The organism is Vibrio coralliilyticus ATCC BAA-450 (assembly GCF_000176135.1).
Taxonomy (GTDB): Bacteria; Pseudomonadota; Gammaproteobacteria; order Enterobacterales; family Vibrionaceae; genus Vibrio; species Vibrio coralliilyticus.
The window spans coordinates 634,386-692,056 of the sequence record NZ_ACZN01000017.1; the positions used below are offsets into that span (position 1 = coordinate 634,386).

Consider the following 57,671-nt stretch of genomic DNA (forward strand, 5'->3'; position numbering starts at 1 on the left):
CTTGCCACGCATTATCACCGAGCCTGAACAGTTGCTCTTCAATATAGGGCGCCATATCTGCCATGGTATTCAGCTCAATGTCTGAAGGCAGGATTTTGCGTTGCTCCGCCAAGGTATCCTTAATTGCATCACTCACTTTGAGCAGGTTGTCGGTCTGGCTGGTGCTGATCAGCAGAGCGATAGCATTGATGCCATTATTGCGCACAATGGAGCCACTACGCTCATAGCCACGACTCAGCTTAGCGATGTCACCTAAATAGACGGTACCAGATGGGCGAGAGACGATCGCCAAACGACGCAGCTTCTGTACGTCATCGGCGTAGCCATCACCACGGATAACCATGCGGCCCTTGTCACTGATCAGCTCACCTGTGCGAGATTCAAGTGACATCTGTCCGATGGTGCTGGCTAAATCTTCCAGACTCAAACCCAGTTTCTTGAGCTGCGCTGGATCTGGTTCAATGATAAGTTGTGGCTTGCGACTTCCCCAGTTGGATACTTTAGAAATCTTTGGATTACTTTTTAGCGCTTGCTCGACCTGTCTTGCGATGGGTTGAAGTTGCTCATCGCTGCGTGGCCCCGAAACGACAACAAAAGCGGCCAAGTTAGTAAATTCATTTCTAACCACCTGAGGCTTTTCAGCTTGAGCAGGAAAACCATTGATGGCGTTCACTCGGTTACGTACATCATCCAGCAGCTTATTGAGGTCGGCGCTGCTGGTTTTGCGTACAACAACACTCGACATTCCTGCGCTAGACTGGCTGGTCACCTGTTTAATACCGGAAATGCCACTGATGGACTCTTCAATTCGCTGTGTAACACTCTCATCAATCTGTTTAGCTGTACCTCCCGGGTAGGCAACATTGATCACAACCGATGACGGCGCAATCTGCGGAAAAGACTCCACACGGAGTTGACCAAACGCCATAACACCACTGGCGATGATCGCAAGCATCAACAGATTCGCCCCTACTGGGTTGTTGATAAACCACTTAGTCAGCCAGCTCATTGATTACCCTCCTGCTTCGCAACCAATATCTGCGCAGCTTGAGGAGCGACTTGCTTCCCCGGTAGCATCGACAGCAGTGGGTACACCACCACCTGACGTGCCTTAGCGCTGTCCTGATCAAAGCGGGCATATACCTGTTTACGTGCTTGTCCTATTTGCGTAACCCACTCTTTCTGCAATCGGTTCTGCTCATCAAGTGTCCAGACGTATCCATCTCGTGTGATCGCACTGAGTGGCAAGGTCACAATTTCAGGCCGTAAGCCGAGACTAACGATGACTTTCACCTGTTGATTAGGCAGTAAACGAGTCATTCCTTGATAAGGTTCGCGAACAGACAAAACCACTTGTCGCTGACGTGTGGTTGGATCAGCCTGAGGCGAGAGATATCGAACCTGTGCCTGCCACTCGCTGCCATCTCGATTCACAATTTTAATCTCAGGCTGACGCAACGCGGATTGCACCTGCTGCCAGTGAATTTCCGAAACAGGCAGCTCGACATCCAGTGAGTCGCTGGCGGCGAGTTCAAAAGTCACCTGCCCGGCTTCCAACCATTCACCGGGGCTGATGTTACGACGCATGATCACAGCATCAAACGGCGCTGCAATACTTGCTTCCTCAAGCAACTTTGCTGCACTGGTGTAAGCCTGTTTTGCCTGCGCCAACTCTGCCTTGGCTGCCAACACCTGTGGCTCACGGCGAGCAAACGGTGAGCTTTTGGTCGGTGATAACATTTTTAACGCGACCGTTTGTTCGTGCTGTGCCTGTTTCAGGTTTAGCTCTGCCTGCTTAACACTGCTGTTTGCCTGAGCCAGATTAGACTCTAAAGCGCTCGTATTGAGCTTCGCCAACAAGGTCCCTTTTTTCACCAGTACGCCCGGTTCGATATCGGGATTCAACCACTCTAATTGAGCGCTGCTTGAAGCCTTAAGTTGAATCGGCCAACGCGCGGTGGTTGTTGCCAGCAAAGTCAAATTGGAATCGTGATCTTCCGGCGTCACTTGCAGTACCGAAACGGGGGTTTTGCTCGGCGCTTTTTGCTCAATCACAACTGGCTGAGGCTCTAAAACATCTACAACCACTAATGCCGCGAAAATTGCCCCACAGCCAGCTAATATTGCAAGAGTCTTTTTAAATTTCATAAGGCTTCTCCTCTACAGCCAATTGAGCGGGGTTTTGATTTAGTCGTTGGCTGATCTCCATCAGACGCGACAAGGTTTGCAGTGTGATAGGCAACATCACTGCCGTTTCCACGAATTCGAGTGAGTAAGTTACGATGGAAAAAACCTGACCCACAGTAGGATCAGTAAGAATATTGACCATCCAAAGGTTGGTTAGGACTGCGGCAAATAAAACAATAAAGATCAGCCCATACACCAGCGCTTCGGTATCGGACAGTTTGATTTCACAGCGTTTCAAGCGTTCGAAGTGCGTTCTAATCGCCGCAAAAGGCTGACCGCTGAGCACGCGAACCTGTTGCTCTAACTGATCGTTTAACGCGCCGTTAAGTCGCGTAAAGGTTTGATGGAACAGAGCATAAATCAGCAGCATACTCAGCCCTGCGATCAATACGCATAATGCAAGTTTGATATGAAAAGTGGCGAGAATGACAACGGTAGCGACCAACTGCACAACGGCAGTAATCAGCGATGGTAAATCTTCTTCTAGAAAATCTACCAGCTCGCGGGACATGGACAGTCGGGCGTCTTTGACTGATACCGATTGACCGCGCAAATTACGCTCAACCAAATTGGACAACCGCACTCGGATCCCGCCATAAACGCGAGTATCGTAAAAACGACGTGCAACGCTGATGACCACCAGTACAAACAAGATCGCTGCAAACATAAGCAACGGCTGCAAGTTTTGCTTAAGCACACCATCAATAGCAAAACCGATAAACAGCGGCAGCAAAATCATAAATACGTTCTCAGCCAGAACCATCAGCCAAGTAAACATGACTTTAATGGGACTCAGCCGGATAACGGACCGAAGTGTGATGGGTTGATTGAACAGCATTATTGACCCCACAAATGAATGTGGCGCCAGTATTACCAATTATTAACCAGAAAAAGTGTCCCAGATTGCTGTTTTGGGCAGTAACCTTTTGTTAACCCCTTCGCGCTTATTCTTCTCGCCATATTTAACACAACAGTAAATATGGGACGGAGATGAAATGAAACTGTTCGCTTCAATACTGGCCACTGCCGTGATTACTGGCTTTGTTTGGGGGCTGGTTGTACTTCAGCCAGCGATGGCTGACAGCAAGCAGCAAGCGCAGATCAAAAATGAATCAAGCGATGTTTCTCGTGACATGAAACGAGGCGATACGCCGCAGCAATACTTACGTGGAGTGACCAAAACAATCTCCCTTGAGTCCTTACCTTCGCTGTGGCGAGAATTCGATCGCAAGCTAGTTGAGCCCGATAAACTCCCAGACAACTTAGACAGAATCGTTGTCTTGTATCAAGACCTCAATAGCGACTTTACTGAAGCTCAAGTCACCATAGGCTACCCAACCGAAAAGAGCCCATTGGCGAGCGACTTAGTCACACTCCCTGCCATTGAAGAGGCAGAGCTACTGATGCATAGAGGTCAGCATTCAGAATCGGAACTCATGGATGCTTGGAGACGCATTAATTTCCAAAAGTCCGTCGATGCTTTAGTGGAGATCCACTACCTCAATTCACAAGGACAACCGGAATCCAGCCAGTTGTCTGTCTACTATAAATAAAGAGGCACAGGAGATACGTTATGGAGTTTATGTCTCAAATTTTCTCTGAGGCGACCATTATCTTCACCGAAACTTGGGTGGACGATAACTTTGTTCTCATTGCCGTTGCGATCTTTTTGATCGAGCTGATTCGATACGCGTTCAAAAAGAAACTAAGCTGGAATATGTTGGGTGACAGTGCGACCAACTTTGTGACACTGTTTTTCCTCTTAGTGACGATATTCTTTGTCGGCTTAGCCTATGTTGCAGCGTTTGTCTTTGCTTATGAGAATCTTAGCATGACCCATCTTCCTATCACCGGCTGGACCATTCTGGGTTGCTTGATACTGGCAGATTTAGCCTACTACTGGGAACACCGATTTTTGCACAGCAACGGCTTAGCGTGGGGGACACATTCCGTGCACCATAGCTCTCCGTATTTTAATATTTCCGTGGCTTACCGCTTCGGGCCGCTAGACTGGTTTTTCCCATTCTTTTTCCATTTGCCGTTAATACTGCTTGGTTTTAATCCTTTTGTGGTCCTGATGTGCGAAACCTTTGTTCAGCTATTCCAGACGCTGCTGCATACCGAAACCGTGAAGAAGTTTCCGAGACCGATAGAAGCCATCTTCAATACACCGTCACACCATAGGGTTCACCATGCGACGAATAAGCAATATCTGGATAAGAATTACGCGGGTATTCTGATCATTTGGGATCGTATGTTTGGTACCTTTGCTCGCGAAGACGAAGAGGTGAAATACGGAGTTTACCCACGGATTAATTCCGTCAATCCATTTAAAGTATACTTCCACGGCTATGCCAAACTGATTCAGCAATTGTGGCATGCACCAAGCTGGAGTTATCGCCTACAGCTTCTGGTCAAGCCGCCCATCTGGGCATGGAAACAAGAACAACAAAGGAAATAGAGCATCATGAGTATTAACGCCCTGCTAATCGAAGACGATAGAGATCTGGCCGAAGCCATCAGTGACTATATGGAGCTAGACGGCTTTGAGTTTGATTTTGCCTACAATGGCGCAGCAGGGCTTAATCTAGCGTTAACTAATCAATACGACATCATACTCACCGACATCAACATGCCCAAAATGGATGGTATTGACGTCTGTCAGTCACTCAGAGAGCAAGGCGTCAGTACTCCTGTTCTGATGCTCACCGCAAGAGATACACTCGATGACAAAGTCACGGGGTTTGCTGCTGGATCTGATGACTATTTGGTTAAACCTTTTGCCATGGAAGAGCTCAAAATTCGTCTGCAAGCGCTGATTCGGCGCTCACAAGGTACCGTCACCTATCTTAAAGTCGGTGATCTGAGTATCGACTTGGATAAGCATCAAGCCACTCGTGCGGGTCAAACCTTAAAGCTTCCACCTGTGTGTTGGAAAATGTTGGTTTGTCTGATGCGCAATAGCCCCAACGTCGTCAGTAAAACCAAACTCGAAGAAGAAGTCTGGGGAGATGAGCTTCCTAGTCCAGATAGCTTCAAAGTCCACCTATTTAAACTTCGTCAGGCTATCGATGCCCCTTTTGAGAGTAAGCTGGTTCATACCGTGCACGGCGTAGGGGTAACAATCAGAGAGGAGGAGGCATGACTCGGGTCAGTATAAAGCGCGATATCTACCTCTACCTTTTTGGTATCGTCATCAGCCTCACTGCCATTTATGGACTGATGATCAATCAGAGTTATCAAACGGGGCTGTATGAAGCCGCCAAGTATGGCTTTCTTTACGAGCTTAAAGCGGCGGAAAGCGAGTACCTCAAATCTGGGCAACTTCCTCAATCTCAAAGCAGTACGCTTCAGGTCTACCTCGATTTCAATCAAGTCCCGCAGAAGTTTCTGACCGCCTTCGACTGGAACAGCTTTGAGAACGACGCCATCTACGAACGCTATATCCCCGCCACCGATGCAGCGTCGGGCGAATATCTGTATGCCGCCTACCATCATATCCCCAGTATCGATGCCACCTTGTATGTGGTGTCTCAGTATGACGAGTCCATTTATCTGGAATTGTTTGAGCTCAATCCTCCCGAGTCGGTCAGCCAATTTAACTCTGCCTTTATCATGATTGGCGGCTTACTGTTGCTGGTCTTTCTGATCATTCGCTTATTGATCTATCGCCTGACGAAACCCATTCTCGTGCTTTCCCAGTGGTCGGAAACGCTGGATCTAAATCAGACAGAGAAACTAGAACGCTTTCGCTATCGCGAGGTGGACCTTCTCGCCAACCAGTTGGTCGAAAGTGTCCGCAATGAAAGAGATGCCATCGACCGCGAGGAATTCTTTCTCAGAGCCGCCAGTCACGAATTAAGAACACCCGTCTCGATTATGTCTGCCAGTGGCGAAATGCTTGGGCGCTTGTCTGATTCGATGCCGCGAGGCGGGCAAAGAGCGGTTGCTCGTATCCAACGTTCGGTGGCGACGATGCAAACCCTCATCACCACGTTGTTATGGATGAGCCGAAATACCCAGACGGAACTCGAAGCCAGCCGCGTCAACTTCAATCACCTTGCCAGTGAGATCATCGAAAGTCATCGCTATCTGATTGAAAGCAAAGACATCAGTGTAGAGTTGGACGCCAGCTCAGACTCTTTACAAACGCAGGTTCCACTCGCGCTAATCCAAATTGTCCTGAACAATTTAGTACGCAATGCTTTTCAACACAGCGCTGACGGCATTGTCCATATTGAATTGTCTGAGGAGCACATTACCATCTCCAATCCCGTAGAGCTGTCGGATAGTCAACAGTCCACCGAAACGTCCTTTGGAATTGGCTTGGCTCTGATTGAAAAAGTGTGTCGAAATCAGGGCTGGCACTTCATTCATCAGCAGAAAGATGACACCTATTTAGCCAAAGTCGATTTACAGAAAGAGTATGAATCGTAGACGGTAACCAAAAATTAACCTGCCATCGACTATCCTTGTTCCCAAGTTAAACAGCAGGAGTCAAACATGGGAACCTGGATTTTAGAAACATTACTTTGGGCAATCGTGACCGTTGCGGTTTGTGTCGCTATCTGGGGATTCACCCTACCTAATATCCTGATTGCATTGGGAGTCTCTGTCGGTGTCTCATTGCTACTCGGTAATAGCTGGCGCAGTTAACGGGATGTGTAAGACATCGAACCAAACGATGTTTACTTAATCATCCGAACAATGAGAGACCCCGGAGAACGCAGTGCTTCTAGGTTACAACTAAGGACAGTGCCAGATTCCGGGGCATAGTAACTTGCGACATCAAACCCTAGACTGTTGTATTGAATCGCAAGCAACTCACCCTTCTCAACCTTCTGCAACAAAGACACCTGTGGCTCTACAAAACCACCTTGCTTCGCCCGAATGCTGATGACTTGCTTCCCTTCTAGACACGAGTCATTTTCAACAACCTCACCTGGTAACACCTTATGATAACGCAGCACATTCAGAACGCCTTCTGCGGCGCGCTCAACCATTTCAGCATCATGGTATCGGCCAGAACCGACCTCCACAGTAATACTTGGTACACCATGCTGGTTCCAAGTGGACTCCAAAACGCCTGACTCACCCGGATCGTTCAAAATAACATCTGGATTCATTAGCTTAGCTAATGTCCTGGCCTGTTCAAGGCGGTAGTCAGCAAACACGTATAACGGGTAGCTGGTGCCGGTGGTTTGAGTATGCAAGTCAATCGCGATTTCGGCATTAGGCTTAAGTACATGCTGCCAAAGGTTACCTAAATAACGCGCTGCTTCATTGCCCGCTTTATCTCCGGGGAAAAAGCGATTGAGGTTGGCGGAAGAGACATCCGGATCAACGGTGTGAAAGTCACGACTATGGTGAAGAATGCCGCTTAGGTTGATGGTCGGGACGATAGTAACGCAACCTGCCAGCGATTGCCCTACCAGCGCTTTTGCTACTTTCAGAGCGGTAACAATACCGTTTTGCTCATCCCCATGAACACCTGCTGTGATCATGACTTTTGGACCAGGCTTCGCACCTTTAAATACTCGGACAGGCATTTGTTGCCACAAGCCAAGTGCGTCCGTAGCAACGGCAAATAAAAACGCATGCTCACCCGCTTGCAGTGAATCAACATCAAGCGAATGAATAATTGGAAAATGTTCCACCACAGGGGCAACGTCAGACATACCCAAACTTCCTTATAGAACAAAGGCGAGCATACACTCGCCTTGAAAAAACAGCTTACTTTAATCTCTGTTGCTAGTTGTGAATAGCACCAGATTAGAATTTTGTTAGGCAAATCCCGCCATGTGCGCGGCAACCACGACGATGCTGGAAAGCCCGAACAAAATCAACATAAAGCGACCACAGAACTTGACCCAAACGCCCCAGTCAATGCGACACACACCCAGCGTAGCCATTAGAGAGGCTGAGGTCGGAACGATGATGTTGGTAAAGCCGTCACCCAGCTGGAAAGCCAATACCGCAACTTGACGTGTCACACCTGTGATGTCAGCCAGAGGAGCCAACAACGGCATAGTAAGTGCTGCCTGACCAGAACCAGAGGTCACAAAGAAGTTAAAGATGGATTGGAACACATACATCAGCCAAGCCGCCATCACATCTGGCAAACCGCTGATCAAGCTTCCTGCGCTATTTAAAATCGAGTTTAGGACACTGGCTTCATCAGTTGAACCTCCGCCAAGGATCAGCAATACACCTTTGGCACAGCCAACCAGTAACGCAGGTGCCAGCATGATACTTGCACCATCTTTAAACGCCGCCGACGCTTCGTTTAACGTCATCCCATTAAGGCGGAAGATCGTGCCAAGAATCGCCACAATGAAGCCCATAGTGAAAAACTGAGAGGCAATTTCTGGGATATACCATGCGTGAGCGACAACCCCCCAAACAACCCAAGCTGTTGTGCCAACCACGGTTAGCAGCACTAATGTATCACCAAATGTCCATTTTACCGCTGGTTGGTCTGATGAATCCTGCTTTCTAAAGTAAGCATCTGTGTTGTAGGTGATCGATTTGCTTGGGTTCGCTTTAATTCGCGATGCATAAGCCATGGTAAAACCAATAGCTAGTAGGGTGAAGCCTGCCCACATGACCATTCGCATCGTCATCCCAGACAGCACCGGAACTCCGGCAATACCTTGTGCAATTGCAACGGAAAATGGATTCATCCAAGACGTCGCAAAACCAATTTGGGTCGCGACATAGGTGACCATTACGGTAGTGATGCTGTCATAACCCAATCTCACCATTAATGGCGCGATAATAATGGCAAAAGCGACCGCTTCTTCGCCCATACCAAAAACGGCTCCGCCCAAAGAAAACAGCAGAAACAGCACTGGAATGAATAAGATCTCGCTGCCCTTTGTTTTGTCGATCAGATAGAGGATACCGTTGTCTATCGTGCCAGTGCGGATGACCACACCAAACGAGCCACCGATAAGCAACATGAACATGATAACGCCAATAGCACTGCCCCATTTAGAACCTGAAACCAGCCCTTCAAAGGGGAAGTTCATCAGGCCAATACCGCCACCCGATGCAAAAAAACCAACGCTGTTGTACACCAGTTCCCCTTGCTCATCCCTCTCATAAGAGAAAGATTCAGGGTCGATGACTGAACGTGTTTTTTCTACTCCGTCCGCGATGTAGGCCACTTCCTGGCTCTCAAATGAGCCAGCGGGTACAAAGTAGGTGAGAATGGCAGCGAAGATACCGATAATAAAGATGAGAACTAAAGTGTCCGGCATCTGCCAGGTTTGGGCTTTTTCTACCCCAGATTGTTGTGTTTGAGCGTGTGACATTTTATGAATATTTATAGTTTAAAAACGCATAAAACATCACACAATTAGTTAGTATGTTCAACTATAAAAGAACTAAAAATCGCCCTTTGAAACAATTTAATACGAAAAAACAGCAATTCTTAATAATATAATTTCATCACTGTTAAATATTGTCGTTCAGGCAAAAACCACATAAATGGTAAGACCCTCATTGATAACTAATCAATCAACCGAACAACCAATGACCCCGGAGCACGAACCGACTCAACATTGTGGCTAATCACAGTCGCTTTGATTGGTGAGTAATACGTCTGGATCTCATCACCAAAGCTGTTGTATTGAGTGGCCAGCTTCTGCCCTGCTTCAACCAAATCCATCAGCTCAACATGGCAAATAACGAAACCGCCTTGCTCAGCCCGAACACTGGTGATTCGCTCGCCTTCCACACAAGGGTGATCCAGATCGACAACATCGCCTTCTATAAGCTGATAATCCTTGAGAACATTCTGTACTCCCGTGGTCGCGCGCTGAATCATCTCCAAGTCAGTGTATCGACCTATCCCAACTTCAATGGTGATGGATGGAATATCAGCTCGGTTGTAAACCGTTTCCAAAATCCCCGGGTCTCCGGGATCATTGAGAATCACATCGGGATTGATGAGTCTTGCCATTCGAATCGAATCATCCAATCGATAGTCAGCAAAAGCGTATAAAGGATAAGCCGAACCACTGGTCTGAGAATGGAGATCGATGGCCAAATCCGCATTGGGTTTCAGCAAGTTCTCCCAAAGGCTATTGGCATAGCGGCTAGCGTCATCGCCATTTGGATTACCTGGGAAGACGCGGTTAAGGTTAGCGGATGAGCTATCGGGGGCAGCAGAATGAAAGTCTCGACTATGCCTTGCTATTCCAGAAAGGTTAACAGTAGGCACTATGGTAATGCAGCCTGAGATAGACTGACCTTCCAACTCACGCGCCAGTTTTTGTGCCGTTAGAATTCCGTTTTGCTCATCACCATGAACACCTGCGGTAATCATGATACGTTTACCCGGTTTATCACCTTTAAACACACGTACAGGCAATGTCTGTGGATGACCAATGGCATCTGTGGCAACCGCAAACCAGAACTTATGCTCTCCCGGCTCCAATGCATTAACGTCCAACGCTTGTATCGTTGGATACATAGGCACAATGCACTCATTTAGTGGCTTCGTCATCAGTTCTCTTCCCTTAAACAGCGGCGACCATTTTTTGCAGCAGGCGGATGATTTCATCACGCTCTTCAGGATCAAGCGAGCTAAGCAGCTTTTGATTGATCGCCATAGGGATAGGAACCAAGGTTTCCTTTAACGCTCTTCCTTCATCAGTCAGATAAATACGAAAAGCGCGACGGCTATTAGGATCAGGCTGACGCTTAACCAGACCTAAATTTTCCAACTTATCAAGAGTGCGTGTCGTAGTTGAATTTTCCACTTTGGATTCTGAGCGATATCGCGCTGGGTCACGCCTTCCTCTTCCCACAAACACATAAGCGTTGGCCAAAGGGCAAGTGTTAATCCATGCTTTTTTAGTTCCGTATCAAAGGTTTTTGCAGCATCATTCGCCACCACATTGATCAACCAGCCAAAGCTGCTTTGTCTATCAAACGTCTCACTCATCGACGAGTTCTCTCAACCAGTAAATTTACAAAGAAAAGGCAATAATTGTCATGGTAACTGATGTAGCTATAACTAGCACTAGCAAAGCTCGAAGTTGAGAAACAAACAGAAGAGCCGGATACTCAAACACGCCTTTCTGAACACCAGTGACCATCGCCCAAGTTAACGGCTTAGCACGCAGTTTATAAACAATAATTGCCCCTACATGCAGCGCGATCAAAACCGGAAGAACATTAGCCAAGGTTAAATGCACCACTTCCAGCATATTGAATAAGCCATCCGTTAGCCAAATCTCCGCCAGAGGCAAATTGTCTAACATCCCAGCTAACGCCAAACCAGAAACGCACTGTAGAAGCAATGCCGTGATCATAGCCACAACCATCCACCCACCCGCTGGATTGTGGCCAGGTTGTGCACTTGCCCTACCCATCATATAGCGGACAACTACTTTAGGTGAACGTAGAAACTGCCTGAAACGGCTGGTTTCGCTACCCACATAACCCCAAATTAATCGCCAAAGAATAAGGGTGAACAAGGCTAACCCGAGTTGTACATGCGGGCCGTTACCTGAAAACCCAGACGCCATTAATGCAATAAACAAAACAGCTTGTAACCAGTGATAAAGGCGTGTCGCCAGATCCCAAACTTTCATTTTCCACCTCGACGGTATTGTTGATGAACTAATCTTTGCATAAACTTACACAGCAATAGTTGCAATTGCAACTATTGCTGTGTAAATTTAATTTCATCAACGAAGAAGATCCCTTTCGGATCGATTAATCAGGAGAGAGTCACATGAAAAAGATACTCATCGGTTTAGCAGTGGTGCTGCCTTTAACTGCAATTGCACAAGACTTTAGTCAGCAGATAACAGAACGCCAGAATGCCTTTGAAGGCATTGAATCGACCAGCAAACTGGTCAACAAAACCTTGAATGGCCGTGATACCGATTGGAGAAAGCTTGAAAATCAAAGCCAAAAGTTAGCAAACCACAGTCAAACGCTGCTGACTCTTTTTCCGCAAGGTAGCCATGTAGATAGCAAAGCAAAGCCTGAAATCTGGAGTAAACCAGACAAATTCAATCAATTGCTCACACAAATGGATCAAGGCTTTCAAGACCTCTATCAAGCGAGCCAGAACAAAGACATTAAGATGGCCGAATCAGGTTTTGAAAGCGCTCAAGATACCTGCCGCAGTTGCCATCGCAGCTACCGTTCTCGCTGGTAACTTCATTTAATAACAACAGACAGCAATAACAAATACAGCCATTTTCAAACTATTAAGGAAATAACATGAAATTTATTCGCTCATCCGTACTCTTAATCTCTCTTTTTATTTCAGGTACCGTCTTCGCTGCGGACTATGGCGTCGAGCTATCATGGAACACAGACAATGCTGAGCAAGTATTAAAAACGCTACCAGAACAAAAAGCCGCATTTGGCGAGTTAATTGAGCAAGGAGCTGTCAAAGATATGTTTGTTATTCGAAGCAAAGTGGATGGCAAACCGATTCAGTTATTGAGGTTCGTACTTGAGGCAGACAGCGAAGCCGATGTACAGCGTAAGCTAAAAGACTTGCCTATGTACCAAAAGGAGCTGGTCAAGATCAGTAACATCCGCATGTTGGGATCTAAATGGCTAGATAACACGCCTGTCTACAACAACTACGGTGTTGTCATCACTTGGAAAGAAGGCATAGAAGCGCTTGAAATGGACAGAGTATTAGGCATCGACTTGCAGCGTGTCATCAGCCTCAATCAAGCTGGGTTTATTACCTCCTCTTATCTTGATACGCAGAAACTATCTAATGGTGTCGTACGCCCCATTTACTCAGTCTCTTTCCTTGCAAAAGATGCACAGCATGCTCGTGAACTCAGTAACCAGTTTGAAGCGGTAACTCTAGGTTATGCCACTATCGAAATTCAGCACTTAGGCCACAAGATTAGCTTAAGTCGATAATAAAAAAGCGGACTGTAAAGTCCGCTTTTATTTAAGATTCTTTGGTCGACGTGACCACAACACTAAACAAAATTAACACCCCACCAATAACCTGCATTGTAGTGAACGACTCCTGCACCAAGCCATAGCAAATAGGGCGCCGAATAACGGCTCACTCCCCATCAGCAAGGATACGCGCGTTGGAGACGTACGGCGCACTGCATAGTTCTGAACATAAAAGGCAAACAAGGTACAGAACAAGACGAGATAGATGACCGTTAGCCAAAACTCCCATGAAGCAGGAACAACAAACTCAGATGTAGGTAAGTAAGTGACGGCGCATACAATCGCCACCAATGCCACAACTAATGATTGGAGCGATGTTAAGGTTGATGTGGTGATCACCTTACCTTCCGTAAACCGCTTGGTCATAGTAACCATTAATGCACGGAGCAGAGCTGCCGTTAAAATGAAGTAATCACCACTGTTTAGGGAAAACTCAACACTCTCTTCGCTCGTCAGTAATAAAACGCCAGCCACACTGCAAGCCGTTAGCCCCCATAAGGTATTACTGACCTTCTTTTTATTGATCAACAGCTCTGCGAAAGCGGTCAGAATGACAGACATGCTGATCAAAAACGCCGCGTTTGATGCTGAGGTTTGGGAAACGCCAAACACTTCACAGAAAAAAATCGCCGATAGAATAAAACCAGTGGGAATCGCTATCTTCCAGTCTTTATTCAATCCCCGGCGAAAGTCTCGAATCACCACAGGTAACAGACATAAAAAGGTGATCGAAAATCGTATCGAGATAAACACCAGAACACTTGTGTATGCCAAGGCACTTTTCGTCAGGCCGTAACTCGTCCCCCAAAATATCGCAACCAGCAACAACAATGATTCCGTTACGGGGAACCTCACATTCCCTTTTTTTAGCGAATTTGCAGCTGTTGTCATTTCATTCCTCCATCCTTGTGAATGCTATTGCGAGTACGTCCCTGTACGCGCACTTGTCCAAATAAATAAGTCCTTTGTAGTTGGTGATAAAAACACTGAATCACGGGATTTGTTTTAATGGTTCAGGCCCAAATCTCGAAAAAGATTAACGTTGAATAGTTTGATGCAGTACTACGGTGTTGTTTAATGACTGAATGCCGTTAAACGACTCTATTTCGTTACACAGGGTATATATCGACTGAAGATCTGGCGCTTCAATGAGAGCAATAATGTCATAAGATCCTCCCACGATACTCGTCAGCCTTACCTCTGGAATCTCTCTAAGAGCTTCCGTCACATTATTCTTTTTGCCTTTCTCACATGAAATCAGCAAGTAACTTGCTGCTGTTCTGCCTTCTTGCTCAACTCTGATCTGTGCGGTGTAGCCTTTAATGATACCGGTTTTTTCCAACCGGTTGATGCGCTCGGTAACTGCGGTGCGCGACAAGCCAATGTTACGCGATAAGTTAGCGATTGACTCGCGGCCATTAGATAAAAGGTTAGAGAGAATTTTCCGATCCAGTTTATCTAGGCCCTGAAGGTTAGTCGTTGACATCATATATCCTGCCTTACGTTGTTATTATTCATTTGCTTTTTATAGGTTGATGGTTTTTGGTAAAGAGAGTCGATACAACTCTACTGGGGTAAAGTCGGTTGTTTTTCGAGAGTGGAGCTATCCGTCATAACCATCAAAACCAGACAGCTCACCCTTGTTCACAATGATTCGACGCTCTAGTCACGAGCTAACTGGATAATCATTGAGATGCATCACCAGCACTTCTTATTTGTTCATACATCACGTATTGAAAGCACTGGGGATACTGTCAATTGACTTGCTCAGTATCCATAAGTAACTTGAGCGAAACAATACAGCCAAAATGCAAAGGATAATTGCACTGTGGACACAAATAAATTAATCCCTCTCTTATCAGAGATGGCAATTTTCGTCAGTGTTGTCGAGTCAGGAAGTTTTTCAAAAACCGCCCAGAAGTTAGGTGTCTCACCGTCTTCCGTTAGTCGTTCTATTACTAGGCTGGAAAGTGCATTGCAGGAAAGGCTACTGGAAAGAACTACCCGAAAAATGCGCCTGAGCACCACAGGGCAAGAAGTTTATAGCCTTTGCAATGACATGATGAACTCAGCCAAAATGGCGATATCCGCCGCTCAAGCTGACAAAACGAATGTATCCGGCGCGTTACGAGTCGCAGCACCAAAAGCCCTGTCACGACAAGTTTTGATGCCGATGATTTTGGATTTCATCGACTACTACCCCAATATCTCATTGCAGCTAAAAGCCGCCGATCACTATATCGATCCAATAGGTGATGAAGTAGACATACTCATCCATATCACTGACAACCCCACAGAAGGCCTAATCGCCAAACAATTAAGCCAGTGTCGTCTGATCATGTGTGCCAGTCCTTCCTACATTGAAAAGCATGGTATGCCCACGCACCCAAAAGATATATCTGAGCATAACTGCCTGTGTTTAGGGGAGAATCCAAAAGATCGAATATGGGACTTCACCAATAACAATAAAAAACTATCGATAAATGTGATTGGTTCATTCGCGGTAAACCACAGTGAAATTCGCCGAGAAGCGGTATTACGTGGAGTAGGAATTTCTGTTTTTCCTGAGTTCGTGATTCAGCCTTACATCGATTCAGGAGACGTAGTTGAGGTGCTAAAAGACTGGCATGTCGGTGGAAACTACCAAGGCAAAATTATTGCTCAATATGCTCAATCTAAATACATACCCAGCCAGATTAAGACTTTTATCGAGTACTTGCAAAGTCGCTTCAATGAACAGCAGCAAATAAAAAAGGGCAGCTAAACTACTTAGCTACCCTTTTACTCATCATCAAAAGCCCTATGCGTTGTCGATATCTGCCACCATGGCTTTGGCCAGCGCCTCTGCCACTTTAATACCATCAATGCCCGCAGATAGGATACCACCTGCGTAGCCCGCACCTTCACCAGCAGGGAAGAAGCCTTTCAAATTGATGCTCTGGAAGTCTTTGCCACGTTTAATGCATACTGGCGAAGAGGTACGAGTCTCAACACCTGTTAGTAAACCGTCTTCTGACGCGAACCCTTTAATCTTCTTATCAAAAGCAGGAATAGCTTCACGAATCGCTTCGATTGCAAAATCCGGTAGCGCTTTAGAAATATCTGTCAGATGGATACCTGGCGTAAATGATGGTTGAACGTCACCGATCTCACTTGGATCGCGACCTTTCAGGAAGTCACCAATTTTCTGCGCTGGTGCATCATAGTTTTCGCCACCTAGTACATAAGCACCTGACTCAAGCTCACGCTGGAAACGGATACCAGCCAGAGGATCACCAGGGTAATCTCGCTCAGGATCAATACCTACAACAATTGCACTGTTTGCGTTACGTTCTGAGCGCGAATACTGGCTCATACCATTAGTCACAACGCGGCCTTCTTCTGACGTTGCCGCAACCACTGTGCCACCCGGACACATACAGAAGCTGTAAACGGTGCGGCCATTCTTACAATGGTGAACCAGCTTATAGTCCGCAGCACCCAAAATAGGGTTACCTGCATTAGGACCAAAACGTGCTTCATCAATCATCGATTGCTTGTGCTCAACACGGAAGCCGACAGAAAACGGCTTAGCTTCCATATAAACACCACGCTCATGCAGCATTTCAAAGGTGTCACGTGCACTGTGTCCAACCGCTAACACAACATAACGAGATTGAATCTCTTCACCGTTTGATAGTGTTAGACCTGTAATTTGCTCTCCGTCCATGTGGATATCATCGACGCGAGTGCTAAAGCGGATCTCACCACCCAGCTCGATGATTTTCGCGCGCATTTTCTCAATCATGGTCACCAGTTTAAAGGTACCAATATGTGGCTTACTGACGTATAGAATTTCTTCTGGTGCGCCCGCTTCCACGAACTCAGTGATCACCTTTCTGCCGTAGAAGTTTGGATCTTTAACCTGACTGTAGAGTTTGCCGTCGGAGAACGTACCTGCCCCGCCTTCACCGAACTGTACATTGGACTCTGTGTTCAGAGTACGTTTACGCCAAAAGCCAAAGGTATCTTTGGTACGCTCACGAACTTCTTTACCTCGCTCAACCACAATCGGCTTAAAGCCGCTTTGCGCTAGAATCAATGCAGCAAACAAGCCACAAGGGCCGAAGCCGATAACCACCGGACGTTCAGTGATGTTCTCTGGAGCCTTAGCGACAAACTTGTACTCCATATCTGGAGTCTGTTTAACATGCGGGTCATCCGCAAATTTCACCAACAATGGCTCATCGTTTTCAACGACAACATCAAGTGTGTAAATCAACAGAATATTTGTCTTTTTACGAGCATCGTAACCACGTCGAAATACATTGAAAGAGATCACTTGGTCTTCAGAAATACCGAGTTTTTTGGTGATGGCGGCAATCAGTGCCTCTTCCTCGTGGTCGAGAGGGAGTTTAATTTCAGTTAAACGTATCATGTTGATGTCTCGTAATATCAGGTGTCTTAGCCAGAGTCGCTCAGCGACCAGCTCACAATGGCGCGCATTTTACGAGAATTTGAATTGTCTGTCATACTAAATCAGGCGAGAACAAAACATTCACGGTAGAGGATGTTGAATTTTGCCTTGGGATGAGTATTATCCCCATTCCTCAATTTTTGATTAACTTAAGAGCGGATCATCATGGCGTTCGTCGTAACCGATAACTGCATTCAATGTAAATATACTGACTGTGTAGCAGTATGCCCTGCAGATGCCTTCCACGAAGGGCCAAACTTCATGGTGATCAATCCGATTGAATGCATTGACTGCGGCTTATGTGTCGATGAGTGTGACGCGAATGCTATTTTTCAGGAAGACGAAGTGCCTGCAGACCAAACGCTTTACGTTGAGCTAAATGCCCAACTTGCCGAACTATGGCCTGTGCAAACCGAAGTTAAGCCAGCTATGGATGAAGCCGAGAAGTGGAATGGTGTGCCAGATAAGCTGGGTATGCTAGAGAAATAAAGCACTCTACCTTCAGATACAAAAAAGCGCAGTAAATCACTGCGCTTTTTTTGCATTCAGGACTTTTTATTCACCATGCTGACGACGCAAGTTATCTAAAATAATTCCCGTCGCCATCGCCACGTTGAGTGACTCTGCACCACCAAAAGCGGGAATGGTTATCTTGTCGGTGACAAACTTAGCGGCTTGCTCACGTATACCATGAGATTCACTGCCCATCAGAAGAATACCCTCAGCGTTAAATTCCGTTTTGTGGATACTTTCGCCTTCCAAGAACGCGCCATATACAGGAATGCTTGCCTGCTCTAAGTAACTTGGCAGATCCAGTTGACTGACTGTGACACGGCCAAAACTGCCCATAGTGGCACTGATGGTTTTCGGGTTGTACGGGTCCGCGCAATCTTTACTCGCGACAATATGCTTGATGCCATACCAGTCAGCAACACGAATGATGGTGCCGAGATTACCGGGGTCTGACACGCCATCCAGAGCAATTATCAAGCCCTGAGCTTGAGGTACTTTAACCGAAGGAATTTCTACCACCGCAATTGCTGCGTTATTGCTGACCAGCGTACTGGCTTTGGTCAAATCATCTAATGACGCCTCAATGCATTCAAAATCATTTAATTGACTTTGGTTTGCGGTCAAAAATTCGCCAGTAGCGAAAATCTGTTTTACTTGAAGCTCACTGTTCACCAATTCAAGTACGTTCTTCTCACCTTGGACCAAAAACAGACCGTGCGCTTTGCGCTGTTTCTTTTGGCCTAAAGCACGTAGTAATTTGAGTTGGTTTTTCGAAATCATAATGTATCCAAGGTGAAAACGGGATGTCCCAGATAAAAGCGCGGCAATTATAGAGTAAAGCACCTCAGAGCTAAAGAGTCTCATCCCCTAATCCACAATCATAAAAAAGCGAAGGCTAAACCTTCGCTTTACCTCTAACTCCAGCGGAGAACTCGCACTTCATTACCTTCTTCAGGCTTGGCGGGAATATTAAGCGACAAAATGAACGAAACGACCGCCATTGCCGCGCCAATGTAGAATACGGCTGACGGGGACACTAACCAGATAAGGCCAAAGGATACCGGGATAAATACCGCTGCAATATGATTGATGGTGAATGACACACCCGCTGTCGAAGCCATGTCTGCAGGATCGGCAATTTTTTGTAGATAGGTTTTGATCGCTAACGCTAAAGCGAAGAATAGATGATCAATAACGTACAAGGCTGCCGCCCATTCCGCACTTTGCACCAAGCCGTAACCAATAAAGACAAATATCAAACCTGTGTATTCAAACAACAAAGCTTTACGTTCACCCACTTTACCGATGAACTTGCCAATTCTTTTCGCGAACAGGAAGTTAAACAGGTAGTTGATCAGAAATAGCATGGTGATATCTGCCGCCGAGTAACCAAACTTCTCCACCATCAGGAAGCCTGCGAAAACAGTAAAGATTTGTCGACGTGCACCACTCATAAACGTCAGAGCGTAGTACAACCAATAACGCTTGCGCAGCACCAGTTTTTTATTCTGCTGGACTTGGGTTTGGAACTGAGGAAATGCAAACGCCATCCAAACCACCAGTAGAAAACCAATGCCACCAAAAGTCAGATACACCCACTTGAAGTCCATTTGAAACACTTCCAGACAGACCCATAGCGCACCATAAGTGATTAGCGATGCCAAAGCGCCCACAGAAATAAACTTACCCAGCATCTCTGGCGCTTCGTCTTTTGAAAGCCATTGCAAAGAGAGAGACTGCTTTAGGGTTTCAAAATAGTGAAAACCAGTAGACATTAACAAAGTCGTTAATAGCAATCCAAACAATGAAGGGAAAAAGCCAGTAATTGCGGTACCCAGAGTAAGCGCCCCAAGCGCGAGTAGCATGAACTTCTGTTCGCGAATGAACATCAGAACAAATACGGCGGTGAACGCTAAGAAACCCGGAATTTCACGGACACTTTGAAGAAGACCAATATCAGCACCATCAAAGTTCGCTTTTTCAATAACAAAGTTGTTAAGCAGCGCCATCCAACTAGAGAAAGCGATGGGCACCACAATAGAAATGATGATCAAAAAATTCTGAGGAGTTTTCCAGCCAGCCGACGTGTTCATTTTTTATTCCTTTTATGAGCTCTCAAACACCTTAAGTCTTCGCCAACAAATAAACAAACTTATTTACAATTTATACGTCTTCGCCAACGTTCAAGCTTCAAACGTGTCAGAATTAAATTTAGACCTATTAAAACAAGTGAAAACAATGCTTTATCTTTGGTTACTTGCTCGTTATGGTTGAGTCATGTTTAACCAGTCGAGAAGGTAATAATATGGAAATAATAATTCGCCCTACTCTAGTGAGCGATGCAGCCGCAATGTGTGAAATTTTTTCACAACCTAAGGCGCAGCGTGAAACCCTCCAACTCCCTAAGCCATCTGTGGCAATGTGGACACAACGACTGGAAAACATGCCTACTGGAGTCTATAGCTTTGTCGCGGAACTAGACGGAAAAGTAGTAGGGAACATCGGTTTTGAGCACTCTCAGCGACCGCGTACCGCTCACCGCGGCACTTTTGGGTTAGCAGTTCATGATGATTATCATGGAATGGGCATCGCCAGTAAGCTGATCGAAACTGTCCTTGATTTAGCGGATAACTGGCTGCAAATAAAGCGCGTTCATCTCGAAGTTAATACCGATAATGGCGCGGCCATCGCGTGCTATAAGAAATTTGGCTTTGAAATCGAAGGTGAAGCGAAGAATGCGGTATTCAGAGAGGGCAAATACCAAAGCACTTATTATATGGCAAGGATGAAACCAGAGTAATAAGGGTAATAGCGAGCTATCGAAAAGGCTTACCTCATGGGTAAGCCTTTAACAACTCAAGCGCCTTGTCAGCCAACGCTTCTGTGTAATCATTGATTTTCCAATGGCCGGGACTCCAACCTTTGACAAATCGATGAAAATCCGCCCATGCAATCGCAAATAACGGCCGCCAGCTTTGCTCGACATCGTTGGCATCAATGTCAGGCTTTAATTTGTTGAGTGCCCGTTTAAGGTGGGAAAAATAGGTATCCAGAATCCAGTTTTCCATTTCATCACACTGTTCCGGCTCAACCGCACTGCTCATGAACAGAGCGACATCTTTCATCGCACATCCCTGCCCAACATACTGAAAATCGACCGCTGCGGCTTCACTGCCATCAGAAGTAAAACAGAAATTAGCCAGTTTGGCATCACCATGAACCAGTGTCTGATATGGTGCTTGACGAAGCATTCGGTCAATTCGAACCGCAGCTTGTTTCAAAGGGGTATCATCTAGCGCTTCCAGCTCATCAGGCCTTGTATCTAGGTGCCAATAAGTACCGATGTCCCACAAGCCGTCTCCTCGCTCTCCAATATGTGAAGCATGAAACCAAGCAAGCCACTTTAGCGAGGCTTCCATTTGCACATGAGCCGCGTGTTGATGAGTTTGGGTATAACCCAATTGATGTAAGTCTTCCATCACCAGAAGGAGTTCCGTCCCTTGCTGTTCAACGACTATAGGCTTAGGTTGCGGACAATAACAATGGGCCACCTGAGCAAAGCTCTGATACCAATGCAGCTCAACCTGATAGGATTTCAGTTTACGTTGATGGGAGAGATCGCTATTCCAGCCTCTCGGATGATGGGAAGGTTTAGGCAATTGCACATGCTTGATAACAATACTGGTTTCATCTACATGGAGCCTGACCAATTCGCCATAGCCACTCCACAACGATTGCAAAACTTCAGTGCCTTTAAGTTCTGTATAACCTAAACGTTGACTCAAAGCTTGGTAGTCATAGGAGGTGCTCATGGCTGTTCCGCAAGCAAGTGGGACCATTCTGGATGACGGGACATATAATGCACAACGTAGCTACAGACAGGTTTGATTGTGACTCCAAGACGCTCAAGCTCTGGCAAGATCGTTTCCATCATCACTTTCCCATAGCCTTTGCCTTGCAAAGCTTCAGGTACTTTAGTTGATGTGATGACATAGACATTGTCATGTACCTCAAATTTCATAATGGCGTCATATTCTGCCTCTAGATGGACCCGAATCAGTGAGTTAGCCCTATCAAATGTTAACTTATGTGACATATTGACCTCTAAAATTGATACATAGATCGAAAATATTTGCTATTTTGATATTTGAACGAACAATAAAGCGCACATAGAATTTTAACCCTCTGGGAAAACGTAAGATCTTCCTAGAAAGAGAAACAAACCTACAGCCAAAACAATAACATGGTAGGTCCAACGGAGGCTAGATGAATACTCAGGCGGTTGCCAAGACAGACAAATCTTCACCTATGTCTTCAAGAGATAAGAGCGTTTCCACGCTGAACAGTACTGATGCCTTGGCGATGCTTGAGCATGGCGGAGAGCTAACAATGGGCATTACGACACCAGTCGGAACGACTTTCCGCTGCAAATCCACTTTTATTGGCACTCACTCGAAAAATTTTGTTTTGGCGGAACTGCCAAAAATATCCGACGACGACTTAGACTTTTTCTTCCAATCAGGCTTTTGGACTGCGGTGCGCGCAATTTCTCACCGAGGGGAAGGGGCGATAGTCCATTTCAGAAGCCAGCTTGAACACGTAATGACAGAGCCAATACCTATGGTTGCTCTAACTATTCCTAACGCTATGCAAGTCACCCAGCTACGCAAAGAACCAAGGTATGACGTAAATCTTGCAGCACGTGTGGTTGCATCAACGCATAAGCTTGATTGTCAGATTCGAGACCTGTCAAAAAGTGGTTGCCGCTTTGTCACAGCGCCATTAAGTCGCCCGTTTCAGGTTGGTGATGATATTGCCTTGGAAGTGCATTCTGGTATGGGGAAATCAAGTAAGTTTGAGCCTTTATTTGGCAAGATATGTAATCTGCAAAGCTCGCTGCATTACGCACGTTACGGTGTCCAATTCGATGAAAACGGAACCACCAATGCCAAGCACTTGCTGGCGAACCTGAAATTTGATGGTTCTAAACTGACACTGCGTTAGGTTTTTCTAAAAACATGGCAATAAAAAAGGCTTGGTGATTAACCAAGCCTTTTTAACGTCTGATAAACGTTAAGTGCGATATTGCTTAAGGATATCAGCCAGTGAAATGGACGCCTGAGTCAGGTTAGCGACACCTTTTGAAGACTGCTCAGCCACACTGCGGATAGTATTAGACTGAGTACGGATATCACTCAGCTCAGAAGCAATGTCATTTGCCACCGCACTCTGCTCTTCCGCGGAGGTAGAAATCTGAATACTCATATCCATGATACCGCGCGCCGATTCGGAAATAGATTGCACATCACTGCCAATGTCTTCAATTAAATCGCTACTGGTGCGAGCTTGCTCTACAGTCTGTTCAGTAATCGAAGCAATGTTTTGGCTTTCTGCCTGCAATTTTTCAATCATTGACTGAATCTCAACGGTTGCTGCCTGAGTACGGCTAGCTAGAGTACGAACCTCATCCGCTACCACTGCAAACCCTCGGCCTTGCTCACCTGCGCGCGCCGCTTCAATCGCAGCATTGAGTGCCAGCAGATTCGTTTGCTCTGAAATCGCATTGATCGTCGTGATCACCTCATTAATTTGAGTCGTGTTGTCATTCAGCGTTGCAACAGAGCTGGAAGCTTGCTCGATATAGCTCGACAGTTTATCAATCTCGTTGATCGCAGACTGGACACGCTTGTGGCTGCCATCAATGTGTTGCGAATCTTGCTCCGTTTGCCCCATGGCTTGCTGTGAAATGTTGGACACTTCTTTCGCAGAAGCAGTCATCTCTTCCATCGCTGTCGCAACAGAATCTAAAGATGCATACTGGTTGCTAATCTGAGACTCACTCAACTTCATCTCTTCTTCAAACGAAGCAGAGGTTTCACTTAGTGTATTGGCGTTCTCTTTAACATTGTTCACTAAGTCCGTGAGCGTATCCATTGCTTTATCAAGAGCGCAACCAATAGTACCGAACTCGTCTCGCCCTGGGTGGAAGCCCAAACGCGAAGTCAGATCGCCTTCGCCAATTTTTTGAGTTGTGGTGTAAAGCACCCATAACGCTCCACCAATAAACGTCGCAACCCAGTAACAAAATACCGCAAAAGGAATCACCCAAACAAAACTAAAGAAGAAACTGGATAGGGCTTGAGACCTAGCTTGCTGATCTTGTACCTGATTGTTTAAAGTCAGTTGATAAACATTGCCATCCTTACTGGTTTGAGACACAGTCACAATGCCGTTATTGTAAGCAGGCTTACTGACGCTAGAGACCTTGCCAATATTGGCTTGGCCAGCTATTGACGCTTCAGAACCCGTACTCAACATCCCATCGAGTTGATGACTCGCGGCTAAAATCGCCGTTTTCTCAATTTGTTCAATTTTAGAGTAATAATTTCCACCAGCGATGCTGCCAATAGCAACAAGAAAAATGGCAAAAATCACCCACATTTTGTCATTGATAGACATCTTAATAAAAAGCTTATCTATCGTTCTGAAATCTACTTCTTTCATGTTAATCCTGCCTCTTCTAACCAAGAACTCCCTATACGGAATGTTGGTTATATAAAACTATCGGCCTATAAGAGTAATTTATGAGACATGAATCAAGTAACAATGAAATGTAATACTATTGAAATGTCATTTATGAGATCTAACCCTTACTTATACGACCTGTCGTTCTGCAACAACTCGTTACATCCGCAACATTTAAGCAACTGATTGATTAGCGGTGATTGAGAAATTTCTACGGAAGATTTAGATTATTTGTACGCTATCAACAAGGAAAAGTGATGAAGATAATAGTAGACGAATTAGACCACCCTGATGTCATCCATTTACTGCAAGAACACTTGGCGGATATGAATGCGACATCGCCACCTGAGAGTGTTCACGCTCTGGATACATCTGCCTTAAAAGCCCCTGAAGTCACTTTTTGGACAGGCTGGAAAGAAGAGCAGCTCTTAGGTTGTGCCGCCATTAAAGAGCTGTCTGAGTCACATGCTGAGTTGAAATCAATGAGGACAACACCTAGCGCGCGAAATAAAGGCGTCGCCTCAGCTCTTCTTCAGTATGCCATTGAACAGGCAAAACTGAGAGGCTATCAGCGGATTAGTCTAGAAACAGGCTCGATGTCCTTCTTTAAGCCTGCCAGAGAACTGTATCAAAAGTTTGGCTTTGAATACTGCTCTCCCTTCGCTGACTACCAACCTGACCCAAATAGTAACTTTATGACTCTCGATCTAAACGAGCGTTAACCCGAGACCTGCTCAGCGACACGTGATTTCTTCAACAGCTGGACAGGAGAGAACCCCGTTACAAGCATAGTACCAGACAATACAAGTACGGTTCCGGCAAAGGTATTGAGTCCTATCGGCTCGTCAAGGATCAACGATCCCCACATAATGCCAAACACCGGGATCAAAAATGTTACCGACAGTGCAGATGCCGCCCCTTCATCAGCCACTAGTCGGAAATAGAGCAGATAAGCCACACCTGTACAGACCACACCCAGCGCAACCACAGACAACATTTCATGGGTGCTTGGCTCACCTTGCATCGGGACAAATGGAAGCAAAGGTAATATCCACAGAACGGCCGCCCACATGTTTCCGTGCGCATTTTCAAATGCAGCTACTTTAGGAGCTGTTTTGGTATAGTTGGTCGCAATTCCATAACAGCAAGCTGCCATGACACCTGCGGCAATGGGTAGTGCTGCGCTAATACCAATGTTCACCGCATCCCAGCCGACTAGCACAACAACGCCACTCACACCAAGCAACATGCCAAATATCGCTTTACCGGTCAGAAGGGATTTATGCCAGAAAACGCCAATCAGTGCTCCCCAAATCGCCGCCGTTGAGTTCAGAACGGACAAAGTCGATGCATTGAGCGTTTGAGCGGCGTAAGCGAACAATAAAAAAGGTAACGCCGTATTAAACAAGCCGATGATCATGAAGTGTTTAAAGTGATTTCTGAAAGCTAATTTCTTGCGTAGATAAAGAGAGACTAGAAACAAACTGATCGCAGCAAAACCCACTCTGAACTCAATCAAATAGGCTGGACCAAACGTATTGGCGGCAATCTTCATAAACAGAAAAGAGCCACCCCAAATTGCAGCGAGACAGATTAAGCGCAGGAAACTAGCGGTAGACATGATTTATCCCTCTTATTGTTTGCGCCTAATGTGAATCAATTGTTAAGCAGAATCAATCATAAATTGCATTACATTTCCGAAAATGGCCATATTCTGAGTTAACGCATTTCATACGCTTGCTTCGAGAGTATCACAATGAATTTAAAGACTATTTTTTAGGTCGGTTTGGGTCAGTTAAATAGATTCATCTCGTTCAAAATCGCAACGCGAATACCGATGCCCACTACATGTCCGTGCGACGAGAATATGCAACTGGAGAGTCTGTATAAAAACAAAGCCCCTTAACAAGTAAGGGGCCGCATATCATGCTTTGTCGATATTAGATTGAGAAAAATCGAGCTTCTCTTTAATTGCAGGTTGAGCGTCATTCTCTGGTTGAGGGTCACTGCCATCATCTGGAGAAACCAGAGGCTCTTGAGAAAGATCCAATTCGAGCTCCTCAGTAGCCTGGCTACCAAGTACCTCTTTCTCTTCAAGGGGAATATTGCGCTTATATAACTTGTTGAGCGCTTTAATCACAGCGTGCTTGCTGACTTTCTTATCTTTAATTTTCTTTAGGATAGGCTTAGATAAAGATTGCAAACCCACAACCGTATCCACACCAAGGTTTAATGCTACTTGGTCACGCAATACTCTTGCAGGCTCATGACCTAACTGCCCAGCCAAGAACAACCAAATATAAGCAATCGCATTGCCATTTGGACGATGATTCATCCAAGCTTCACCAGCATTATACATAGCGTCGGTGTAACCTTTTTCGGCCGCGCGTTCGAGCCAGTAACACCCTCTGGCATGATTAGACGCCACGCCAATACCGTGAATGTAGTTCAACCCAAGCTTCATACGCCCTTCATTGTTTCGCAACGCGGCGGCTTTCTGATAATACTCGGTGGATAGACTTGGCTTAGGTTCAGGGTTATGCGGTGACGCATACCAGTCACCCAGAAATATCAGGGCGTCGACATAATTCTGCTCTGCAGCCTGCTTCAATATTTGAATCGCTTTACCAATGTTCTGATCCGTTCCTCGACCATGGAATAAAGCTGTCGCCATTTCAAATTTATGGGGGATGCTGCCTTCCATCGCAGGAATACATGTTTGCCAGAATTTAGCTTCTTCTCTCAGCACTAAGTCCTGATTCATCTTATTACTGATGCGAACAACACCGTACATGCCAGTGACGTTGTCCAGCCGCGCTGCTTTGTTGTACCAGTACAGTGCTTCTTTCAGTCTTGAACGTTCAGCTTCCTTAGCCAAAAACAGTATGGTCGGGATATGGCCACTCTCGGCCTTATGAATCCGATCTTCATGTTCTTGCTTACGGTTTTTTTCCATTGCTTTCCGGTAAGCGATTTCACGCTCTTTACGCTCTTGCTCCAGTCGTTTCTTACGCAGCTGAAGTGCAAGCATCCACATGAACATGCAAAGCAGTAACAAACCGGTCGCCCCGATGGCGATCCCTATAACATTCATCTATATCTTTTCTTCACCTTCGACTGGCGTTTTGTCGTATGAAATTCTTGTCGGCCAGCCACAACAAAAGTTGAGGATTTATACCATCTTTCTCTAATTGTACCTCACTCCAATGATTGGTTGATGAATAAAATACAAAACATGTCACAGGAGCAAACATTTACATGCTTAATTTTCGAAATAAATTTATATTGTCAGTGACAGGTGCTTTTTGAGAAAAGACCGCTAATGATTCCCCTAAATGAAAAGAAAAGTGAAAAATTGACCAAAAACAATAGCCGTTCCAACAAACTTATTTTATAATGAAAATTAATGTTTCAGAGCATCATAATTCCAATACTAGGGGCAACCAATGAGACTAATCCCGTTAAATAAAGCTGCACAGGTAGGTAAATGGGCTGCGGCGCACATTGCTAAACGCATTAACAACTTTGAGCCAAGTGCTGATCGTCCGTTTGTACTAGGTTTACCAACCGGCGGTACACCGCTTGCTACGTATAAAGCGCTTATCGAACTGTACCAAGCTGGTGAAGTAAGCTTTAAACACGTTGTAACGTTTAACATGGATGAGTACATTGGCATTCCAGCTGATCACCCTGAGTCGTATCGCTCGTTCATGTACAGTAACTTCTTCAATCATATTGATATTCAGGAAGAGAACATTAACCTGCTAGACGGTAATGCGGCTAATCACGAAGCCGAGTGTCAGCGCTATGAAGACAAAATTAAGTCTTATGGGCGCATCAACCTGTTTATGGGTGGTGTTGGTAATGATGGTCATATAGCGTTCAACGAGCCTGCGTCTTCATTGTCTTCTCGCACCCGTATTAAGACACTGACAGAAGACACCCGTATTGCAAACTCACGCTTCTTCGATGGTGATATCAATCAAGTTCCTAAATACGCTCTGACTATCGGCGTAGGTACTCTGTTAGACGCAGAAGAAATTATGATTTTGGTTACTGGCCATAATAAAGCACTGGCATTAGAAGCCGCCGTAGAAGGCAGCGTCAATCACCTATGGACAGTCTCTGCGCTTCAGCTACACCCTAAATCTGTCATTGTGTGTGATGAGCCTTCGACACAAGAATTGAAGGTGAAGACAGTGAAATACTTCACAGAGCTTGAAGCAGAAAACATCAAGGGTTTCTGATTCATCAAACAAGCTTAAGTAAGCCAGTAAAAGATAATAAATCCGATGTATAAAGCATCGGATTTTTATTTTCTAACCTATCGAAACCTTAGAGGTGGTTTCTTGAACATACCGGTTAGCCATCTAGACAGTTAGCTTTCCAACTTTATTATCAACAGGTATAATCTTTGCCCTAACATCTACAATCAATTAAAAGTCAATCAGAATAAGAACTTGTGTCAGTTCTTTGAATAATTGAGACAAAATAGGATTATCTATGAATCTATCAGCTAAAACTGTGGTTGTGATTGCAATCGGTGCTGCATTATACGGTATCGGTGGATTACCAATGTTTGGCATTCCGGTATTCGCTAACACCACACTAAAGCCAGCAATGGCAGTGCTGGCACTATTTTCAGTTCTGTTCGGCCCTTTGGTTGGCTTCCTAGTAGGGTTCATTGGACACTGGGTTACAGACCTTTTTGCTGGCTGGGGGGTATGGCTGACTTGGGTATTGGGCTCAGGCATTGTTGGTATGGTGATTGGCTTCTTCCCTCGCCTGACCCAAAATCGAATCTCAAAGGGCGAATTCAGCCTCAGAGATTTCTCTTTGTTCATAATTCTCGCGCTCATCGGTAACATTGTTGGTTACGGATGTTCCGCATTTCTCGATACAGTACTTTATGCCGAACCTTTCACTAAAGTCTTTACCCAGCTGACGATTATTGCTGCGGGTAACACAGTCCTGATTGCGGTGGTAGGCTATTTCATTCTCAAGTCTGTCGCTAAACGAAACAAACAAAGCCGCAATCTGACAGAGGCTTAATCGGCAATGACCATCGAATTTTCTGACTTCTCTTTTAGGTACGAGTCACTGGATAGACCGACGCTAAAACATATCAATCTAAGGATAGAGAAAGGAGAGAAAATCGTCATTATTGGCCCGAGTGGTAGTGGAAAATCTACGCTAGGCCAATGCCTTAACGGGCTTATCCCCCATTCCATTTCCGGCGAGATATCCGGTTCTTTGGCCTTGAATGGTCAGGACGCATCACAATGGGAACTACACCAGTTTACCGAGCAGATAGGCACTGTTCTTCAAGATACCGACAGCCAGTTTGTTGGCCTTAGTGTCGGTGAAGATATCGCCTTCGCTCTCGAGAACCAGTTGGTATCGAATATCGACATGTACCCAGTCGTTAAATCAACGGCTCGAATGGTAGAGCTTGAAGATATGCTTACCCGTTCTCCCCATGATTTATCGGGCGGACAGAAGCAGCGTGTTTCTCTAGCGGGCATTCTCGTCGATGACGTCGATACACTACTGTTCGATGAGCCTCTTGCAGCGTTAGACCCTAAGACAGGCCGCAAGACTATTGAAATCATTGACCAACTTCATAAAGAGAGCGGCAAAACCACCATCATCATTGAACATAGGCTGGAGGATGTTCTCCATCGCTCTGTAGATAGAATTATCCTGATGGAACAAGGGGAAATCGTAGCGGATATGACGCCAGATGCCCTACTCGCATCATCACTTCTGGAAAAACACGGAATCCGCGAGCCCTTGTATTTGTCTGCACTTAAAGCAGCCAACGTTGTACTCAGTGATGAGGACAAACCATCCACATTAGGTGGAATTAATCTTGAGCAACATGCCAAGCAATTCTCTCATTGGCAATGCGACCTGGCAGTAGCATCAGCACAATCAAACACACCCTTACTTTCCATTAATAATTTGACTTATTCCTATGATGGTGAAAAGAACGCTCTTGAAGGTGTGAGTTTCGATATTCATCAGGGCGAGTTTGTGTCGATTCTTGGTAAAAACGGCTCAGGTAAGTCAACCATCACCAAGTTAATCATGGGTGTCATCGAACCTGATGCCGGCAGTATAGAAATGCGCGGCCAAGATTTATCAACACTGTCCATATTTGAACGAAGCCAGAAAATTGGTGTGGTCATGCAGAACCCAAATCACATGATTTCACACCATATGATTTTTGATGAAATCGCATTCGGACTGCTCAACCAAGGTCTGAATGAAAAAGAGATTGAGCAGAAAGTACTTCGTGTGCTCGAACTATGCGGGCTAAACAAATATCGCCATTGGCCGATTTCAGCTCTGAGCTATGGACAGAAAAAGCGAGTCACTATTGCTTCTATTTTGGTTCTTGAACCGGAGCTGCTCATTCTTGATGAGCCGACGGCTGGCCAAGATTATCGCAACTACACATCAATGCTCGACTTTATCCAGACACTCAACAAGGAGCTAGGTATCACCGTTGTGATAATTTCTCACGACATGCACTTAGTCTTAGAGCATACTCAGCGCTCGATTGTAATAGCGGATAGCCGTTTGATTGCCGATGCCCCAATGACCCATGTATTTTCTCAACCTGACTTGCTCAACCAAGCTAACCTGACGACAACCAGTTTGTACGATATGGCGGTGAGGCTCGACGTTGCAGACAAAAACCAGTTTATGCAGCATTTCATAAAGCTGGAGCAGCGAGTCGCATGAATACCTCAAAAATGAAGTTTGGTATCAGTTATGTAGATACTCAATCTCCTTTGCATCAACTGAACGGCATCACAAAATTTCTGTTATTTATCGCTTGGGTCACGGTGGTGCTCACCACTTTCGATTTGCGCCTTATTTCAGCCCTGATAGCAGGCGGGTTATGGTTGCTAGCAAGCACCAAAGTGCCATTTAGAGTCTACAAACCGTTATTGATAGGAACAGGTGGAGTGCTGATGCTAAATGCACTCTTTATGTTCTTACTAGCGCCACAACAAGGTAGTGAGTTGCTGGGGAGTACGAACGTCATCCTTAACCTTCCTGGCCACTATGCATTAACACAGGAAACTCTGTTTTATTTGGTAACGGTGACTCTTAAGTACTTTAGCATGTTCCCAGTTGCGCTGGCGTTTGTCTTCACAACCCACCCAACTGAGTTTGCAGCGAGCCTTAACCGTATTGGCGTGCCTTATAAAATTGCATACGCCGTCAGCCTGACATTACGCTATCTACCTGAAGTAAAAAAAGATTTCATCAATATTATGCATGCCCAACAAGCACGAGGGTTGGATATATCCAAAACTGCGCCGCTATTTAGCCGAATGAAAAACGTCGCCAACATCCTTGGGCCATTGATCTTCTCTAGCTTGGAGCGAGCAGATGAAATCTCTAACGCAATGACACTGCGCGGATTTGGTCGCCACAAACGACGCAATTGGTATAGCCAGAAACCTCTTTCCCGCGCAGACAGATACTGTCTCACTGGTATCTTCGTCATTGTAACTCTAGCCATAGTCAAAAGAGCGCTAGAACCCCAGTTGTTCTGGTATCCATTCTAAATTCCTCTCTAAACCGAGCACTCTGCTCGGTTTTTATTATCTACTCTCTTTACGTTATTTTACTCGCTCACTACTCTCCTTTACACATCTGACGATAAAATTCATCATATAAATCATTGAGCAAGGATACGTCATGAAGATAAATTACATGGTCATCACCCTGATGGCCTATAGCATCTCTTGGACTAGTTCAGCCAGCCTGACCTACCCTATTGTTGATACAGGCCAAACAGAATGTTTTGGCATTAAACAAGCGTCTTCGACCTGCCCCACCTCTTCTGCCGACACTTTCGGTCAGGACGCACAATACGTTGGTAACCATCCCACATACCAAGCTAACATCGACGGCACCGTCACGGATAAGGTGACTGGGCTAGTTTGGTCGTCAACCACTGATATCAACAAAGACGGCAAGATCAACGCCGATGACAAGCTCAGTTATCAAGAAGCGCTTGAGTATGTAGACAAGTTACGTCTTGCTGGTTACGACGACTGGCGGTTACCTAGTATTAAAGAACTTTACTCGTTGATCTTATTTGATGGTCAAGATCCCAGCGGACTTAAGCAGACTGGCAATATCAAATTGGTGCCATTCATCGACGACCAGTACTTTGCAATGAACTCTGGAGACACACTATCAGGAGAGAGGCTCATTGACAGTCAGTTTGTATCGAGCACTAAGTATGTCTCAACAACAATGCGTGGAGATGAAACAGTATTTGGCGTTAACTTCATAGATGGTCGAATCAAAGGCTATGGTATTGAAAATCCACAAGGTGGTAAGAAAACCTTTTATGTTCTAGCTGTACGCGGCAATACTTTGTACGGTCAGAATCAATTCACAGACAACAAAAACGGCACGATCGAAGACACGGCTACTGGCCTGCTATGGCAACAAAGCGATAATAGAAAGAATGTTAAATTCCCAGAAGCCCTAAGCTACTGTCAGAACTTATCATTCGCAGGCCGAAGTGATTGGCGCTTACCAAATGCCAAAGAACTGCAATCCATTGTGGATTATTCTCGCTCTCCTAATACATCAAATTCTGCAGCTATAGATCCGATGTTCGAGACCACTACAATTCGCAATGAAGCAGGACAAACAGACTACGCCAACTATTGGAGCAGTACCACTCACCAGAATTTGCGCAATGGTGCCAATGCGGCTTATATCGCTTTTGGTCGTTCAATGGGATACATGAACAATCAATGGATAGATGTTCATGGTGCGGGTTCACAACGAAGTGATCCTAAGTCTGGCAGCAGCAACATGTACCCAACAGGTCATGGACCTCAGGGAGATGCGGTACGTGTTGAAAACATGGTGCGCTGTGTGGCAGGCGGTGATGTCCAGTTTGTGCAAAACCCACCTCAACATCAACGCATGGCTAAAGTTTTTACTAACAGTGGGACAAATACCCATTCTATGAAAAGTAGCCGCCCACAAAAAGGGGTCTCAGGCTCAGGAGGGTTACCGCCAAGAATGGATCGAAATGGTGACGGGAAACTTTCACGCAATGAGGTAAAAGGGCCGTTGAAAAAAGATTTTAGCCGCCTAGACCGGAATAACGACGGTTACCTCACACCAGATGAAATTCCCCCAAGACGCTAAGGCATAATAAAAGGGAGCGCCTGGTACAAAGGCGCTCCCTTTCTTCGTAATACTTTACTACAGTGTAAATTTTTGGCTCATCTGACAAAAGTTGAGCCCTTCAATTAAGCTTGCTACAGGCTCGAGACTACTTTTCTCAAACTGTACTCCGAATTTACAATAGCGGCTGGTCATTTTCACGTTTCTGACCACAGCTTCAAGCACTTGAGGCTCTGCAACTTTATCGGTTTCCGTAACTTGGATGCTCAATGAGATAAGATCACCAACTTTATGATTAGTCAGGTTGCGATCGACAACAATCAAGCAGCCATTACTCGAGATGTCGCGAATCTGACACTTAAAGTGATGAGATTGTGGAGCCAATACCCCTTCTAACGCTAACTCTAATCGAGCACTTTCTCTCAACCCAGCAGCAACCTGAGTCGCAGCAGGTAAAGTAATAAGAAATAGACTGTTACCTCCCGCTTCAATCACATATTCCAGCTTACTCTTAAAGTAAATTCTTGCGCCTTCACCAGCCTCAGAAATGACGCAGGCTTTGATCGCGTAACCGCGCTGAAAAAATACGGCCACTTCTTTGGGGGAAACCTTTGGCATCTCTAGCAGCATGAGGTTGTTTGAGTGGAGACCAATATATTTGGTTTTGCCTTTAAGGTTTTTGCCCGTTGGGGTGGTGATCAGGAATGCAACTTCACTCAAGGGCTTAACATCACGGAAAGCATCTTCACCATATTTGATGTTATCAGAAGGCGGTTTGGGAGCTTCTTTAGTCTGGGCAGCTTCAGCGGAAGATAGCTCGATCACTTCCGCTGTCTCGCTTTGCGTCGCTTCTGTCATTATTCTACTGTGTCCATATAAACCAACTCACATATACAGTTTATAAGCAATCACACGGTATCAGCAAGAAAAGTTAACATTAGATTTACATTAATTTATAATGCGCTTAAAAAAGAGTCGATTAGAAGAACAATCGAGATTATAATCTGGCTGAGTTTGGCTAAACTCACCACAAAATCAAACCGAAAAATTTAGGAGGATACGATGATTGTAGCAAGAACCCACCCGGCAGAATTAGTGAAGACCTCATAAGTAACAATAGGTTACAGACTTCCCTTCCTTTGCCCGGTGTAATCATACCGGGGTCTAATGACCCTAGCTGACAAATTAATGCAGAAACCCTTCTGCAGGTCTGGGGTATACAATGAATATCATTCCCAAGCAGCCGTTGAATTTGCCTCAACTTGGCTGGAATAACTTATTTCAACAACAACTGACACTTGAAGAACTTGAACACAGCCGCGTTGCGCGCGTAGTAGAGCACCATAGAAGTGGCTACAAGCTGCTCAGCGAAGATGGTGAAACGACGTTAGCCATCCATAAATCACTGCCGATGATGACTGTCGGTGACTGGCTTTTGTTAGACAAACAAGGTGGCTTCGAGCGTTTATTGGACCGCCAATCTTTGTTTGCTCGTAAAGCTGCTGGCAGCAAAGTCGCCGAGCAGCTGATTGCTGCAAACGTGTCCACTTTGTTTATCGTTTGTGCGCTTAACGATGATTTCAATCTAAGCCGTATTGAGCGCTATCTGGCCACTTCAAACGAAGCCGAGGTCGAGCCTGTCATCGTGTTAACAAAAGCTGACCTAGTCACTGATGCAGAAGAGAAGCGCCAACAAGTACAACAACTCGATCCTTTGCTTATGGTAGAAATGCTCAATGCTTTAGATGGAGAGCAATATACATCGCTAAGTAGTTGGTGTAAGTCAGGATCCACTGTCGCTTTCATGGGCTCCTCTGGTGTCGGAAAGTCGACTTTAGTCAATGGCTTACTAGGCGATTCTGTTCAGTTAACTGGAGGCATTCGAGAAAGTGACAGTAAAGGACGACACACCACCACTGGCCGTTCAATGCACTTCCTGCCAAGTGGCGGTGTCTTAATTGACACACCTGGAATGAGAGAATTGCAATTGTTCGACTGCGCGGATGGCGTGGCAGAAACCTTTTCAGATATCGAAGCGTTTGCGGAGAAATGTCGCTTCTCTGACTGCCAACACGACCGTGAACCTGGTTGTGCGGTAATAAATGCAATCGAGACAGGGCAATTAGAACAGCGAAGGCTGAATAATTATCTGAAGTTGATGCGCGAACAGCAAAGAAATAGCGCTACTTTAGCTGAGCGTCGCGCTTCTTATAAGCAGCAGACTAAGATGTACAGGAACATTCAAACGGCCAGCCGAAGTCGCAAACAAAGTTTGTAAATTTAAAAGGGGCTAAACGCCCCTTTTTTTGTACAATACTGACAACATAAATAACACAATATTCACATTTTGACATTTCCAATAATTTATCATGCTAAAAATCAATTAATTCTAGACACATTATATCAACACGCTAGTATTGTCCCACTCAGTTATCAATAACTGAAATTACTAGAAGTTTATAAAATAATTCATTGCAGGGATAACTATGCAACACAACTCTATCTTTGCCCGCTTTGCTCGCGGAAATCTGGTATTACAAATCTTAGCCGGTATCGTCCTCGGTGTAGGCTTGGCAACTGTATCTCCAGAATACGCACAAAGTGTTGGTTTACTCGGAAGCTTATTTGTCGGCGCATTAAAAGCCGTCGCCCCTATTCTTGTTTTTATTCTGGTTGCTGCATCAATCGCTAATCAGAAGAAAAATCAGCACACCTACATGCGTCCAATAGTGGTTCTGTACCTTTTCGGCACGCTGACCGCAGCGTTAACCGCAGTCGCACTTAGCTTCATGTTCCCGACCACATTGACACTGGTTTCTGGTGCTGAAGGTGCCACCCCACCTCAAGGTATCGGCGAAGTTATGAACACTCTGCTGTTCAAAATCGTTGATAACCCAGTGAGTGCACTGATGAATGCTAACTACATTGGCATTCTGGCATGGGCGATTGGTTTGGGCCTTGCACTTCACCATGCATCAGGCACAACTAAAGCAGTATTTGAAGACTTGAGCCACGGTGTCTCTCAAATCGTTCGCTTTATTATCCGTTTAGCACCATTTGGTATTTTTGGTCTGGTGTCTTCAACGCTAGCAACGACGGGTTTCGATGCTTTGGCAGGTTACGCGCAGCTACTAGGTGTACTGCTAAGCTCAATGTTGTTTATTGCACTAGTCGTAAACCCTATCATTGTTTTGGTCAAAACTGGCGAAAACCCTTACCCGCTTGTATTCCAATGTCTACGTGAAAGTGGCGTAACAGCCTTCTTCACACGTTCAAGTGCTGCGAATATTCCAGTAAACATGGCACTGTGTGAGAAACTAAAGCTTGATGAAGATACATATTCTGTCTCCATCCCGCTAGGTGCAACTATCAATATGGCTGGTGCGGCAATCACGATCACCACATTGACACTTGCAGCGGTTCATACAATGGGTATTGAAGTCGATATTCTGACCGCCTTACTTCTGAGTATCGTTGCTGCTGTTTCTGCATGTGGTGCTTCTGGTGTTGCAGGTGGATCACTGCTGCTAATCCCATTGGCCTGTGGCCTATTTGGTATTCCTAATGAAATCGCGATGCAGGTTGTTGCTGTAGGCTTCATCATCGGTGTAGTTCAAGACTCAGCTGAAACTGCACTCAACAGCTCGACAGACGTTGTCTTCACTGCAGCAGTATGTAAAGCGAAGCAAAAGCAGAACGCTTAATCTTCGTTGTTTACACACATATTAGAGCCCGGCTACATGCCGGGCTTTTTTTATTCCCTATCCACCACGTGTTCCATAGAAATCGTCGTAACAATTGCCTTTCAGGAAGTGTCTCCCAACCTTACATATTTCGTCACAAGCTAAAGACTAAACACTGTAGCTCATGTGGTTAAGCCAGATAAATCGACTTAGTTGGTAAATTAATTTCCATGGCTAATATCTGAACATATACTTAGTGACATAATGCTTATTAATTAACTGCCGTATTTAAGGAAGTTCTATGAGAGGTGTTGTTATCGCCTTTGTGCTTCTGTTTAGCACGCCCCTGTTCAGTGCAGAGTTGGTCGTCCGCATGGAAAACCAACAGCCTAAGACTTTGGTTTATGACCAACTGGTTTCCCAATACCCCCCAATCACCTTCACAACCCAGCTTCCATGGTACCCAGATGCCAATCAATTCACGGGCTTTAGAGTCTCTGACCTGCTCAAGCAGCTTGGTGTTGAAGACACGCTCGCGGTTTCATTCATTGCTCTTAATGATTATGCAGCCAGTACCACGATCGAAAACATCCTCAAGTATGACCCGATAGTTGCCTATAAAATGAATGGCGAGAAAATGAAGGTGCGAAATAAAGGCCCTTATTGGCTGGTCTTTAATTTAGATAAGTACCCTGAGATTGATAACACCGCTTTTCACTCTCAGATGGTGTGGCAAATTGACGAGATAAAGATTCACAGATATATCGATGAGAAATCCAACTAGAGTTCGTAGTTTTAACCAGATTCTATCTAGAGCTAAGGTATTACTGATCTTTCTCTCTGCGATACTGATCGTCGCCAATCTTTACTTTCTTTCTGCTACTCGAGACTTAGCCCACTCTTACAGTGAACAGCAAAACCAAGCTACGTGGTTTCTGTTTCAACTAACAAAAGAATTTTCTGAGCTGAGAGCCATCACTCCTTTAGCTGAAAAAGATGACGAGTTTTTAGATCTTACGATACTAAAATACGAACTCACTTGGAGTCGCTTCGATCTACTAATAAACAGCCGCGAAGCCGATACATTTATTGCATTGCCCGGAGCAAAGAGCTACTTCAAAACCTTGTTTGAGCAATTTAAGAGCTTGGAGCACAAAATAGAGCGGTTACCTGAAGATCGAGGACTGGCTCACAGCCTCGCAAAAGACTTCGAATATCAATACATGTCGATGATCAACTACGTAAATACGAACTTTCGTATTAAGAGTCCGCTATACCAATCTCAAATGAAGCAAGCTCAGACAATAACACATGCGCAATTCGTCCTGATGATGCTACTTTTTGCCTGTGTTGGTGTCGTCAGCTATATCATCCACAAGGAAGCGCTATTTCATAAGCAAGCATCCCTGACTGACTCTCTGACAGGGATTGCGAATCGCTTAGCATTCATGAGGCAACTGACTGATTACATCGAACAGAACACTGAATTCTCACTGATTTTGCTCGATCTCAACGGTTTCAAAAAAATCAATGATTCCCACGGCCATCAAGCAGGCGACCTCGCGTTGAGGATCGTCTCTGCGCGTTTGGTCGAACTAATGAGTCGTCACAATCTATCCGTATTCAGGATTGGTGGTGATGAATTCGCGGTTCTCACCAACTCAGCAGATGAAACCACCATCAAACAACTGTCGGAGTCCATCAATCGCTGCTTTGACGACAGTATTACTATTCAGAACCAGAAGGTCTATCTTTCCACTAGTCTAGGAATTGCAACCTATCCACACGACGCTACCAGCCTTAACCAACTGATTTCCATTGCCGATCAGAGTATGTACCAAAAGAAGTTCTCTACCAAAAGCGGTGACGGCAACGTATTTAGCCTCAAAAGACACTAGCAATAGTCCCAACCCCGAGACATAAAAAAGCCCCTCTCGAAGAGGGGCAAAGTACCATCGCTTATTGTTATAGTGATAATGCCAGTAAAACGGTTAGGTGATTAACCGAAATCACCATTTACATATCCCTTAGTGCGGTCATCTTTTGGTTCGCTAAAGATAACCTGAGTGTCATCGTGCTCCACCAACTCTCCCATCAGGAAGAAAGCCGTACGGTCTGAGATACGACGAGCTTGCTGCATGGAGTGAGTCACGATAACAATTGTGTAGTTTTTCTTGAGTTCTTCCATCAACTCTTCAATTTTGTGTGTCGCAATTGGGTCAAGGGCAGACGTTGGTTCATCCATCAAGATGACATCTGGTTCCATCGCAATCGTACGAGCGATACACAAACGCTGCTGCTGACCACCAGAAAGACCAAATGCGTGTGATTTCAAACGATCTTTGACTTCATCCCAAAGTGCAGCACCACGTAAAGAGCGCTCGACTACGTCATCAATGTGCTTTTTATCCTTGATGCCCTGTGCACGTAACCCGTATGCCACGTTTTCGTAAATGCTCATTGGGAATGGGTTTGGCTTTTGGAAAACCATACCAACTTTGATACGCAGGTCTGCTACATCGATGTTGCCATAAATGTTTGTACCGTCCATATCCAACTTACCCGTAATCTTCACGCCTTCAATTAGGTCATTCATACGGTTAAGGCAACGAAGTAGTGTAGACTTACCACAGCCTGAAGGGCCGATAAGCGCTGTAACTTGGCGTACAGGAATAGGTAGGTTAATGGATTTCAGGGCTTGGTTTTCGCCGTAAAACAGATCTAGGTTTTCAATATCAAATTTGTTCATGTTCTCAATCTCTTAAATCTAAAATTCGTGTTAGTGCTTAATCAGTAATGTCGCTTGTTAGTAGCTTGCTGTGTTGATACGACTTGCAATTAACTTAGTGATCATGTTGATAACGAGAACAACGACAATCAGCACGGTTGCTGTACCATAAGCTTGGTTCCACTCTTCAATAGTGAACAGCTCAGTAGTCAGCTTATAAAGGTGAACGGTCAACGTACGACCTGAATCGAGAAGCGAGTCAGGAATACGTGCCACCATGCCCGCTGTCAGGAATACAGGAGCTGATTCACCAATTACACGACCAATACTTAGAATGACCGAGGTTAAGATACCTGGCATTGCACTAGGCAATATCAAACGCCAGATAGTGTAGATTTTTGAAGCGCCTAAGCCATATGAACCTTCACGATATGTCTGAGGTACAGCCATCAGCGCTTCTTCCGTTGTACGGATGATAACAGGCAGAATCAGAATACTCAGTGTTAGCGCACCCGATAAAATCGAGAAACCAAGACCAAGAATTGCCACGAAGAAAGTCATACCGAATAGACCGAAGATGATTGACGGAATACCCGCCAATGACTCGGTACAGAATCGAATCACTTTCACCAAACGGCTACCCACTTTGGCATATTCAGTCAAATAAATTGCCGTCATGATGCCCAGTGGCGCCGCAACCGCAATCGATGCGATTACCATGTAAACCGTCGCTACAATCATTGGAAAGATACCGTGTTCTTCGCCAGTACGAGTGTAGTTGTCCGTAATGAAGTTCCAGTCTACGTGCTGTAAACCGTTCGACAAAATGTACCAGATAATCCAGAACAAAAAGCCAACCGTCAGCGCAGCGGCAGCCCAGATAAAGCCGTTAAAGATGTTGTCTTTAAACTGGCGTGCTTTTTTAAGTTTTGCGCGATCCATAATAGTCACCTTTAACCCGCTTTACTTCGCTTTCTCGCGATTCAAATAAAGCAATGCTGCGTTAAGCATCATGATAAACACCAGTAGAACAACACCTGTTGCGTAGAGTGCATTGGCGTGAACACCGCTTGCGTAAGACATTTCAATGGCGATGTTAGCGGTTAGGGTACGAGCCGAGTCTAGTATGCCTTGTGGCATCGCAGGGGCATTACCCATTACCATGATGATTGCCATCGTCTCACCCAGAGCTCGACCGATACCGAGAATAACACCCGTCATAATGCCGGAACGTGCTGCTGGAACGAGCAACTTAAAGATGGTAAAGATTTTGGATGCGCCAAGAGCTAAAGAGCCCTCTTTGTAAGTACGAGGTACCGCGCGAATTGAGGTTTCTGAAACCGTAATAACGGTCGGAAGAATCATCACACCCAGTACAATGATACCCGCTAGAATCGTGTTACCTGCCGGAACATCAAAGACGTTCTGAATCAAAGGAACAATGATTACCAGTCCAAAGAAACCATAAACCACTGATGGAATACCTGCTAACAACTCAACGGCTGGACGAATAACATCCGCTAAGCGCTTCGGTGCGATTTCAGCAATAAAAATCGCCGTCAGAACACCAACAGGAACGCCAACAATAACCGCACCAAACGTCGACACGATTGAAGCAACAATCATTGTTGCAACGCCGTATAGTGCTGGCGGCAACCAGTCCTGACCAAGCACGATGCCAGTCACACCGGCTTCTTGGAAGGCTGGAATAGATTCTTTAACGATGAAATAGGCGATAACCGCCAGAGACACAATGCCAATTACAGCACTGGTAAGGAATAAGCCATGGAAAATGCGCTCTTTCCAGTCCACACGCTTTTGAGCACGTAAACCAGGCTTAGAAACTTGAGTCGCTTCAGTATTCATAAGCTTGTCACTATTTGTTGCGATGGTCATAAAATTCTTACCGTTCTCACGAATTATGTTCGCTTGAAGTCAAGAAAAGGCTCAGCCCAAAGTGGGCTGAGCAATTAAGAAGTCTTACTAAAAAATTAGTTAACTGAGATGTAGCCTTTGCTGTCTACTAGAGATTGAGCTTCGGTAGAAACCATCCAGTCTAGGAATTTCTGAGTTTCAGCAGAAGGTTGGCCGTCTTTGTAAAGAACAAGGAATGGACGAGCAACTTTGTAAGAACCGTTCTTCACATTGTCTACATTAGCTTCAACACCATCGATAGGTAGTGCGTTTACTGAGTTATCAACAGTACCTAGAGAGATGTAGCCAATTGCGTATGGGTTAGATGCAACCATAGTTTTTAGAGCACCATTACCGTTTGCAACTTGAGCACGCTGAGAGATAGCTGACACTTTTTTACCAGAGATTTTCTTCTTCAGCTTCATGATGTCTTCGAAAGCACCGCGGGTACCTGAAGCTGTGTCACGAGTGATTGCTACGATTGGCTTATCAGCACCACCAACTTCTTTCCAGTTAGTGATGTCGCCTTTGTAGATAGCTGTTACTTGTTCAGCTGTCAGTGCTTTTAGGTCGTTCTTAGGGTTAACAACTACTGCAATACCATCTAATGCAACAGTTAGCTCTTTAAGAGCTGGCTCTTTTTCAGAGTCTTTCAGGTTACGAGAAGACATACCTAGGTCAGCAGAACCGTTTTTCGCTGCTTTAACACCAGCAGATGAACCTGGGCCCTGAACTTCGATAAATACGTTCGAGTTAGTCTTCATGTATGTTTCAGAGAAAACTTCCATCAGTGGAGTTACGCTGCTAGAGCCCACTGCAGAGATAGTTTCTTTAGCAGAAACTGAAGTCACTGCCATTGCGCCTAGAAGTGCGATTGCACCGATAACTGTCTTTTTCATCACAATTTCCTTAGTTGGCATTATTGCCGTTGTATTTCACTTGAACGGTGCTCACTTTAGGACTCAAATGTGACAGTTGTGTTTCACTTCGTTGAAGCCTGTATGACAGATGAGATTTGCTAGGAATTTTTGATGGGGAATTACTGACAGGTCAAACAATGGTGTAACAAGCTGTAAGATTCGACTATCGAAATACGACAATAGAGCAATAACCCTATGACTTAAAAAGAAAATGATTTTCGAATTTATTAAGGATAATTTTATAAAATCATCATTTTCCAGATTGAATTATATCTGAGACAAATTAGAATCATTCCTCCTAATTATAAAAATAACAACATACAACTCACTAACAATATAGAAGAGGACAATTCATGCGCCAATTACTTAGTGGGCTTTCCATTAAGCTCCAGGTAGTGGTTCCTGTCATATTCACATTGCTACTACTAGTGGTCGGGATAAGTTACAGCACAACCAGTCTTAAAAATGCTTTCAATCAAGTTACCGTCTCAACAGAAAACCTCGTTAATCATAAAGATGAACTGACTCAGATCATCGATAACACTTATGGCATGCGAATCAAAGCCATCTACAGCCTTTTTCGCGCTGAAGATGTAAAGCAGCTGGCGACACATTTGCAAAGCAAACAGCAGGCAAACCGTCAGTTACTCCAGTCTCTCAGTACAGTAGAAGGCTTGGAGCAAGAAATTGCTGATATGAACACCGCTATCGACCATTACGTGAACTACTCCATCAATGTGATGATCCCTTTGCTCAAGGTGCGCCACGGCAGCGACAACCCACCAGCAGGGTTTGAGGCAAAATATGATCGCGCGGCAGGCGACTATCGCACTGCAGGCAACCAAATGGTTCAGGCAATCGATAGGCTATCGAAAAAGCTCAACACATTGGCGCTTGATGAAGTGCATGCTAACGAGGCCATCCACTCCAATGTGATGAACAGCGGTATTGTCGGTCTTTTATTGGTTCTGTCTGCAGCGCTAGCCATCAGCTGGATGCTGGCGGGTATCATAGTGACACCGATTAAGAAATTACAGCAAGCAATGAAAGAGCTCGCACAGGGCAACTTGTTGGTTTCCGTAAAAGAAGAAGGCAACAATGAAATCTCAGCCCTATCTCGCGATTTCAATAGCACAGTGGGACAGCTACAGAATACGGTCGACTCACTGGTTCGAATCAGTGTTGATGTTGCATCCGCTTCCACTGAATTAGCAGCAGTCATGACTCAGTCAAGCACCAACTCTGATCAAGAGAAAAATGAAGTCGAGCAAGTCGCCTCCGCGATTAATCAAATGGAAAGCACCGCCACGGAAGTCACTCAGAATGCTAACAGCGCAGATTCCGCTTCCATTAATGCGGATAAACTGGCGCGAGAAAGCTTAGAAACATTTGAACAAAATACCCGCGCCAGTGAAAAGATGGCTCAGCATCTTTCTCAAGCCGCTGGGGTGGTTAACTCGTTAAAAGAGCAGTCGGAGCAAATTGGCAAGGTCATTGAAGTGATAGAAAGCATATCAGAGCAAACCAACTTACTCGCACTGAATGCCGCGATTGAAGCGGCTCGCGCAGGGGAAAGCGGGCGTGGTTTTGCCGTTGTTGCAGATGAAGTAAGAATGCTTGCAGCTCGAACTCAGGAGTCGACAAAAGAGATTCAGGTGATCATTGAAGATCTTCAGCGCCAGTCTGGTGTTGCAAATGACAGCATGAACTCAAGCCTTGAAATGATCGAACAAAACCAAACTCAAGCGGCCAAAGTGAGTGAGGCACTCGGTCACATCAGTGCATCAATTTCAGAATTGACTAGCATCAACGCTCAGGTCGCCGTCGCGTCTGAGGAACAAGGCCAAGTCACATCCGACGTCAATAACAACCTAAGTAACATCTATGAACTGGTGAGCCAAAACGTAACTGGGATTACCCAAGCCGCTGCAGCCAGTCATGAGTTGTCTACTCTGGCTGAAAAACAAAAACAGCAGCTAGGCTTTTTTAAAGTTTAGAATAACAAGCGCCGACCCAAGGGTCGGCGTTTTTACCTCACTAAATACCACTAGCAAAGTAAAAAAGGCCAGCATTCGCTGACCTAATTAAAATCATAAAGTGATTATGGCTGTTGCTTAGTTGGCGCTAGCGCAATCTCACGAATACACACGTTTTGAGGTTGGCTGTAAGCAAACTCGACCGCACGAGCTACATCATCTGCTGCCAATACACCACCCATGTCCACTTTCCAGTCGTCGTAGCCATCTTTGATTTCCTGAGAAGTCGTGTGAGACAACAGTTCAGTCTCTACCGCACCCGGAGCAATCGTTGTTACACGTACGTTTGACGCAGCCACTTCTTCACGTACATTTTCAGAGATGGCGTGAACGGCAAATTTAGTACCGCAGTATGCTGCATGATTAGGGAAGGTTTTCTTACCCGCGATAGAGCTGACATTGATAATCGTGCCGCTGTTTCGCTCCATCATAGGTGCCAATACAGATTGCATACCGTTCAGTAGACCAAGTACGTTGACATCAAACATGCGTTTCCATTCAGTCGCGTCTTGAGTATCAATCTGACCTAACAACATAACGCCAGCGTTGTTTACTAGGCCATCAACCGGGCCAAATTGCGCCTCTGCTTTTGCAATCGCTGCTTCAAATGAGGCTTTGTCTGTCACATCCACTTTTTCACATAAAGTGTTTGGCAGATCTAGTGCTTCAAGACGCTCAACACGACGAGCAAGCAGAAGCAGAGGATGACCTTCGTTGCTTAGACGACGAGCAATTGCTTCACCAATACCAGAACTTGCACCTGTGATTACGATTAGTTTTTTCATCTTTATTTCCTCTGTAGTTGTTCAGTAGCAGCTCTGTTTCGCTGCGATGGAGGTATATTACGTAAATCGTTTTTGTTGATATATATCACTCTAGTTGAAACACTGTTGCTGTAGTGCAACAATAAATAGAATTAGATTTGATTGGATATCTACTGTGCTCAACCAGATTAATCTCGCTGACATCCGCTCTTTTGTCCTCATCGCACAATTGGGGAACTTTACTAAAGCTGCAGAAGCGCTGGATGTGTCGCGCTCTCACGTATCACGCCAGATAAGCAGCCTTGAAAATCAAATGGGCGTGACATTACTGATCCGAACCACCCGCACGCTCAAGCTCACTGAAGCAGGGAAAGCCTTTTACCAGCAATGTGAGAAAGCACTACACAATATTGATCAGGCGTTATTAGCGGCAGTGGATGACGTAGAAAAGGTACAAGGCGAAATAAAGATCAATTGCGTGGGCGGCTATCTCGGGGAGGATCTAATTGCTCAAATTGCGACGGAGTTTATGCATGTGCACCCCGATGTCAGCATCAATCTAGACTTCAGCAGTCATCGAGTGGATTTGATTGAAGATGACTTCGATATTGCCTTTCGCATGGGCAAACTTGAAGACTCAGGATTCGTCGCCCGAAAGCTGCTTGATATCAAAATGGGCACTCTAGCCAGCCCTAGCTACCTAAAACGATATGGTCAACCTAATCACCCTAAAGAGCTCACTCAGCATCATTGCTTAACTGGCTCAGTCAAAAGGTGGAGCTTTGAGAGTAAAGCGGATCCGCAACACTACGATGTGTTAGTCAATGGCCACATGCAGTGCAAAAATGGCCGTGTGTTGGTAAAAGGCGCGCTCAATGGCAACGGCATCATACGTGTGCCGATGATTTACTGTGAAGAAGAATTAGCACAAGGAGAACTGGTCGAAGTATTTGACCACTGGGGAATTCCGAGCGTCGATTTTTCGGCCATCTATCATAAAGATCGTTTTCAGCCTAAGCGGCTACGAGAGTTCATCAGCTTTGTGAAGCACTACTTCGATACTCGCTTAGCGGATAAATAGTCGGCCTAAGACTTTTTCCGCCAAGTTCCTAAAGCGCAAAAGAATTCGGCTCCTTGGCAGCCAAGCTGGGGAGCTTAAAACGGTTTTTGCTTTAGAGAAAGTCTGAAAACCTTCGAAGCCATGATAATGACCAATACCAGACTCCCCTATCCCGCCAAACGGTGCATCTTCAGCCGCCACATGTAACAGAGTATCGTTAATCGCAACACCGCCACTGTGGGTCTGCTCGATGATTTGTCTCTGCAGGATGCGATCTGTCGACATCAGATATAAAGCCAGCGGTCGTGGTTTAACGTTAATGTAATTGAGCGCCTCATTCAGATGACGATAGCCAATCACGGGTAGCAGTGGGCCGAATATCTCTTCCTGCATCACCTGCATATTTTCTGTAACCCCCGTAATCAAATGCGGCAGCATCTGACGCCCATCCAACATCACGTCCTCAATGGTATAAATGCCGGCACCATGGTCTTTTGCGTCCGCTAACATCGCGTGAAGGCGGTCATACTGCCGTTCGTTGATGATGTGGGTTACCGTTGGCGCTTTATCGCCTTCTATATACAGTGCCTTATAACGTTTCAGATACAGGTTGATGAATAACAGCTCTTTTCCTTGGGGCAGCAGAACATAGTCTGGTGCAACACAAATTTGCCCGGCATTGACTGATTTGCCAAGTAACACGGCATCAACCGCTGCGCGAAGATCAATGTCATTATCAATCACGACAGGTGATTTACCGCCGAGCTCCAACGTCACAGGGGTAAGGTTTTTCGCCGCAGCCTGAGCGACTAGCCTCCCTACTGGCGTCGACCCCGTAAAGATAAGATGATCAAAGGGGAGCTGAGAAAAATAGCTGGCGATATCCGCTTCGCCCTCAATTGGGTAAATGTGTCGGTCTAAGCAAGACAAGATCTGGCTGAGTACCTGATTGGTATGATGGGTATGCTCACTCAGCTTAACCATGACTCGGTTTCCCGCCGCAATCGCCGTCACGATAGGTGCAATGCTCAGCACTATTGGAAAGTTCCAAGGGACAATAACTCCGACCACACCTAGCGGTTGATACTCGACTGTGATTGAAGAAGGAGACAGCAACAAGCCCGCTTTACGTCGACTTGGTTTCATCCACTTTTTTAGATACTTGATGGTGTAATTGATGTGAGAGACCGCGGGTAGGATATCGCAAATCATGCTGTCGAAGCGGCTGCGTGCACCATAGTCCTTTTGCAGAGCCTCAACCAACTCTTCCTTGTGTTCAAGTAAAGCTTGCTTGAGGATCTTTAGCCTTTTCATCCGAACGTTATAGCCAGAATATGGCTCACTTAAATAAAAAGCCCGGACTTCAGCATAGAGATGAAGTAACTCTTGCTGCGTTCTGATGTGTTCTTTTTGCCAACGATTAAGATCTACGACGCCTTCCATGTGCCATCATTGCCTGATTGGTTATTCTTTGCTCATAAGTATAGTAGCCAGATTCGACACCAATGTCTTGGCCAGCACACTCCTAACGTGCCTAAGATAAAGGCGACATAAATGTCGCCTTCTGTTAATTACTGCAATTGGGTCATCACAGATTGAAAATGCTCAAGCCCTGTGGCTCCGACAATTCTCTGCTGAGCGATTTCAGCACCTTTGGTATCAAAGAAAAATACCGCCGGTGGGCCAAACACATTACGCTCTGCCAGCCACGCCATCTGCTCAGGGGTACTCTCGGTGACATCAAACTTGATCGTATTCCAGTCAGCAAAGTGCTTGTGTACAGATTCATGACCAAACACTTCTTTCTCAATGACCTTACACGAGACACACCAGTCGGCATAAAGGTCAATCAGTACCGGTTTACCTTGCTGCTTCGCGAGTATTAATTGTTGATCCAAGACTTCAACAGAGCTGACTTTCTCAAATGGTAAAACCGCGACTGGTTGGTCTGATGTAGTCTGTGCAACATTAAGTGGTTTAAGAGGATCATTTGAGCCTGTCAACATGCCGACAAATAAGATCAACCCGTAGAACAGAGACATAAATGCGGCCAGTTTACGGGTCCTCGCCCAACCTGGTTGCGCTGAATCCAGCGCGCCAAAATGAATACCGCTTCCAATGGCAAGCACCGCCCATAAGAGCATCGTCAACCAATCCGGAATAAAACGGCTCAACAACACAATCGCGACCGCCAGCAACAACACACCGAACAGTTGCTTCACGGCAATCATCCAAGGGCCGCTTTTGGGGAGCAATTTACCGCCACTCATGCCAATCAGAATCAGTGGCACACCCATACCTAATGCCATCACAAACAGGGTTACGCCACCTAATACCCAATCTTGCGTGGTGGAAACATAGAGTAACGCCCCAGCCAATGGCGCACTCACACAAGGTGAAACCACTAACGCAGACACAGCGCCCATCACAAATACGCTTGCCACTTTGCCGCCGCCTAGTTTGTCTGAGCTTGCATTTAGTTTCTGTTGAATGGATGCAGGCAATTGCAGCTCGTAAAAGCCAAACATCGCTAAAGCAAGCAAGACAAACACCACCGCAAATATCGATAGCAACCAAGGTTGCTGCATCGCCGCTTGCAGGTTAACACCTTTAGCCAGCGTCGTGACTAAGATCCCCGTTAGCGCATAACTGGAAGCCATACCCAACACATAGGACGTTGACAAAACTAGACCTTTTCGGCCTGTCATTTTTGCGTCACCACCAATGATGCTCGACAAAATAGGCACCATGGGCAACACACAAGGTGTCAGTGACAGCCCTAAACCAAGTAGGAAAAAGATGAGGAGAGCCTGAGTTTTGGACGCGCTGCCTAAGAGCTCAGACAGGCCCGCCGTGTCTTCCGCCAAACCGCCAACTTTATCCCAAATAGAGGAGCTGCTGTCATTCAGTGTATTGGCGGGCAAGTCGAGTTTGATCGTCTGAGGTAAGTAACACAGACCTTTTTCTGAGCAACCTTGATAACGAACCTTTAGTTGACCTTCGCCACCATAAGGTACCAGCACGGTTACTGGCTTATCGAAAACGACGACTTCGCCAAAGTACTTGTCTTGTTTCTGTTTGCCCGGTGAAGAAAATTGAGGGTCAGTCAACTCAACGCCGCTATCTGCTGAAAACTTAAATCGGCCTTTATAGAGATAATATTCAGGCTGAGTCGCGAAATGGATCTGCACACCTTGTTCACTGACCGACCATTGATAAGGAAATGCCTCTTCGACAGGCAAAAAGTCAGGATCCTGCGCGAACGTAAAGGCAGAGATAAACAGTAATAATGGCAGGATGAAAATTCTGATCACGCTACAAACTCCGTGTCTTGATGAATAGCTAATTGATCGTCAATAAATACAACACCGACTTGTTCAGGGACTGGTAAAGTCGGCTCTAATGTCAATGCCGTACTGAGGGCGCCGGCTTCCAGTGTCGTTGGAGCTAAGACGCTGACAGAGAGCACTTGAGGATGTGTTCCACGTTGCGACAATATGTGTGAGCTTTCCTCATCACCAAATTGGAAGCTTCGCTCGTAATGAGCTGAGGTCGTCAATGCGGCATTAGCCAGTGGCAATGAGAAAAATGGCTCATGCTTATTCTTCGGATTGAGCACCGCCACATTGAAAGGTGCACCGTCTGGCTTAGTGCCAAGCGCTCGAATGTCTCCACCAAAATTCACCAGCGCAGAAGAAACACCAAATTTCTCTGCGATCATCACCGCCTGATCGACCGCAAACTCTTTAATCACTCCACCCAAGTCAAATTGAGTCTCTGCGTGGGGGATAGAGAGCGTTTTATCTGATAGAGACCAAGCATCAACGCCCATAAACGCCTTAGCACCTTCATAAGCCGCACTTCTGTCCAATTGAGGCGTGCTGGCCATCATTGACTTCACAGTACCGACCGTAGGGTCAAAAACACCTTTCGTGCCATCAACCAAACGCTTCAAAACTTCAAATACAGCGTAGCTTTCATCATCCAAGGCCACAGATGATGACTGACGTTGATTCACTTGCTGATTGAGCCAAGATTGAGAATCATAAAAGTTAAATTTCTGCTCTAATCTCAGAGTATTAGACTCAATTAAAGCCACGATATCTGCGGCTTTCTCTGAGTGATACAACTGAACTTCACAAGGAACCGTCATCGCCTGAAATCGGTGAACAAACGGCGGATTAAAACTCATAGGTTGCCCCTACTGCCCACCACTGAGCTTCAAAACCATTGGACTGCTCGTAATAAGCGCCAAGCAGATTGAAACGCAGTTTCTTATGCACTTTAAAGCTTGCGCCTAATTCATAGGCATTGGCCGTAAAATCACCAAGACGTAAATCAGAGGTCGCATAACCCGATGAAGCAAACGTAGGATCACTGCCATTAGGATCACGGTAGAAATCGGCGGCGCTTTGGGTGTACCAGAAATAACCCGGAGCTAACGTTAGCCAACTGTTGACCGTCCAAGAAAGCTTGCCGCCAAGCTGATGAGAGGCTACGCCCCAGTCGTCCTGGAACCATTTGTAACGAGGGCGAACCACTAGAGTTTCGGACATTGACCAGAACGCCTGAATATTCACGCCACCTGACAAACGAGTATCCGGGCGTGAATCCTGACCAAGAAAGACCTCGTCAGTACCAATCGAGCCATCGCCATCAATATCCACCTCACGCAACACCGTCAGATAGTGATTGCTAAGATAGCCAGAACGATAACCCGCATAGCCGGTGAAGACCATGTAGTAATTTGGCGAGAAGGTTTGTGAAAGCCCTGCCTCAACATTCCCTGTAAAGATGTCTTCCCAAGATTGTGGATTGGTCGAGGTTTGATATTTGCCAAACGTCATCGTTTCATCAAACAGGGTAGAAAACCCTAAACTGTATGAGCGGTTTTTCTGTGCGTCGGCGTAAATTAGCCCTTTACCATTTAAGCCAATACTGCGGTAATCCTCTTCTTTGGAAAAGTTAGCGCCGAAAGTCCACTCGTTACGCAGCTCGTCTCGGTAAGTCGCGCTGCCATTGATCGATTTACGGGTATCTTCCAGCTCATATTTCTGAATTTTGTAGCCACTGCTGTGGGGATCGTAGCCAGCGCGGATCACCTGATCCGTCATATTTTGAGCTTGTTGAGTTTTCGTCGCACGGTTTACCGCATCCGCTGCACTGCCAATTGGAGTTGTTGGCCCCCAAGATGGTGACGCACCAGAAACCGTGTCGTAGCCCAATTCAAGATTGATGGTCCAATCAAGACCAAAACTCTTTTCGATAGAAACAACGCTGTCGCCTGCTTCCACTTTATCGTCATACTCTTCGTAATTTAGGTAGTGAACAGAGATATGGTCTTCTGCTAGCGCACTATTCGCCACTGCCGCTGCGCTCAGCAGCGTTAAAGGTAGTTTTTTCATTCTGATTTATTTTTAGTATTTAGTTACAACCACAGCCGCCGCCACCGACGCCACTGCCACCCACTGAACCTTGCTTGTATGAGAAGACCTTCTCCGAAAATAAGTCGAACTCAGGCACCGGCCCTCCGGGTTTCATCTCTTTCTTAGCCAGCGTGCCTTTTTCCCACGGCTTAACGGGTTCGATACCCAATGCTTCGTCGACAAAAGCGAGTGCTGACTTTTCATTTGCGACGGCTTTTGGCTTATTCAGCGTTAAATCCTTAGCCTGAGGTTTGACTAATTCAACGTTGCGACGAGCACCGATTTCAGAACTGCCACTGGTGTAGACCTGACCAGAAATCACCTCTTCTTCAATGCTGGAAGCACTGACAGATGTTTCCGTAGCATGGGAAGTTTTTTTCCCTAACTGACTTAAATCCACTTTGGGTGCAGCAACGCTCAGCGCCGGAAAGCAGAGAGCAAACACAAGAACGACTGGCTTCATAGCTGCACTCCCATATCGGCCAGATCAGTGAGAATAACGTTACGGATATCGTTGATGGCGCCAAACCGAACTTTGAGTACTTGGCCCTGATAGATGTAGTAGAGCGCTGGCATACCAATCGGCTTGAACTCGGCGATCAACTGTTGCTTTGGATCGTTGACGACAGGAAAGGTCAAACCTAACGATTTTTGAAACTCAAGGCCAACTTCGACCTCCTCATCGACATCCACACCGACAACCGTCACGCCTGTCCCTTCTAGTTCACGGTAAAGCTGATTAACCAAAGGCAGTTCATGGCGACATGAAACACACCACTCCGCAAAGAAATCCACTATCGTTAACTGGCTTTGATCCAGCTTGAGCCCCGTTGACGCTGAATCTGTAATTGTGTCTCCTTCTTTAAACGCAGATGCAGAGAAAGAGGCGCATAAGGCGAATAGCACAACCAATTGTTTAATCATTATTTTCTCCATAATTTTGTTGTTTTATTTCTGTCCGAAGTTAAGCGTGGTGTCATACTGAACTTCTAATATCTTTGAAAAGTACTCATCGAGTTTCTCGGTGTTGGTTGCAGAGAAAACCTGCCCCTTGATTCCGTCTGTATTTGCAGCGTTGATGCAGCTCTGAAACTGAGCTAGGCGGCTGTCTTGGACATTGAAACCAATAAAATTGAGCTCAATAGCAAATTCATTGGCTAAACGGTCACAAAGGCCAGCGTCAATCAGGTCATCCAGTACATAACCACTATCAACTCCATCAGTCATCAGAATCAGCTTTTGCTTAGGTGCGAGCGAATAAGGGTTATATCCCCATTCTTGGCGCCACCTTGGAATCAGTTGACGAGCCCCCCAGATAACCCCTTGATACGAGCGGGTGCCACCTGTCGTAGTCAGGGCATTAATTGCTGTTTTCACTTCGCTCATATTGTCGGTAAGCGGGACAAGGGTGGCTGAGGCACTGCAGTCTGCGAGAAACTCGTCCGGTGCACGGTGACTAACCGCCTTCTCGGAGTGGATTCGGTCTAGGTTTTGAACGGTTTCATTCACCAATACAGAGCCGCCAGATTCTTTGGTTAGCCCATCGATACAAAAGACGCCTTTGTCATCTAACCAATCGGCATTGCGAGCAGACACCCCATCAGAAAAAGGCACGATAGAGATACTAATTGCTCGCCTTCCATCGATTTGTACATTGTCTTGCTCAATGCGTTCTATTGCTCGAGTAAGGATGCTCTTTAATGTGTCGATTGACCCTGCCATGGAACTGGAAATGTCCAACACTAAAGTCATTTCCGTTGGGGTCACACTAGCCGACTGATTGACGTGCGCCTGCTCCACAGAGCCTGACTGCGCAGAATACGAAGCCTGTGCAAATTTCAATGATGAGAAAAGCCCCGTCAGTTGATACCCCATGTTCAGCTCACAGCCTGAAGCGCTGTATATCTCGCTTTTCACCAGTTTTACGTTGGGCTGGTAATACTCCAGATACGCCTGATTAACGCTAGGATCGGAGTAGTCGGCAAATGCACACGCCAAGGAAGCCGCGTCTACGGCTTGCATCGCACGACTGCTCAGTTGTACCTGAAAACCAATCATGATGGTCGCAGCAGACAGCACCACCAAAGGAATCAGCAGAGCTAAGAAGGATAAGGAGACGGAGCCTGTGTGTTGCTTAAGCACTGTAGCGCCTCCCTATCATGGCAGCTTGGCTGCGCATGGATGTTGGAAGCGGTAACGGCAGCCAATTGAAAATGGCACTATCCGACTCCAACGGCTCAGAGACACAAAGCGTTACCTGATATAGGCTCGCAGTCTTACCACGTAACGAGGCGATCGAGCTTCGGCTAACTGGAGCGAGTGTAGAAAGAGCATCTATCGTTTGTTCTACCTCGCAGTCACTGCCTGCTTTTTGGGTGACGAGCTCAGTGCGGCCAGCAGTCACAGTTCGAATTTCAAGTACAAGCCCTATACGCTCTGCTTCAAAACCTGTGGGTAAAGAACGCTGTGCAACACTCAACAGTTGATTAGCACTCGCATCGTCATAGGCTTTAGCGCTACCTTGTGGCACTAACGCTCTTGCAGCAGCGCTCGCCATCGAATATGCCGTACTATCGACACGACTTTGAAGGTAGAGCAGCTTGTACACTGCGAACAGCCCCAAAACGATGGTTAGAATTCCGAGCACAACAAACGGAAACTCGATCACGGTTGCGCCATTTTGCTTTGAAACACTACGCATCATGACTCACCAATACGGTTCGGCTTAAAGACGCCACTGAAGGAAACGTTTCAGACAGGGCTGGTACCAATAAAAAGGTAAAACGGTATCGAATGTGGTACTCGGCCATCACCGCAGTCAGAGAAGTGGTCGTTCTCCCCAAAGCTAAAGATTGAACGCTATCGCTATAACGTGGAGGGTCAATGTCGATCTTCTCTAGATCGAGCAATGGAAACGAGGCGATGCGATCGCGGATTCGACTGTCTAAAGTCGTGGAAGGTGGCAGCGTTCTTACATCCCTAACCGCAGCATTGACGGCAGATTCAAAGATCATGGTGACCCACATCAGGCGAGCAAATTCAAATGCCGCCAGTAGCACAATCATCAGGGGAACAATTACCATTGCAAACTCTATCGTCTGGCTCCCAGAATGACGCTTCATCACCATGCGCTAGCTCCCAGCTCAGCAAGATGCTGGTAATACGCTAAGTTGTTCTCTAACTCCGCTTTGGTCAGATCGCCCATCGCGATCGTTCGTGCAGCATCGACCTCACCTTGCAACGCATAAGATAATGCTAGATTAAGCCGCAGCTTAGTTGTCGCTTCTCCGCGTTGGTAAATTGGGTAAAGAATCCGAATACTTTGACCTGGCTGACCATCTAGCATCCAGCTCAGCGCGAGGTTGTTTCGGTACTCTAAACTGTCCGGCCTGATGTTAATCGCCTGCTGAAATGCATCACGAGCATCCGTATAGTTTTTTTGCAGTGAGTAACTCACACCAAGACTGTTTAGCGCCACTTCGTCTTTCTCGTTTCCTTCCACCGCTCTGCGCAGTGATTCCGTCGCTAAACGTACATTTCCCAATGCTAAGTGCGCGCGACCTAATTCACGATCAAACTGTGGGGAGGGCTTAAGTGCACTGCCCTTTTTGAGATAATGCAGCGCCTCATCGTAACGAGCGGCTTGATTACTGGCACTCCCCGCCAGAAACAAAAGCTGGGGATCATCTGGAGTCACTTCCAGTTTCTGCTTATAAATACTAAGCGCATTGTCCGCATGACCATTTGTCAGTGCGGTTTCAGCCAGCTGAAAATCGGATTGTTCAACCTGATTGTCTGTGGACTGGCAACCAAGAACCAATAGACAAAAGCAGGCAGAAATGAATGGTTTAATCATAGTGTGTCCAAGGTATTAAACAGACTGAGAACAACAGGGGCGACAATCATGACCACGACTGGAAGCATGATGAACACCACAAGTGGGAAAGACATTTTGGCTGGAATTTTTCCTACCCACTCTTCGAGATCGAGCAACTGGTATTGACGACTATCAGACGCAATCAGGCTCAATGCCTGCGAGAGAGGCGTACCAAACTGAAGTGCTTGAGACATAGTCACAACCATGTTGTTGATATCTGGCAATTCCAATCTCTGATCCAGATTCTGCAAAGCTTGCTGCGGAGAATCCAGCACCGACATTTCCGTTGCGGTCAGTGCCCATTCTCGGGCTAAAGCCGGAGAAACTGACGTCATTTCTTCACCAACAACACGGAAAGTGTTTTCCAATGTCAGCCCAGAAGCGACGCAGACCACCATAAGATCGAGTGCATCGGGTGCCACTTTGGAGATTTCCTGACGAATCTGGTTAACGCGCCATTCGAGCAGTCGATCAACCGCAATACCGCATGCGATTGCCACAGCTATATCCTGAGCAATATCCGCCGCTGACCAGCCTAAAGAGCGGCTAAAATGCCACAAGCCAGCGCCGCAAAGCATCAAGACAAAGCGAATCAATACAAACTGGGTTTCTGCATGATTTTGGCTAAAGCCAATTAATGCCAGTTGTTTTTGACGAGCTGGGTTCGACTTCCATCGCCATTTTTCGCCTAGTGAGCGAGTGTGCAGTGTCGAAATACTGACCTGTTTCAAGCGGCGATGGATGACGTCCTGCTGACGTGCAAGCTGAAAGCAAACCACGGAACTAATGACGCCCACCACAATCAGCAAGGTCGCAATCATAGATATCATGAGAACTTCCTATTTTTAGTCAGCGAATGGAGCGTGAAACCGCCAAAAGCAATGCTGGCTGCACAGTAAATCAGAATCGACTGACCACTTTCGGTGTAGACCAGTAACTCGAACAACGACACATCAATCCACGCAACAACGGCCACCAGTATCAATGGCAGCAGCGAAAGAAATTTTGCCGTCATTCTCGGTTCCGCGGTCATACTTTTTACCTTCTTGAGCATGGCTCGATTGTCATGCATGGTGCGGCTCAGATTGTGGAGGATCTCCCTCAACTGGCCTCCGTTACTCTGATTAAGAATCAGAGCGACGGAAAAATAACGAAAAGTACGGTAAGGAAGGCGAGTACAGGCTTCATCAAGTGTTTGACGCAGTGAAATACCTAACGCCAAATTGTCTGTAATAAGCGCAAATTCCCGCCCCAATAACCCTGTTTGAGAATTCGCCACTTGTTCGATGGCTTGAGGAACAGAAAGGCCGGCGGACACCGCACGACTAACAAGCCCCAACACCTGAACGATATTGGTATCAAACTCTTCAATTTGCTTTTTACGACGCACAACAAACAGCGCGCAGAACAAGACACCAAAACACACTAAAACAACAGCGGTTTGCCAAT

Annotated in this window: 57 protein-coding genes and 2 pseudogenes (2 of these 59 cut by a window edge); 23 read left to right on the forward strand and 36 right to left on the reverse strand. The window is 45.8% G+C overall.

The features are described from left to right. The 3 genes in view from VIC_RS18005 to VIC_RS18015 are tightly spaced (each overlapping or abutting the next) and all read right to left on the reverse strand, a layout consistent with a single transcriptional unit that may run on beyond the window. Positions 1 to 1,009, reverse strand: partial view of an efflux RND transporter permease subunit gene (locus VIC_RS18005; protein WP_006961527.1) — the 5' portion only. The gene continues 2,081 nt to the left of window position 1, outside the view; only the first 1,009 of its 3,090 coding nucleotides appear in the window; it begins with the start codon at positions 1,007 to 1,009; its stop codon lies beyond the left edge, outside the window. Then, the gene (locus tag VIC_RS18010; RefSeq protein WP_006961528.1) at positions 1,006 to 2,148 is read right to left on the reverse strand and encodes an efflux RND transporter periplasmic adaptor subunit; all 1,143 of its coding nucleotides are present in this window, start codon (positions 2,146 to 2,148) and stop codon (positions 1,006 to 1,008) included. Before VIC_RS18010 ends, VIC_RS18005 begins: the two co-directional genes overlap by 4 nt. Continuing rightward, a complete protein-coding gene (locus tag VIC_RS18015) occupies positions 2,138 to 3,025 on the reverse strand; it encodes an ABC transporter six-transmembrane domain-containing protein (RefSeq protein ID WP_050778638.1) in 888 nt (295 codons plus the stop codon). Before VIC_RS18015 ends, VIC_RS18010 begins: the two co-directional genes overlap by 11 nt. A 157-nt stretch (positions 3,026 to 3,182) precedes the next feature. Here VIC_RS18015 and VIC_RS18020 point away from each other — a divergent pair, with 157 nt between their 5' ends. The 5 genes from VIC_RS18020 (at position 3,183) to VIC_RS26890 (ending at position 6,843) form a co-directional block, all read left to right on the forward strand. Further along, entirely contained in the window at positions 3,183 to 3,740 is a 558-nt protein-coding gene (locus tag VIC_RS18020; protein WP_006961530.1) for a hypothetical protein, read from the forward strand. A gap of 20 nt (positions 3,741 to 3,760) precedes the next feature. Next, on the forward strand, positions 3,761 to 4,648 hold the full coding sequence (locus tag VIC_RS18025; RefSeq protein ID WP_006961532.1) for a sterol desaturase family protein: 888 nt from the start codon (positions 3,761 to 3,763) through the stop codon (positions 4,646 to 4,648). Positions 4,649 to 4,654: 6 nt separating this feature from the next. Then, positions 4,655 to 5,332 carry a response regulator transcription factor gene (locus VIC_RS18030; protein ID WP_006961534.1) on the forward strand — a complete coding sequence of 226 codons (678 nt, stop codon included), beginning with the start codon at positions 4,655 to 4,657 and terminating at the stop codon, positions 5,330 to 5,332. Continuing rightward, complete coding sequence (locus tag VIC_RS18035; RefSeq protein ID WP_006961536.1) at positions 5,329 to 6,624, forward strand: sensor histidine kinase; 1,296 nt, start codon at positions 5,329 to 5,331, stop codon at positions 6,622 to 6,624. Before VIC_RS18030 ends, VIC_RS18035 begins: the two co-directional genes overlap by 4 nt. 66 nt (positions 6,625 to 6,690) lie before the next feature. After that, a complete protein-coding gene (locus VIC_RS26890) occupies positions 6,691 to 6,843 on the forward strand; it encodes a hypothetical protein (protein ID WP_006961538.1) in 153 nt (50 codons plus the stop codon). A 32-nt stretch (positions 6,844 to 6,875) separates the two neighbouring features. On the opposite strand, the gene VIC_RS18040 is transcribed toward VIC_RS26890, so the two are convergent. The 5 genes and pseudogenes from VIC_RS18040 to VIC_RS18060 all read right to left on the reverse strand — a co-directional run bounded on the left by VIC_RS18040 (position 6,876) and on the right by VIC_RS18060 (position 11,792). After that, a complete protein-coding gene (locus VIC_RS18040) occupies positions 6,876 to 7,865 on the reverse strand; it encodes a succinylglutamate desuccinylase/aspartoacylase family protein (RefSeq protein WP_006961540.1) in 990 nt (329 codons plus the stop codon). A 105-nt stretch (positions 7,866 to 7,970) separates the two neighbouring features. Then, positions 7,971 to 9,449: a putative basic amino acid antiporter YfcC gene (gene yfcC, locus VIC_RS18045; protein ID WP_039952265.1), complete on the reverse strand. Its 1,479-nt coding sequence runs from the start codon at positions 9,447 to 9,449 to the stop codon at positions 7,971 to 7,973. A 251-nt stretch (positions 9,450 to 9,700) separates the two neighbouring features. Next, positions 9,701 to 10,699 (reverse strand): succinylglutamate desuccinylase/aspartoacylase family protein, encoded by a 999-nt coding sequence (locus VIC_RS18050; RefSeq protein ID WP_006961545.1) that lies wholly within the window; start codon positions 10,697 to 10,699, stop codon positions 9,701 to 9,703. Positions 10,700 to 10,712: 13 nt separating this feature from the next. Next, a pseudogene (locus tag VIC_RS18055) lies at positions 10,713 to 11,140 on the reverse strand (MarR family winged helix-turn-helix transcriptional regulator). A 25-nt stretch (positions 11,141 to 11,165) separates the two neighbouring features. After that, complete coding sequence (locus VIC_RS18060; RefSeq protein WP_006961547.1) at positions 11,166 to 11,792, reverse strand: cytochrome b/b6 domain-containing protein; 627 nt, start codon at positions 11,790 to 11,792, stop codon at positions 11,166 to 11,168. 143 nt (positions 11,793 to 11,935) lie between these two features. Between VIC_RS18060 and VIC_RS18065 the strand changes: the two genes are divergently transcribed. Continuing rightward, positions 11,936 to 12,367 (forward strand): c-type cytochrome, encoded by a 432-nt coding sequence (locus VIC_RS18065; protein ID WP_006961549.1) that lies wholly within the window; start codon positions 11,936 to 11,938, stop codon positions 12,365 to 12,367. Between the two features lie 65 nt (positions 12,368 to 12,432). Further along, complete coding sequence (locus VIC_RS18070) at positions 12,433 to 13,098, forward strand: hypothetical protein (protein WP_006961551.1); 666 nt, start codon at positions 12,433 to 12,435, stop codon at positions 13,096 to 13,098. Between the two features lie 31 nt (positions 13,099 to 13,129). Here VIC_RS18070 and VIC_RS18075 read toward each other — a convergent pair. Next, positions 13,130 to 14,034 (reverse strand): annotated as a pseudogene (locus VIC_RS18075) (DMT family transporter). Positions 14,035 to 14,179: 145 nt separating this feature from the next. Next, the gene (locus tag VIC_RS18080; RefSeq protein ID WP_019274291.1) at positions 14,180 to 14,632 is read right to left on the reverse strand and encodes an Lrp/AsnC family transcriptional regulator; all 453 of its coding nucleotides are present in this window, start codon (positions 14,630 to 14,632) and stop codon (positions 14,180 to 14,182) included. Positions 14,633 to 14,971: 339 nt separating this feature from the next. On the opposite strand from VIC_RS18080, the gene VIC_RS18085 reads away from it, so the two are divergent. Then, positions 14,972 to 15,907 (forward strand): LysR family transcriptional regulator, encoded by a 936-nt coding sequence (locus VIC_RS18085; protein ID WP_006961559.1) that lies wholly within the window; start codon positions 14,972 to 14,974, stop codon positions 15,905 to 15,907. A 36-nt stretch (positions 15,908 to 15,943) separates the two neighbouring features. On the opposite strand, the gene VIC_RS18090 is transcribed toward VIC_RS18085, so the two are convergent. After that, entirely contained in the window at positions 15,944 to 17,560 is a 1,617-nt protein-coding gene (locus VIC_RS18090; protein ID WP_006961561.1) for an NAD(P)/FAD-dependent oxidoreductase, read from the reverse strand. Between the two features lie 204 nt (positions 17,561 to 17,764). On the opposite strand from VIC_RS18090, the gene fdxA reads away from it, so the two are divergent. After that, complete coding sequence (gene fdxA / locus VIC_RS18095; protein ID WP_039952177.1) at positions 17,765 to 18,088, forward strand: ferredoxin FdxA; 324 nt, start codon at positions 17,765 to 17,767, stop codon at positions 18,086 to 18,088. A 66-nt stretch (positions 18,089 to 18,154) separates the two neighbouring features. Here the strand turns inward: fdxA and VIC_RS18100 are convergent, their stop codons facing one another. Then, positions 18,155 to 18,892, reverse strand: a complete 738-nt coding sequence (locus VIC_RS18100) for an RNA methyltransferase (RefSeq protein WP_006961565.1) — start codon at positions 18,890 to 18,892, stop codon at positions 18,155 to 18,157. Between the two features lie 134 nt (positions 18,893 to 19,026). Next, positions 19,027 to 20,205 (reverse strand): MFS transporter, encoded by a 1,179-nt coding sequence (locus VIC_RS18105; RefSeq protein WP_006961566.1) that lies wholly within the window; start codon positions 20,203 to 20,205, stop codon positions 19,027 to 19,029. Between the two features lie 212 nt (positions 20,206 to 20,417). Between VIC_RS18105 and VIC_RS18110 the strand changes: the two genes are divergently transcribed. After that, complete coding sequence (locus VIC_RS18110) at positions 20,418 to 20,912, forward strand: GNAT family N-acetyltransferase (RefSeq protein ID WP_006961567.1); 495 nt, start codon at positions 20,418 to 20,420, stop codon at positions 20,910 to 20,912. A 34-nt stretch (positions 20,913 to 20,946) separates the two neighbouring features. Here VIC_RS18110 and VIC_RS18115 read toward each other — a convergent pair whose 3' ends face one another. Beyond that, a complete protein-coding gene (locus VIC_RS18115; RefSeq protein WP_006961568.1) occupies positions 20,947 to 21,924 on the reverse strand; it encodes a phosphotransferase in 978 nt (325 codons plus the stop codon). Then, complete coding sequence (locus VIC_RS18120) at positions 21,921 to 22,208, reverse strand: GNAT family N-acetyltransferase (RefSeq protein ID WP_039952178.1); 288 nt, start codon at positions 22,206 to 22,208, stop codon at positions 21,921 to 21,923. Before VIC_RS18120 ends, VIC_RS18115 begins: the two co-directional genes overlap by 4 nt. 170 nt (positions 22,209 to 22,378) lie before the next feature. Between VIC_RS18120 and VIC_RS18125 the strand changes: the two genes are divergently transcribed. Beyond that, a complete protein-coding gene (locus VIC_RS18125; protein WP_006961570.1) occupies positions 22,379 to 23,116 on the forward strand; it encodes a flagellar brake protein in 738 nt (245 codons plus the stop codon). 69 nt (positions 23,117 to 23,185) lie between these two features. Here VIC_RS18125 and VIC_RS18130 read toward each other — a convergent pair whose 3' ends face one another. Beyond that, a complete protein-coding gene (locus VIC_RS18130) occupies positions 23,186 to 24,616 on the reverse strand; it encodes a methyl-accepting chemotaxis protein (RefSeq protein WP_006961571.1) in 1,431 nt (476 codons plus the stop codon). A gap of 278 nt (positions 24,617 to 24,894) precedes the next feature. Between VIC_RS18130 and VIC_RS18135 the strand changes: the two genes are divergently transcribed. Then, positions 24,895 to 25,359 (forward strand): GNAT family N-acetyltransferase, encoded by a 465-nt coding sequence (locus tag VIC_RS18135; RefSeq protein WP_006961572.1) that lies wholly within the window; start codon positions 24,895 to 24,897, stop codon positions 25,357 to 25,359. Here VIC_RS18135 and VIC_RS18140 read toward each other — a convergent pair. Next, complete coding sequence (locus VIC_RS18140) at positions 25,356 to 26,258, reverse strand: DMT family transporter (protein WP_006961573.1); 903 nt, start codon at positions 26,256 to 26,258, stop codon at positions 25,356 to 25,358. The genes VIC_RS18135 and VIC_RS18140 overlap by 4 nt on opposite strands. A 303-nt stretch (positions 26,259 to 26,561) precedes the next feature. After that, positions 26,562 to 27,731, reverse strand: coding sequence for a tetratricopeptide repeat protein (locus VIC_RS18145; RefSeq protein ID WP_006961574.1), 1,170 nt, complete (start codon positions 27,729 to 27,731; stop codon positions 26,562 to 26,564). 352 nt (positions 27,732 to 28,083) lie between these two features. Here VIC_RS18145 and nagB point away from each other — a divergent pair, with 352 nt between their 5' ends. The 5 genes from nagB to VIC_RS18170 all read left to right on the forward strand — a co-directional run bounded on the left by nagB (position 28,084) and on the right by VIC_RS18170 (position 33,835). After that, positions 28,084 to 28,884 carry a glucosamine-6-phosphate deaminase gene (gene nagB / locus VIC_RS18150; protein WP_006961575.1) on the forward strand — a complete coding sequence of 267 codons (801 nt, stop codon included), beginning with the start codon at positions 28,084 to 28,086 and terminating at the stop codon, positions 28,882 to 28,884. A gap of 256 nt (positions 28,885 to 29,140) precedes the next feature. Further along, entirely contained in the window at positions 29,141 to 29,689 is a 549-nt protein-coding gene (locus tag VIC_RS18155; RefSeq protein WP_006961576.1) for an ECF-type riboflavin transporter substrate-binding protein, read from the forward strand. A 6-nt stretch (positions 29,690 to 29,695) separates the two neighbouring features. Then, positions 29,696 to 31,387, forward strand: a complete 1,692-nt coding sequence (locus VIC_RS18160) for an ABC transporter ATP-binding protein (RefSeq protein ID WP_006961577.1) — start codon at positions 29,696 to 29,698, stop codon at positions 31,385 to 31,387. Continuing rightward, positions 31,384 to 32,223, forward strand: a complete 840-nt coding sequence (locus tag VIC_RS18165) for an energy-coupling factor transporter transmembrane component T family protein (RefSeq protein WP_006961578.1) — start codon at positions 31,384 to 31,386, stop codon at positions 32,221 to 32,223. The genes VIC_RS18160 and VIC_RS18165 overlap by 4 nt, the downstream gene beginning before the upstream one ends. A 133-nt stretch (positions 32,224 to 32,356) precedes the next feature. Next, complete coding sequence (locus VIC_RS18170; protein WP_006961579.1) at positions 32,357 to 33,835, forward strand: Lcl domain-containing protein; 1,479 nt, start codon at positions 32,357 to 32,359, stop codon at positions 33,833 to 33,835. Between the two features lie 57 nt (positions 33,836 to 33,892). On the opposite strand, the gene VIC_RS18175 is transcribed toward VIC_RS18170, so the two are convergent. Beyond that, positions 33,893 to 34,672 (reverse strand): PilZ domain-containing protein, encoded by a 780-nt coding sequence (locus tag VIC_RS18175; RefSeq protein ID WP_006961580.1) that lies wholly within the window; start codon positions 34,670 to 34,672, stop codon positions 33,893 to 33,895. Between the two features lie 364 nt (positions 34,673 to 35,036). On the opposite strand from VIC_RS18175, the gene rsgA reads away from it, so the two are divergent. The 4 genes from rsgA (at position 35,037) to VIC_RS18195 (ending at position 39,395) form a co-directional block, all read left to right on the forward strand. Then, complete coding sequence (rsgA, locus tag VIC_RS18180) at positions 35,037 to 36,092, forward strand: ribosome small subunit-dependent GTPase A (protein WP_006961581.1); 1,056 nt, start codon at positions 35,037 to 35,039, stop codon at positions 36,090 to 36,092. A 208-nt stretch (positions 36,093 to 36,300) separates the two neighbouring features. Continuing rightward, positions 36,301 to 37,518, forward strand: coding sequence for a serine/threonine transporter SstT (gene sstT / locus VIC_RS18185; protein ID WP_006961582.1), 1,218 nt, complete (start codon positions 36,301 to 36,303; stop codon positions 37,516 to 37,518). A 280-nt stretch (positions 37,519 to 37,798) separates the two neighbouring features. Further along, complete coding sequence (locus tag VIC_RS18190; protein ID WP_006961583.1) at positions 37,799 to 38,281, forward strand: putative pterin-binding protein; 483 nt, start codon at positions 37,799 to 37,801, stop codon at positions 38,279 to 38,281. Beyond that, positions 38,265 to 39,395 carry a GGDEF domain-containing protein gene (locus tag VIC_RS18195; RefSeq protein ID WP_006961584.1) on the forward strand — a complete coding sequence of 377 codons (1,131 nt, stop codon included), beginning with the start codon at positions 38,265 to 38,267 and terminating at the stop codon, positions 39,393 to 39,395. The genes VIC_RS18190 and VIC_RS18195 overlap by 17 nt, the downstream gene beginning before the upstream one ends. Positions 39,396 to 39,496: 101 nt before the next feature. Here the strand turns inward: VIC_RS18195 and pstB are convergent, their stop codons facing one another. The 4 genes from pstB to VIC_RS18215 form a co-directional block, all read right to left on the reverse strand. Further along, a complete protein-coding gene (gene pstB / locus VIC_RS26610; protein ID WP_006961585.1) occupies positions 39,497 to 40,246 on the reverse strand; it encodes a phosphate ABC transporter ATP-binding protein PstB in 750 nt (249 codons plus the stop codon). Positions 40,247 to 40,303: 57 nt separating this feature from the next. Then, a complete protein-coding gene (pstA, locus tag VIC_RS26615; protein ID WP_006961586.1) occupies positions 40,304 to 41,167 on the reverse strand; it encodes a phosphate ABC transporter permease PstA in 864 nt (287 codons plus the stop codon). Positions 41,168 to 41,188: 21 nt separating this feature from the next. Further along, on the reverse strand, positions 41,189 to 42,121 hold the full coding sequence (gene pstC / locus VIC_RS18210; RefSeq protein WP_006961587.1) for a phosphate ABC transporter permease subunit PstC: 933 nt from the start codon (positions 42,119 to 42,121) through the stop codon (positions 41,189 to 41,191). Positions 42,122 to 42,216: 95 nt separating this feature from the next. Next, positions 42,217 to 43,038, reverse strand: a complete 822-nt coding sequence (locus VIC_RS18215; protein ID WP_006961588.1) for a phosphate ABC transporter substrate-binding protein — start codon at positions 43,036 to 43,038, stop codon at positions 42,217 to 42,219. 374 nt (positions 43,039 to 43,412) lie between these two features. On the opposite strand from VIC_RS18215, the gene VIC_RS18220 reads away from it, so the two are divergent. After that, positions 43,413 to 45,056, forward strand: coding sequence for a methyl-accepting chemotaxis protein (locus tag VIC_RS18220; protein WP_039952180.1), 1,644 nt, complete (start codon positions 43,413 to 43,415; stop codon positions 45,054 to 45,056). Positions 45,057 to 45,160: 104 nt separating this feature from the next. Here VIC_RS18220 and VIC_RS18225 read toward each other — a convergent pair whose 3' ends face one another. Next, on the reverse strand, positions 45,161 to 45,880 hold the full coding sequence (locus tag VIC_RS18225; protein ID WP_006961590.1) for an SDR family oxidoreductase: 720 nt from the start codon (positions 45,878 to 45,880) through the stop codon (positions 45,161 to 45,163). Positions 45,881 to 46,034: 154 nt separating this feature from the next. Between VIC_RS18225 and VIC_RS18230 the strand changes: the two genes are divergently transcribed. Beyond that, positions 46,035 to 46,940: a LysR family transcriptional regulator gene (locus VIC_RS18230; protein ID WP_006961591.1), complete on the forward strand. Its 906-nt coding sequence runs from the start codon at positions 46,035 to 46,037 to the stop codon at positions 46,938 to 46,940. Here VIC_RS18230 and VIC_RS18235 read toward each other — a convergent pair. From VIC_RS18235 to VIC_RS18290, 12 genes are all read right to left on the reverse strand, one after another. After that, positions 46,926 to 48,362 carry a coniferyl aldehyde dehydrogenase gene (locus VIC_RS18235; RefSeq protein WP_006961592.1) on the reverse strand — a complete coding sequence of 479 codons (1,437 nt, stop codon included), beginning with the start codon at positions 48,360 to 48,362 and terminating at the stop codon, positions 46,926 to 46,928. The genes VIC_RS18230 and VIC_RS18235 overlap by 15 nt on opposite strands. Positions 48,363 to 48,490: 128 nt before the next feature. Beyond that, on the reverse strand, positions 48,491 to 50,230 hold the full coding sequence (dsbD, locus tag VIC_RS18240) for a protein-disulfide reductase DsbD (RefSeq protein ID WP_039952267.1): 1,740 nt from the start codon (positions 50,228 to 50,230) through the stop codon (positions 48,491 to 48,493). Beyond that, positions 50,230 to 51,111: an FAD:protein FMN transferase gene (locus tag VIC_RS18245; RefSeq protein WP_006961594.1), complete on the reverse strand. Its 882-nt coding sequence runs from the start codon at positions 51,109 to 51,111 to the stop codon at positions 50,230 to 50,232. Before VIC_RS18245 ends, dsbD begins: the two co-directional genes overlap by 1 nt. After that, positions 51,101 to 52,324 carry a DUF3570 domain-containing protein gene (locus VIC_RS18250; RefSeq protein ID WP_006961595.1) on the reverse strand — a complete coding sequence of 408 codons (1,224 nt, stop codon included), beginning with the start codon at positions 52,322 to 52,324 and terminating at the stop codon, positions 51,101 to 51,103. The genes VIC_RS18245 and VIC_RS18250 overlap by 11 nt, the downstream gene beginning before the upstream one ends. A gap of 19 nt (positions 52,325 to 52,343) precedes the next feature. Beyond that, a complete protein-coding gene (locus tag VIC_RS18255) occupies positions 52,344 to 52,808 on the reverse strand; it encodes a DUF4266 domain-containing protein (RefSeq protein WP_006961596.1) in 465 nt (154 codons plus the stop codon). After that, a complete protein-coding gene (locus VIC_RS18260) occupies positions 52,805 to 53,269 on the reverse strand; it encodes a TlpA family protein disulfide reductase (RefSeq protein ID WP_006961597.1) in 465 nt (154 codons plus the stop codon). Before VIC_RS18260 ends, VIC_RS18255 begins: the two co-directional genes overlap by 4 nt. A gap of 24 nt (positions 53,270 to 53,293) precedes the next feature. Then, positions 53,294 to 54,487 carry a vWA domain-containing protein gene (locus VIC_RS18265; RefSeq protein WP_006961598.1) on the reverse strand — a complete coding sequence of 398 codons (1,194 nt, stop codon included), beginning with the start codon at positions 54,485 to 54,487 and terminating at the stop codon, positions 53,294 to 53,296. Beyond that, on the reverse strand, positions 54,480 to 55,049 hold the full coding sequence (gene tadF / locus VIC_RS18270; RefSeq protein ID WP_236612188.1) for a tight adherence pilus pseudopilin TadF: 570 nt from the start codon (positions 55,047 to 55,049) through the stop codon (positions 54,480 to 54,482). Before tadF ends, VIC_RS18265 begins: the two co-directional genes overlap by 8 nt. Continuing rightward, complete coding sequence (locus VIC_RS18275) at positions 55,039 to 55,473, reverse strand: TadE/TadG family type IV pilus assembly protein (protein ID WP_006961600.1); 435 nt, start codon at positions 55,471 to 55,473, stop codon at positions 55,039 to 55,041. Before VIC_RS18275 ends, tadF begins: the two co-directional genes overlap by 11 nt. Further along, entirely contained in the window at positions 55,467 to 56,201 is a 735-nt protein-coding gene (locus VIC_RS18280; protein ID WP_006961601.1) for a tetratricopeptide repeat protein, read from the reverse strand. Before VIC_RS18280 ends, VIC_RS18275 begins: the two co-directional genes overlap by 7 nt. After that, positions 56,198 to 57,052, reverse strand: coding sequence for a type II secretion system F family protein (locus VIC_RS18285; protein WP_006961602.1), 855 nt, complete (start codon positions 57,050 to 57,052; stop codon positions 56,198 to 56,200). Before VIC_RS18285 ends, VIC_RS18280 begins: the two co-directional genes overlap by 4 nt. After that, positions 57,049 to 57,671 carry the 3' portion of a type II secretion system F family protein gene (locus tag VIC_RS18290; RefSeq protein WP_006961603.1) on the reverse strand. 283 nt of this gene lie beyond the right edge of the window, so 623 of the gene's 906 nt are visible here — the last part of the coding sequence; the start codon falls outside the window, past its right edge — the gene reads right to left on this strand; it ends in the stop codon at positions 57,049 to 57,051. Before VIC_RS18290 ends, VIC_RS18285 begins: the two co-directional genes overlap by 4 nt.

Coding starts and splice junctions, on each gene's coding strand:
- VIC_RS18010 (WP_006961528.1), bottom strand. CDS start 2,148: ATGAAATTTAAAAAGACTCTTGCAATATTAGCTGGCTGTGGGGCAATT.
- VIC_RS18015 (WP_050778638.1), bottom strand. CDS start 3,025: ATGCTGTTCAATCAACCCATCACACTTCGGTCCGTTATCCGGCTGAGT.
- VIC_RS18020 (WP_006961530.1), top strand. CDS start 3,183: ATGAAACTGTTCGCTTCAATACTGGCCACTGCCGTGATTACTGGCTTT.
- VIC_RS18025 (WP_006961532.1), top strand. CDS start 3,761: ATGGAGTTTATGTCTCAAATTTTCTCTGAGGCGACCATTATCTTCACC.
- VIC_RS18030 (WP_006961534.1), top strand. CDS start 4,655: ATGAGTATTAACGCCCTGCTAATCGAAGACGATAGAGATCTGGCCGAA.
- VIC_RS18035 (WP_006961536.1), top strand. CDS start 5,329: ATGACTCGGGTCAGTATAAAGCGCGATATCTACCTCTACCTTTTTGGT.
- VIC_RS26890 (WP_006961538.1), top strand. CDS start 6,691: ATGGGAACCTGGATTTTAGAAACATTACTTTGGGCAATCGTGACCGTT.
- VIC_RS18040 (WP_006961540.1), bottom strand. CDS start 7,865: ATGTCTGACGTTGCCCCTGTGGTGGAACATTTTCCAATTATTCATTCG.
- yfcC (WP_039952265.1), bottom strand. CDS start 9,449: ATGCCGGACACTTTAGTTCTCATCTTTATTATCGGTATCTTCGCTGCC.
- VIC_RS18050 (WP_006961545.1), bottom strand. CDS start 10,699: ATGACGAAGCCACTAAATGAGTGCATTGTGCCTATGTATCCAACGATA.
- VIC_RS18060 (WP_006961547.1), bottom strand. CDS start 11,792: ATGAAAGTTTGGGATCTGGCGACACGCCTTTATCACTGGTTACAAGCT.
- VIC_RS18065 (WP_006961549.1), top strand. CDS start 11,936: ATGAAAAAGATACTCATCGGTTTAGCAGTGGTGCTGCCTTTAACTGCA.
- VIC_RS18070 (WP_006961551.1), top strand. CDS start 12,433: ATGAAATTTATTCGCTCATCCGTACTCTTAATCTCTCTTTTTATTTCA.
- VIC_RS18080 (WP_019274291.1), bottom strand. CDS start 14,632: ATGATGTCAACGACTAACCTTCAGGGCCTAGATAAACTGGATCGGAAA.
- VIC_RS18090 (WP_006961561.1), bottom strand. CDS start 17,560: ATGATACGTTTAACTGAAATTAAACTCCCTCTCGACCACGAGGAAGAG.
- fdxA (WP_039952177.1), top strand. CDS start 17,765: ATGGCGTTCGTCGTAACCGATAACTGCATTCAATGTAAATATACTGAC.
- VIC_RS18100 (WP_006961565.1), bottom strand. CDS start 18,892: ATGATTTCGAAAAACCAACTCAAATTACTACGTGCTTTAGGCCAAAAG.
- VIC_RS18105 (WP_006961566.1), bottom strand. CDS start 20,205: ATGAACACGTCGGCTGGCTGGAAAACTCCTCAGAATTTTTTGATCATC.
- VIC_RS18110 (WP_006961567.1), top strand. CDS start 20,418: ATGGAAATAATAATTCGCCCTACTCTAGTGAGCGATGCAGCCGCAATG.
- VIC_RS18115 (WP_006961568.1), bottom strand. CDS start 21,924: ATGAGCACCTCCTATGACTACCAAGCTTTGAGTCAACGTTTAGGTTAT.
- VIC_RS18120 (WP_039952178.1), bottom strand. CDS start 22,208: ATGTCACATAAGTTAACATTTGATAGGGCTAACTCACTGATTCGGGTC.
- VIC_RS18125 (WP_006961570.1), top strand. CDS start 22,379: ATGAATACTCAGGCGGTTGCCAAGACAGACAAATCTTCACCTATGTCT.
- VIC_RS18130 (WP_006961571.1), bottom strand. CDS start 24,616: ATGAAAGAAGTAGATTTCAGAACGATAGATAAGCTTTTTATTAAGATG.
- VIC_RS18135 (WP_006961572.1), top strand. CDS start 24,895: ATGAAGATAATAGTAGACGAATTAGACCACCCTGATGTCATCCATTTA.
- VIC_RS18140 (WP_006961573.1), bottom strand. CDS start 26,258: ATGTCTACCGCTAGTTTCCTGCGCTTAATCTGTCTCGCTGCAATTTGG.
- VIC_RS18145 (WP_006961574.1), bottom strand. CDS start 27,731: ATGAATGTTATAGGGATCGCCATCGGGGCGACCGGTTTGTTACTGCTT.
- nagB (WP_006961575.1), top strand. CDS start 28,084: ATGAGACTAATCCCGTTAAATAAAGCTGCACAGGTAGGTAAATGGGCT.
- VIC_RS18155 (WP_006961576.1), top strand. CDS start 29,141: ATGAATCTATCAGCTAAAACTGTGGTTGTGATTGCAATCGGTGCTGCA.
- VIC_RS18160 (WP_006961577.1), top strand. CDS start 29,696: ATGACCATCGAATTTTCTGACTTCTCTTTTAGGTACGAGTCACTGGAT.
- VIC_RS18165 (WP_006961578.1), top strand. CDS start 31,384: ATGAATACCTCAAAAATGAAGTTTGGTATCAGTTATGTAGATACTCAA.
- VIC_RS18170 (WP_006961579.1), top strand. CDS start 32,357: ATGAAGATAAATTACATGGTCATCACCCTGATGGCCTATAGCATCTCT.
- VIC_RS18175 (WP_006961580.1), bottom strand. CDS start 34,672: ATGACAGAAGCGACGCAAAGCGAGACAGCGGAAGTGATCGAGCTATCT.
- rsgA (WP_006961581.1), top strand. CDS start 35,037: ATGAATATCATTCCCAAGCAGCCGTTGAATTTGCCTCAACTTGGCTGG.
- sstT (WP_006961582.1), top strand. CDS start 36,301: ATGCAACACAACTCTATCTTTGCCCGCTTTGCTCGCGGAAATCTGGTA.
- VIC_RS18190 (WP_006961583.1), top strand. CDS start 37,799: ATGAGAGGTGTTGTTATCGCCTTTGTGCTTCTGTTTAGCACGCCCCTG.
- VIC_RS18195 (WP_006961584.1), top strand. CDS start 38,265: ATGAGAAATCCAACTAGAGTTCGTAGTTTTAACCAGATTCTATCTAGA.
- pstB (WP_006961585.1), bottom strand. CDS start 40,246: ATGAACAAATTTGATATTGAAAACCTAGATCTGTTTTACGGCGAAAAC.
- pstA (WP_006961586.1), bottom strand. CDS start 41,167: ATGGATCGCGCAAAACTTAAAAAAGCACGCCAGTTTAAAGACAACATC.
- pstC (WP_006961587.1), bottom strand. CDS start 42,121: ATGACCATCGCAACAAATAGTGACAAGCTTATGAATACTGAAGCGACT.
- VIC_RS18215 (WP_006961588.1), bottom strand. CDS start 43,038: ATGAAAAAGACAGTTATCGGTGCAATCGCACTTCTAGGCGCAATGGCA.
- VIC_RS18220 (WP_039952180.1), top strand. CDS start 43,413: ATGCGCCAATTACTTAGTGGGCTTTCCATTAAGCTCCAGGTAGTGGTT.
- VIC_RS18225 (WP_006961590.1), bottom strand. CDS start 45,880: ATGAAAAAACTAATCGTAATCACAGGTGCAAGTTCTGGTATTGGTGAA.
- VIC_RS18235 (WP_006961592.1), bottom strand. CDS start 48,362: ATGGAAGGCGTCGTAGATCTTAATCGTTGGCAAAAAGAACACATCAGA.
- VIC_RS18245 (WP_006961594.1), bottom strand. CDS start 51,111: ATGAGTTTTAATCCGCCGTTTGTTCACCGATTTCAGGCGATGACGGTT.
- VIC_RS18250 (WP_006961595.1), bottom strand. CDS start 52,324: ATGAAAAAACTACCTTTAACGCTGCTGAGCGCAGCGGCAGTGGCGAAT.
- VIC_RS18255 (WP_006961596.1), bottom strand. CDS start 52,808: ATGAAGCCAGTCGTTCTTGTGTTTGCTCTCTGCTTTCCGGCGCTGAGC.
- VIC_RS18260 (WP_006961597.1), bottom strand. CDS start 53,269: ATGATTAAACAATTGGTTGTGCTATTCGCCTTATGCGCCTCTTTCTCT.
- tadF (WP_236612188.1), bottom strand. CDS start 55,049: ATGATGCGTAGTGTTTCAAAGCAAAATGGCGCAACCGTGATCGAGTTT.
- VIC_RS18275 (WP_006961600.1), bottom strand. CDS start 55,473: ATGGTGATGAAGCGTCATTCTGGGAGCCAGACGATAGAGTTTGCAATG.
- VIC_RS18280 (WP_006961601.1), bottom strand. CDS start 56,201: ATGATTAAACCATTCATTTCTGCCTGCTTTTGTCTATTGGTTCTTGGT.
- VIC_RS18285 (WP_006961602.1), bottom strand. CDS start 57,052: ATGATATCTATGATTGCGACCTTGCTGATTGTGGTGGGCGTCATTAGT.